Origin of the sequence: Cupriavidus sp. SK-3, from assembly GCF_000611145.1 — a bacterium.
Classification (GTDB): Bacteria; Pseudomonadota; Gammaproteobacteria; order Burkholderiales; family Burkholderiaceae; genus Cupriavidus.
The window spans coordinates 12,886-69,138 of sequence record NZ_JFJV02000049.1 but is presented as its reverse complement, the minus strand read 5'-3'; the positions used below and the strand labels follow the sequence as shown (position 1 = coordinate 69,138).

Here is a 56,253-nt window from a genome sequence, read left to right as displayed (position 1 = left end):
CGCAGGTCTTTGCCGGGCACGGTGGGCGAGGCGCCGATGACCAGCGGGAACCGTACCGCCAGGGTCACGCCGGCGAAGTCCTTGAAGGTGTCATAGGGCAGCTTGGACTTGGCGATCGGATTGATGGCGTGGGTGTCGAAGCTCACCAGCACGGTGTTGCCGTCCGGGGCGGAGCGGGCCACGTACTGGGTGGCGAGCTGGCTGGCGGCGCCAGGGCGGTTCTCGATCACCACCGGCCTGCCGGCCGCCTCGGCCAGCTTGGGCTGGATGATCCGCGCGGCGATGTCGGTGCTGCCGCCGGGCGGGAAGGTCACGACCAGTTTTAGCGGTGTTGCGCTGTCCGCCAGCGCGGGCCGCATGGCCAGCGGCAGCAGGCAGGCCAGGAGCGCGACGCCGGCAACCAGCGCGCGTCGGTTGACGGATGCTACACGTAGGCAAAGCATGAATACCTCTTCCTTGGTCTGTTGGCGTCTCATGGCGTCCGTGACTTCTTGTGCGCGGTCTTTCCTGGCCGGCGGCCGCGCTTGCCGGCCCTGTAGCTCAGCCCATCCACTGGCTCACCGGCGCGGCGGTGTCCTGCAACTCCTGTGAAATCACATCGATCAGCGCCGGACCATCATGCTCCAGCGCAGCCCGGATGGCGGCATCCAGCAGCGCGGGATCTTCCACCCGCCAGGCCTTCACGCCAAAGGCTTCGGCCACCCGGGCGTGGTCGGTGCGGTTGAAGTCCACCGAGAAATAGCGTTTGTCGTAGCCGGCTTTCTGGCTGGCCTTGATCCAGCCGTAGACCGAGTTCGAGAACACGATCATCTTCAGCGGGATCTTGCGCCGCACCAGGGTTTCCATCTCGCCGCAGGTGAAGCCGAAGCTGCCATCGCCCATCACCGAGACGACCGTGGCGCCGGGGCGGCCGACGATGGCGCCGATGCCCGCCGACATGGAGAAGCCCAGCGCGCCATGCGCCCGGTTTGTGATGAAGTGGCGGCCGGGCCGGCTGGCATTGTAGTAGGCCGAGAAGTACGGGCAAGGCGTGCCGGGGTCGGCGACCACGATGGCATCGTCGGGCAGGAGGCGGTTGAGTGCATCGACCACGCGCTCGGGCTTGATCGGCGTATCGTGCGATGCAGCCAGGGGGGCGAACGCGGTCAGCTTGGCGGCACGCGCCGCGCCAGCCAGCGCCACGCCGTCGGCGGCGTCCGCCGGGCGATGCGCAAGGCGGTCTCGCACGGCAGCGTTCAGCGCGCGCAAGGCCAGCAGCGCGTCGCCCACCATGCCGACCTCGGTCCGGTAATTGGCCGCGATCACCATCGGGTCGGCATCGATATGCAGGATCGGCACGCTGCGGGCGGGAAAGCGCCAGTGCTCGGTGGTAGTCGAACCGGCCCGGCACCCGATGAACAGCACCAGATCGGCCTGGGCGACAATCTCGCGGGTTGCCATGATGCCGCCGTTGGCGCCCACCACGCCGGCATTGAGCGGGTGGGTGTCGGCCAGGCTACCCTGGCCGCTGACCGTGGTGCAGACCGGCGCGGACAGCATGACGGCCAGCGCGTCGAGTTCGCCGCAGGCGCCGGAAATCACCACGCCGCCGCCGCAAATGATGACCGGCGCGCGCGCTGCCACCAGCTTTTGCGCCGCGCGCTCGATTTCCGCGGGATCCGGGGCGTAGCGCATGGCGGGGAAACGGTCGTGCCCCTGCTGGGCCCAGACGTCGGCGGCATCGACCTCGTGCTTCTGCACATCGTACGGCAGGCAGATATGGGCTGAACCCGGCTTGCCCGTGGTCATGGCGCGGAACGCGCCGCGTACCGCATCGGGAATCTGGTCGGCACGGTCGACCGTGGTATTCCACTTGGTCAATGGCCGGTAGAGTGCCTCCTGGTCCAGCTCGGTCAGCGGGTATTTGCCGCGCGAACCCACCGAAACGTCCGACGTGATGCCCAACACGGCCACGGAAGATTCATTGGCCTCGACCAGCCCTGGTAACAGGTAAGTAGCCCCGCCACCGCTCGGGCCTTCGCAGACGCCCACCTTGCCGGTGACGCGCGCATAGGCGTCGGCCATATAGGCGGCACTGCGCTCGTCCCGGGTCAGGATGTGGTCAATGCCGTGGTCCAGGCGCGCCAGGGCATCGTAAAAGGGCAGGCTGGTGTCGCCGCACAGGCCGAAGACGTGCTTCACGCCGTTGAGTTGAAGCATCCGCACCATGGCTTCGGCGCCATTCATCTTAGTCATCTGGGGAATCTCCAAATCCAGGGGCCGCGCGCCGCCCTGGTTGCGGGCCGGGCGCATGCCTGTCTTCGTTGCAGTCGAGCAGGCATGCGCAAAGGATACACATTAGGATACAGTTAAGTATACTTAAAATTGCAGCGCCGGGCCGGACGTGCCACGGGCACGCGGTATGATCCAGCGCCCATCCTTTTGAAGCGAAGCAGACAACAGCATGAAGACGCCTATTTCTACCGTCAGGCGAAGACGCGGTTCCGACGTGTTCACCACGCTTCGGGAGATGGCGATTTCGTATGAACTCAGGCCTGGCGAGCGCCTCAACGAGATTGAACTGGCCGAGCGGCTGGGCGTGAGCCGTACACCGGTGCGCGAAGCGCTTACCCGGCTGGCCACGGATGGTTTCCTGGTGGAATCGAGCCGCGGCTATATGCGCCGCCCGCTCGAAATCCAGGAAATGCTGGATCTGTACGAGGCCCGTGTCGCGGTGGAGCGGGAGTGCCTGCGCCTGGCGTTCGCGCGTGCCACGCCGGCCGCTATCGCGGAGATCGGCGCCTATCTCGATCGGAGCAAATCGGTCCCGCCGGATACGCCGGTGCGCGAACTGGTCGAGCTCGACGAGGGTTTTCACATGCGCATTGCCGCCATGGCCGGCAACGCCGAGCTCAGGCGCATGCTCGCCAGCCTCAACGAGCGCATCCGCTTCATCCGGTGGATCGACATGGAGAACATCGGCCGCGACTCCACCCAGCGCGAACATGCCGAGATCGTGCGCGCCCTGGCGGACCAGAACTGGGAGGAGGGCGAGCGCTATCTCAGCGCGCATATCGCGTTGCGGCGCGAACAGATCGTCGAAGCCATTACCAAAGGGCTGGCGAGGATCTACTTGCCAGATGCCGCCGAGGACGCACGCTCACCGGAGTCGCCCGACGCGGGGCGTTGAACGTTTGATTACCTTCGGGGTAATCGCCAGGTGGCCATCGCCATGCTGTAATACGGCCATGGACACCCTGACCCCCAGCTCCGAAACCGCACTCGACTTCCCCGGCCTGCTGCGCTACTGGCGCGGCAAACGCGGCTACAGCCAGCTCGCGTTGTCACTGGCGGCAGGGGTCTCCCAGCGGCATATCAGTTTCCTTGAATCCGGCCGCGCCCGGCCCAGCCGCGAGATGGTGCTGGCGCTGGCCGACCGGCTCGGCGTGCCGCTGCGGCAGCGCAACCGCCTGCTGCTGGCCGGCGGGTTTGCGCCGGCCTACAGCGAGCACGGGCTGGCCGCGCCCGCGCTGCAAATGGTGCAACAGGCAGTCGCGCTGATCCTGTCCAAGCAAGAGCCGTATCCGGCGGTGGTGCTCGATCGCTTCTGGAACATGCTCGATGCCAACCAGGCATACCGCCGCATGATCGGGGTACTGCTGGGCGACCGCGCGCCATCCGTGCTGGAGGAGAACAGCGGGCGCATCAACCTGATGCTCACCGTCTTCAATCCGGATGGCCTGTGGCCGGTCATCGAAAACGCGCGGCAGGTGGGGCGTTACCTGTTGCGGCGCGTCTGGCAGGAATTGCAAACGCAGGCGCAGGACCAGACCGCGCGCGAGATCTTCAACCGGATTGCCGGATGGCATCCCGACATGGTCGGCCCGGCCGGCGTCCCGCTGTTCGACGACGAAGCCGCGGAACGCACGCCACCGCCGATGTTGCCGGTGGCGCTGGCGGCCGAAGGTTTCCGCGCCTCGCTGTTCTCGACGCTGACCACGCTGGGCATCCCGCAGGATGTCACGCTGCAGGAAATGCGCATCGAGTGCTTTTTCCCGGCCGACGATGCCTCGCGCGCCGCGCTGGAGGCGCTGTCAAAGCGGACGTCCGAAAGCCCGCCCTCCAGTGCCCACCGGGGCGTGGCTGTTGGCAGCGCATGAGGTAGCGCATGGCATAGGGTCATGAACGGGATGGAAGTCTGTGACTAGTCTGTGACGAGTCTGTGACTATGGTCTATTTCCATTGGGCTAGCTGCCTGCCGGAAGGCGGCCGTGGCACGGTATGCGACAATGCGGGCTGTTTTTTTTGGTCTACACGAGGGTCCGTCCATGTCCTTGCGCGCCTTATTCCATGCTGCCGCCGTGCTGATCGGCAGTAGCATTTGTCTTGCCGCGTATGCCGAACCGGTTACCGCAACGGTTCGCCCCGCCGCCGCGGGTTTATATGAGTGCCAGGCTCCCAATGGGGGTACGGTGTTCCGTTCCACGCCGCGCGAGGGTTGCGCGATGGTGGCCGCGCCGGATCCTTCGGCGCCCGACCCGCAGCGCTGGCTGCCCCTGATGGGCGCAAACGGGGTGGTCTCCTACTTTGACAAGAGTTCGGTGCGCCGCCGGGGGCCCGAGGTCGGCGTGGCCGTCATGCGTAACGCGCCGGCCGGCGTGATTCGCACCGCCAGCGGCGAACCGATCCGCTCCTCGCTCAGGCGCATGGTCTTCAACTGCGCCACGTCCATGTACGCGGTGGTCGAGCAGACGCTCTACGCCAAACGCTACGCGCGCGGCGAATCGCTCTACACCATCAGCGCGCCGCAAGCCGGCATGCCGCAGCCGGCCAACGCCGGCACCATCGCCGGCGAACTGCTGGGCCGGTTGTGCCATTGAGGCCTTTGCCGGCGCACCTGGATGCAGCCAATGCTGCGCCGCAGTGTCGATAGGCGTGCTGATGCGTCAACCCATCCCGACCTTGTGCCGTTGTTGGTGGTGATGAAGCGTAGGTGCCTGTGGCCGCCAAGGGCCACGGCCAGGCTTCTTCCCACAACTGACCAGGAGGCTGATATGAAGAAGTGGATCGTGATGTTGTCGCTGGCCATGTTTGGCGCGGGTGCATATGCCCAGGCGTCGGCTCCCGCCGCCGGCGATAAGCCTGCCGCGGCAAGCTCGAGCAAGGCGACAAAGCCCGCCAAGACGAAAAAGAACCACGCGCCCTCCGATAACGACAAGATGATGAATAAAGGCGCCTGAGCGCCGATAGCGAAAGGCGACAGGCAGCCCTTGCGTCATTGCGCCACCGCGCGCATACGCTGGCCGGGTTAGTTCGCCACGCCGCCCGCGTCCGCCGTACCGCGCGTTGTATCACGCGGTGCGGCGTGCCCGGGTACCGATGTCCAGCGGCGCCATGCGCCATTCCGGGGGGACTGGCATCGAGGCGAAACCTGATCGAGAGGCTGCGGCCTCTCTTTTTTTGCCCGGTTGCATTCGCATCGGCTTGCCGTCGCAATGTCGATCCCGCGCCGCCTTGCGCAACGCCAGCTGACAGCTGGTCCGACTTTCCCGCGCGTCTGTCAGACGTGCGCAGGCTTGATCCGGGTGCAGTGCACGATTTCGCAGGTGCGCCATGCGCCGTTCCAGTGCCGTACGGGTCCACGCCGCCCGCATTGACGGCGTCCAATCCATGTCCTAGCGTTGCAGATTCGGACGTCGGCCTCAAGTAGCGAAGTGGGGTGCAACGGCATGCGAGACGGCGGCGAGATGCTCGCCCCGGCTATCAGACCTGGCGGCGGCGCCAGGGAAGGGGCTGTAGAAATGGCTGCGTACACAACGTGCCCTGTGCGGCACCGCGCGCTGATCCCGCGATGTTGTCCATGTGATGCCCCGGCACGGGATCCGCGCCGAAAGCGGCGTCCGGGCGACCGGGGTTTCAATTTGTTGCAAACGTTGCGTGATCGAAACGTGACTTCCCAGGCTCGAATTGTTAAGGTTCTTTTGCGCATTGCAACAAGCCCGATACACGCTTGATCAAGTGAAAACAATGCGCCGCAAGATCCTTATCAGTGCTTCCCGGTATCTTCGCGGCCAGCTTCCCGCCGTTGCTTTTGTCATCCCGGCCGCATGGTGGCCCGCCTTTTGCTGCGGTGACTGATCGACCCCGATTTTCCAACTCTGCCTGTCACTGGCATCCATGTCCGAAACCGTTACCCTGCCGACCATCCAACATGGCCCCCCCCATACAGCGGCACGCGCCAATGCGGCCGCCACGCGCCTGGGCAGGTGGTTGTGCGGCGGCATGCTGGCGGTGTGCGCGATGGCCGCGCACGCGTTCGACTTCGATACCGTGGCGGCGCGCGCGCGCCAGCTGGCCGGAACGCCTTACAAGGCGCCTGTGCAGAACCTGCCTCGCGAACTTCGCGAACTGTCCTACGAGCGATATCGCGAGATCGAGTACAAGCCCGAGCGATTCCAGTGGCGCAATGCCAAGCTTCCGTTCGAGCTTTCGTTTTTCCATGAGGGCATGGTGTTCGACCAGCCCGTGCGCATCAACGAAGTGGTGAGCGGCAGCGCGCGCGAGATTCGCTTCGATCCGGCCGCCTTCAACTATGGCCCGCACAAGGTCGATGCCGCCAAGCTCAAGCCGCTGGGCTTCGCCGGCTTCCGGGTGCTCTATCCCCTCAACAACGCCAAGAGCAAGGACGAAGTCGTGTCCTTCCTGGGCGCCAGTTACTTCCGTGCGCTCGGCAAGGACCAATGGTATGGCCTGTCGGCGCGTGGCCTGGCGGTGGATACCGCGCTCAATTCGGGCGAGGAGTTCCCGCGTTTCGTCGAATACTGGATCGAGCGGCCTTCACCGGCGGACAAGCAACTGACCATCTATGCCCTGATGGATTCGCGCCGCATGAGCGGGGCTTATCGCATCGTGATACGGCCGGGCGCGGAAACCGCCATGGAGGTGAAGTCGCGCCTGTTCATGCGCGAGAACGTCACCAAGCTTGGCCTGGCGCCGCTGACCAGCATGTACCTGTTTGGCGAGAACCAGCCTTCGGCGGTGCCGGACTACCGGCCCGAGGTGCATGACTCCGACGGTCTTTCAGTGCAGCTCGGCACAGGCGAATGGCTGTGGCGGCCGCTGAGCAACCCCAAGCGCCTGCTGGTGACCTCGTTCGCGGCGACCAATCCGCAGGGCTTCGGCCTGATGCAGCGCGACCGCAATTTCGGCAATTACCAGGAAATCGGCGCGTGGTACGAGCGCCGCCCGAGCGCCTGGGTGGAGCCCAAGGGCAACTGGGGTTCGGGCCGGGTCGAGCTGGTGCAGATCCCGACTCCGGACGAGACCAACGACAACATCGTGGCGTACTGGGTGCCCGACAACCCACCCAAGCCCAAACAAGCTTTCGATTTCGAATATCGCCTGCTGTGGCAGAAGGACGGCGAAAAACAGCCGCCACTGTCGTGGGTGACACAAACGCGGCGTGGCCAGGGGCTGAGCCGCAAGCAGGACGACACCAGTTTTTCGCTGGTGGTGGATTTTGAAGGCCCAGTCTTCAAGAAACTGGCTGCGGATACCCGGATCGATCCGGTGATCTCGGCCGACAGCAACGGGGAGCTGCTGAACACTTCGACGCAGCGCAATGAAGCAACCGGCGGCTGGCGCATGACGATGGTCGTGCGCCGCAAGGACGAAAACAAACCGGTCGAATTGCGCGGCTATCTTCGCAACGGCAATACAACCCTATCCGAGACGTGGAGCTACATCTTACCCCCAGGCTAAAGCAGCGCGCGGCCCCGGCGGCATGCGAGCGCTATCTCGATCGCGTGCCGGTCTCCCCAGACCTGCGTCGCGAGCTTCTCAACAATGTCGCCTGCGGCGATGATGCGGACCCCGAATCGGCCATTCATTTGCTGCAGCAAAAACTCGCGGCTAAAGACGCTGGCCAGTCGCCGGCGGGCGCTGCCTACGGTTCGGTAGGGCGTCGCCTCAATTTCGCGTACGGCGCCCCGCAAGCGGCGGGCGAGCCCCTGGTGCAACGCCGCGCCGATGGCACCGTGCATATCGACACCGGCCCGGCCCCCGAGCGCGCCTCGATGGTGCCGCGAGCCTGGCCCCCGCACATCGTCACCGGTTTCCTTCGCAACCTGGGCCGGCGCGTGCTTGGCCGCCCACCCGTGCCCGAAACCTGGGACACCTTGCACGATGGTCCCGACGCCGAGGGCAAGTGGCATCCCGCGGGCGCGCACCGCCGCTGGGTGCTGCTTGGCCTCGTGGCCGGGCAGACCGCACTGGCCACCTACTTCATGACAAAGGTGCTGCCTTATCACGGCACCGACCCGCTTGAGATCGCCATACTGGCGCTCTTCGCTATCCTGTTCTCGTGGGTGTCCGCGGGTTTCTGGACCGCGATGATGGGTTTCCTTGTGCTGGCCAAAGGCGGCGACCGCCACCTGATTTCGCGTTCGGCAGCGGTGGACGGACCCATCGCGGAGGAGGCGCGCACGGCAGTCATCATGCCGATCTGCAACGAGGACGTGAACCGGGTCTTCGCCGGGCTGCGCGCGACCTATGAGTCGATGGAACGCACCGGCGAACTGGCGCGCTTCGATTTCTTCGTGCTGTCCGACAGCGGCGACCCGGACCTGCGTACCGCCGAGACCGATGCGTGGATGGAAACCTGCCGCGCGGTCAATGGTTTTGGCCGAATCTTCTATCGCTGGCGCCGTCACCGCGTCAAGCGCAAGACCGGAAACGTGGCCGACTTCTGCCGCCGCTGGGGCAGTGCATACCGCTATATGGTGGTGCTTGACGCCGATAGCGTGATGAGCGGCGAATGCCTGACCACGCTGGTCAAGCTGATGGAAGGCAACCCCGGCGCCGGCATCATCCAGACCGCACCGCTGGCAGTGGGGCGCGAGACCATGTATGCGCGGGTGCAGCAGTTCTCCACGCGCGTGTACGGTCCGCTGTTCACCGCAGGACTGCACTATTGGCAGCTTGGCGAATCGCACTACTGGGGCCACAACGCCATCATTCGCATCCTGCCCTTCATGGAGCACTGCGCGCTGGCGCCCTTGCCCGGCAAGGGCCCGCTGGCGGGGGAAATCCTGTCGCACGATTTCGTCGAGGCCGCCCTGATGCGCAGGGCCGGGTGGGGCGTGTGGATTGCCTATGATCTCGAGGGCTCCTACGAGGAACTGCCGCCGAACCTGCTTGACGAGGTCAAGCGCGATCGCCGCTGGTGCCAGGGCAACCTGATGAACTTCCGCTTGTGGATGAAGCAGGGCTTCCACGCGGTGCACCGCGCCGTGTTCCTCACTGGCGTGATGGCTTATCTGTCGGCGCCGTTGTGGTTCCTGTTCCTGGTGCTGTCCACCATCATGCTGGCCAAGCACGCACTGGTGCCGCCGGAGTATTTCACGCAGCCTTACCAGTTGTTCCCGACCTGGCCCGAGTGGCACCCGGAGAAGGCGCTGGCCCTGTTCTCGGCTACCGCCACGCTGCTGTTCCTGCCCAAGGTCGCCAGCGTGCTGCTGCTGATGAAAGACTCGCGCAACTATGGCGGGCCGCTGCGTCTGGTCGCTTCGATGCTGGTCGAGGTGGTGATGTCTGCCTTGCTGGCGCCCGTCCGGATGCTGTTCCACACCAAGTTCGTGGCGGCGGCATACAGCGGTTGGGGGATTACCTGGAAATCGCCTCCGCGCGAGGATGCGGAGACGACCTGGGGCGAAGCATTTCGCCGTCATGGCATGCACACCTTGCTAGGGCTTGCATGGGGCGGACTGGTGCTGTGGCTGGATCCAAACTTTGTCTGGTGGCTGCTGCCGATCGTCGGCTCGCTGGCCTTCTCGATTCCGCTCTCGGTGTGGCTGTCGCGGGTTTCGTTTGGCCGTGCGCTGCGCCGCGCCAGGCTGTTCGTGACGCCGGAGGAGGCCACGCCGCCCCGCGAAATGGCCGCCATGCAGAAGCACGTCGAGGCCGCGGGCGAACCGCCGGCATTTATCGATGCCGTGGTCGATCCCGTGACCAATGCACTGATGTGCGCCACCGGCTCGCCCCGCGTGGTACAGCCGCAGGCCACGCAACAGGAACATGCCGCGCTGGTGCACCAGGCTCTCACCGCCGGGCCAGGCGGGCTCAGCGCCGCCGAAAAGCACTTGCTGCTGGGCGATCCCTTTGCGCTGGCCAGTCTGCATGAACTGGTCTGGGGTTCGCCGCTGGCGCATTCGGGATGGAAGGAAACCCGTGTGTTGCCCCGGCGCGCTGCCAATGTGGTGCCGCTGCGGCCGCGGCTTGCCTGAGTCTTGCGAGGGGAACGGGTGCCTGCAACGGGCGCCCGCCGGCCCCGGCACGCCAGGGTGTCGCGGCAAGGAAATCAGACGGTTTAACGCAGCGCCGAAGAGCAGATGGGCGCGTTGATGTAGACGTCGCCCACGCGGCGCTCGCCCCGCTCGTTGCGCGTCATATAGCGGAACATCATGCTGATGCCCAGCTTGGTCAGGATTTCCACATCCCGGTTGGCGCAGATATTGCGCTGCAGGGGCGCGGCATAGCTGAGCTCGAAGCTGGCGAGGTCCAGCATGGGGCCTCGATACTTGGTCAGCTCAAGCTGGAACAGGATGTGTTTGCCCGGTACCGACTGGCAGCGGCGCAGGCGCGTCTCGCCATCGATTTCGATGGGCAGCGCATCGTTGAGTTGTCGGCAGGCCCGCGACAGTATGTTGTCCGGCCGCGCGGTGTTGCGCAGCAATTCCGGTACGCCCGCTGCGCCGGTGTTCTGGCCAGTGGCCGCGCCCTTGAGCATTTGCGCCAGCGCATCGGCTTCGTCCACCACGACGGGTGCGGAGGCGGCGGCCCTGACTGGCGGCGTTGCCGCGCGCGCTTGCTGCGCCCACGGCAAACCGGCCGCGCCGGCGGCCAGGGTAAGTAAGACAGAAAGCAGCGTGTATCTTGTTCTCATGCAGGAAAACGTTGCCGGAAGCCGTTTCGGTGGCCGGGCTTCCGCGGTGCGTCGGGCTGCGCGATCGTCCGCCCGGGGCGTCCGACAGGCTGGCATTGTACCCTTGGCGTTACTGCGGTTGAAAGCCACGCACTCCTCCGATCCGCGGCGAAGCGAGGCCCGTTGCCGCCGGCATCTCCCGGCACCGTCGGGCCCATCATCACAGTTGCGCGCGTCCAGGCGGACGCGCGCCTGCATCATCGCCGCGCGGCGTGTCGCGTGCGCGGCTTGTTACGCTATGCAACAATTACGCTTCTTACCGCTCCCGCGCCGCTCGCGTCGCTGACGCATTGGCGCAGGTGGCCATTCCGGCCGCCCCGTTGTTCCTCAGGATGTTTCGATGACTCGCTCCGCCCGCGCGCCACAGTCCGCGCGTTTCCCGCTTTGGCTCCTGGTATGCGCTTCGCTCACTGCGTTGGCGCCCCTTTCGATTGATATGTACCTGCCGAGCTTCCCTGCGCTGGCCGGCGATCTTGGGGTCGATATCGGGCGTGTGCAACTCACGCTGGGAACCTTCCTGGTGGGACTGGCGGTGGGGCAGGCCTTCTATGGCCCGATCAGCGACCGCTTTGGCCGCAAGCCACCGCTGTACATTGGCCTGCTGTCCTATGCGCTCGCAGCGGCCGGATGCGCGCTCGCGCGCGACGTCGAGGCGCTGATGCTGTGGCGCTTCTTGCAGGCCCTGGGCGGCTGTGCGGGCATGGTAATGGCCCGTGCCGTGATCCGCGACCGGCTGGAGGCGCACGAATCCGCGCGCGCCTTCTCCTCGCTGATGCTGGTGATGGGCCTGGCACCGATCCTGGCACCCATCATTGGCGGGGCCGTGCTCGCGGCCTTCGGCTGGCGCGCCATCTTCTGGCTGCTTTGCGCCAGCAGCCTGTTGATCCTGTGGGTGGTCCACCGGTACATGGAAGAATCGCTCGACACCGTCAATGCCATGCCACTGCGCCTTGGCCGCGTACTCGCCAACTACGGCGAGCTGCTGCGAGACCGGGGCTTCGTCGGCTATTCGCTGTCTGCCGGCTGTGCGCAAGCGGGGATGTTCGCCTATATTGCGGGGTCGCCGTTCGTGCTGATCGAGTTGCATGGCATCGATCCCTCTTATTACGGCTTCATATTCGGCGCCAACGCGTTGGGCTTGATTGGCATGTCGCAACTTAACGCGCGCCTGGTGCGCAACCGCACGCTTGACCAGGTGCTGGGCGCCGCCCTGGTTGCGCCGTGCGCGGCAGGCCTGGCATTGGCCGCCGCGGTGCTGGCCGGACTGGCGCCGTTGCCAGTGTTGCTGGCCGGTTTCTTTGTGTTTATCGCCAGCCTTGGATGCATCCTGCCGAACGCGTCGGCCCTGGCCATGGCTGAGCAGGGCCAGCGGGCCGGCACGGCGTCCGCGTTGATGGGGACGCTGCAATTCGGGCTGGGCACCCTGGCCGGCGCCGGGGTCAGCTTCTGGCGCGACGGCAGTGCATTGCCGCTGGCGGTAGTCATGGGTATTTGCGGTACCGGTGCGGTGCTGATGCGCGTCTTCGGCCGTTCAGGCAAACCGGCGCACGGCGCCGGCTGACTGCTGCCGCCGTAGCGTAGCGGGGCGGCCTGGTTCCGCGCTTCCGGCTCCTCCTTTCGCGGCACGGTTACGTGGCCGTGCTGTTTTGCAGCACCACCAGCTGGGCTGGCATCGGCGCGGAGAATCCGGCCTCGCCGAAGCTCTCGCGGATCACGCGGTTGGTGTCGAAATACACCTGCCAGTAATGATCGGTATGGCAGTATGGACGCACGGCGAGGACGGGGCCGACCAGGTTGAATTCGAGAATCTCCACGTCCGGCGGCGGTTCGGTCAGCACGTTGGGCAGCGCGGCCATGCGTTCCTTGAGCAGCGCCGCGGCGGCGGCGTGGTCGGTACTGCCGGCCAGTTGCGCCTTGAGTTCAACGCGGCGGTAGGCGTTGGCGCTGAAGTTCTGGATGGTGTCCGCGAAAATCTTGTTGTTGCCTATCACGGTCAGGACATTGTCGGGCGTATCCAGCGTGGTGCAGAACAAGCCGATCTCCTTGACCGTGCCGGTGATTCCACCCACCGTGACGAAGTCCCCGACCTTGAATGGCCTCAGCACCACGAGGAAAGCCCCCGCGGCAAAGTTGGACATCAAGCCCGACCAGGCCATGCCGATGGCAACGCCGGCCGCGGCGATCAGCGCGGCGAAGGTGGTGGTCTGGATGCCGAAATAGCCCAGGATGCCGATCACCAGCACGACATTGAGCGTGACCGTGACGATGGACCCGACGTAACGCAGCAAGGTCGGATCGACCTTCTGCTTGGCCAGCGCCCCCTGCACCAGCCGCACCACGAAGTGAATCAGCGACCGGCCGATCACCCAGAAGGCGAGGGCAGCAAGTATCTTGATCCCGAATTCGGTCGCATAGGCAATCACTACGTCCTGAAGCTTCTGCAGCGTTGTGGCATCCATCGCGGTTCTCCCTTGCTGGCTCGGCAGGTACACGGGCAACGAACATCATGCAGCGGATTCCCGGGCGCATCGGGGGCAAGACGCGAGTGCCGGCAACGCATTATTGCTACGCCGCGTGCGGAAGTTCAAGCACAAAATGGCCGCCACGGGCGCGGCGGGCCACTGGCCGCCAACGGCCGGGGATCCGCAGCAGCGGATAGCGGGGGCGGGGCAAGCCCCCTGCGCGCTGCGGCTTACCAGTTGGTTTCGCGCTCCGGCGTGGCGGAGATGCGATGCAAGGACAGGTCAGCGCCGTTGTATTCCGATTCGGCATCGAGCCGGATGCCGACCAGCTTCTTCAATGTGCCGTAGACCACGGTGCCGCCCACCAGGGCGATGACGATGCCAAGCAGCGTGCCGATCGTCTGCGCGCCCAGGGAGACGCCGCCGATGCCGCCCAGCGTCTGGCTGCCAAAGATGCCGGCGGCAATGCCGCCCCAGGCGCCGCACAGCCCATGCAACGGCCAGACGCCCAGCACGTCGTCGATATGCCATTTGTTCTGGGCCAGCGTAAACAGGTAAACAAACAGCGCGCCGGCGATGGCCCCGGTCACCAGCGCACCCAGCGGATGCATCAGGTCCGAGCCCGCGCAGACCGCCACGAGACCGGCAAGCGGGCCGTTATAGGCAAAGCCGGGGTCGTTGCGGCCCGCCGCCCAGGCGGCCAGGGTGCCGCCCGCCATGGCCATCAGCGAATTGATGGCGACCAGCCCGCTGATCTTGTCGACGGTCTGCGCGCTCATGACATTGAAGCCGAACCACCCCACCGCCAGCACCCAGGCGCCCAAGGCCAGGAAGGGGATGTTGGAGGGCGGGTGGGCGCTGATGCGGCCGTCCTTCTGGTAGCGTCCGCGGCGCGCGCCCAGCAGCAGGATTGCCGGCAGCGCGATCCAGCCGCCCATGGCGTGAACCACGACGGAGCCGGCGAAGTCGTGGAAGGGCACGCCCGCGACGGAGGTGATCCAGTCTTGCACGCCGAACCGGTTGTTCCAGGCGATGCCTTCGAAGAAGGGATACACCAGGCCAACCAGGACGAAGGTTGCCACCAGTTGCGGATTGAAACGCGAGCGCTCGGCAATCCCGCCGGAAATGATGGCGGGAATGGCCGCCGCAAAGGTTGCCAGGAAAAAGAACTTCACCAGTTCATAGCCGCTTCGTTGCGCCAGTTCATGGGCGCTGGTAAAGAATTCGACCCCATACGCCACGGTGTAGCCGATGAAGAAATAGGCGATGGTGGAAATGGCGAAATCCACCAATATCTTGACCAGGGCGTTGACCTGGTTCTTCTTGCGCACCGTGCCTAACTCAAGAAAGGCAAAGCCCGCGTGCATAGCGAGCACCATGATCGCCCCCAGCAGGATGAACAGGGCGTCGGTGCCGCTTTTCCAATTGTCCATACATTCCTCATGCTCAAAATGGGAGCACTGGTATGCAAAAAGCATTCCAGTGTGGGGCATCTTGGCGGGGAATCTGCACCGTGTTGGGTGCTTTTGCACCGGATTGTCGCGCCTGCGGGGGCTGCCCCGGTGATAGCAGCGAGGGCGATCGCCTTGCAGTCCCCATGGGGACAGGCAAAATCCTGCGCCAAAATGAGGCACCGCATTGATTTGGGGCGTAGCCCTCTCACAGCCATGCACCATAATGGGAGATTGCACCGATCTTGCCCGGAATCAGGGCATGCCGCCGCCTGTGATCCGCGCATCGCACCGGCAGTGGTAGCGAGCGGACGAAGCAAAGCCGCATCGCGCCGCAAGGGATGCGCGTCGCCCCGTACGCGCGTTCGAATTCTGCCTAGCCTCAGGGGGCGCATTTGAAAGGGCGGAAAAGGGGGGTAAATTCCCCGCAAAGGCGCTTGACTCAAGGATTTGCGGCTTTTTTCGTTGCATTGGTGCCACTGGGGATTGCCCAATGCGTAAAGCGCGGATTAGACTGCGCCGATCGGTAATTTGCCGCGTGGCAGACACTCCGATCAAGACGACCAACAAGGGAAATCAGCCATGAATAAAGGTGAACTGGTATCTGCCATCGCCGCGGATGCCGAATTGAGCAATGCAGCGGCAGAGCGCGCACTGAATGCGGCTCTGGAGAATATCAAGAAGGCGGTTGCCAAGGGTGATTCGGTAACGCTGGTGGGTTTCGGCAGCTTCAGCTCCGGCAAGCGCGCCGCGCGTACCGGCCGCAATCCGCGTACCGGCGAGACCATCAAGATTCCGGCCGCAAAGACGGTCAAGTTCTCTGCCGGCCAAGGGTTCAAGGACGCTGTGAACAAGAAGAAGTAAGCAGTCCGCGCCTTGAGCGCTGATAAGAAGGCGGCCCGAAAGGCCGCTTTTTTGTTGGCGCCGGGGTGCGCCGGGACGTGCTCCGCGACAAGGCAAGGGGCCCGTTCCGGGTTAAACTGCCGATCGTCGGCACCAGCCTTTCGACCCGCTTCGCGGGTCCGCCCGGCCGCTCCCAGATTCCGGATTTCATCATGAACGACCTGTCCCACCAGCTTTCCATGACCGTGCTGATGACGCCGGACATGGCCAATTTCTCCGGCAATGTGCACGGCGGCACCATCCTCAAGTATCTCGACATGGTGGCTTATGCCTGTGCCAGCCGCTACGCGGGGCGCTATGTCGTGACCTTGTCGGTCGATCAGGTCGTATTTCGCCAGCCCATCCACGTGGGGGAACTGGTGACCTTCCTTGCAGCAGTCAATTTCACCGGGCGCAGCTCCATGGAGATCGGCATCAAGGTCATCACCGAGAACATTCGCAGCAAGCTGGTGCGCCATACCAATAGCTGCTATTTCACCATGGTGGCGGTGGACGACAATGGCGCCCCGGCCGAGGTGCCGGCACTGGTGCCGCGCGACGAAGTCGAGCGCCAGCGCTTTGCAGCGGCCCAGCTGCGCCGCCAGCTTCGCCAGGAAATGGAAAAACGGCACGACGAAATCACGGGCAAGGTGTCCTGAGGTGGAAGGGGCACGCATGCATACCAGCCTGATGCGCCTGCTAGCGGCGCTGGCGCTGCTGGCGCCGGCCGCGCATGCCGAGGAGATCGGCAGCGTGAGCACCAATTTCCGCATGACCGGCTCCGACAAGGTGGTGATCGAGGCTTATGACGATCCGATGGTGCAGGGCGTGACGTGCTATGTCTCGCGTGCCCGCACCGGCGGCATCAAGGGATCGCTGGGCATGGCCGAAGATCCGCCCGAAAGCTCGATCGCCTGCCGCCAGGTCGAGCCGATCACGTTCAAGGGCCCGCTGCGCCAGCAGGACAATGTATTTTCCGAACGCATGTCGATCCTGTTCAAGACCTTGCACGTGGTGCGCACGGTCGACCGCAAGCGCAATACCCTGGTCTACCTGACCTACTCGGACCGCATCGTTTCCGGCAGCCCCCAGAACAGCGTGACCGCGGTGCCGGTGGCGGCGGAAACGCCGATTCCGGTCAAATAGCCGGCAACCAAGAATCCCATCCGGAGAAGACAGCATGAGTCAGCAAGGCAAGGTAGCGCTGGTCACGGGCGCCGCCCGCGGCATCGGCAAGGCGGTGGCGCAGGCGCTGCTGGTGGCGGGCTACCGGGTGGTGTTCGCCGGACGTACCGCCGAGCCGCTTCAGGCGCTGGCCGCGCAAGCCCGGGCCGATGGCCATACGGCGCTGGCGGTGCAGTGCGATGTCAGCGATCCGGCTTCGGTGGATCAACTGTTCGCGCAGGTCCGCGAACAGTTCGGCCGGCTCGACGTGCTGTTCAACAATGCCGGCATCAATGCGCCGGCGGTCTCGATCGACGAGCTGTCGGTGGAGCAATGGAAGGCGGTGCTGGACACCAACCTGACCGGCGTATTCCTTTGCTCGCGCGCCGCCTTCGCGCTGATGAAGTCGCAGAGCCCGCGCGGCGGCCGCATTATCAACAACGGCTCCATCTCGGCGCACGCGCCGCGCCCCAATACGGTCCCGTACACGGCCACCAAGCACGCCATCACCGGGCTGACCAAGAGCCTTTCGCTGGATGGCCGCGCCTTCGATATCGCCTGCGGGCAGATCGACATCGGCAACGCCGCCACCGACATGGCTTCGCGCATGGCGCGCGGCGTGCCCCAGGCCAATGGCGAGATCGCGCCCGAGCCGCTGATGGACGTGGCGCACGTAGCCAGTTCGGTGGTCCATATGGCCAACCTGCCGCTCGATGCGAATGTGCAGTTCATGACCGTGATGGCCACCAAGATGCCCTTCGTCGGCCGCGGCTGAACATCGCCCAAGCGCCTTGCTAGTTGGCAAGCGGCGCCAGCGCCTCGCTTTCGGCCTGGCAGTCGCCGGCGGGCTTCAGGCCCTTGGCGCGGACGTCGGCAAGCTCCGAGCTGGCTGCGGCCAGATCCGCACGGAAAGCGGGGTCGGCATGCAGCCGCGCCACGGTGGCTGCGCCCATGATGCGGCCCTGCATCGCATCGCTTTGCCAATGCACATTGCAGACCAGCCGGCTCTGCCCATAGGCCAGCCCGCGCGCCAGGATCGCATTGGACTGTTGGGGCGCGATTTCCGCCAGGATCAGTGCCCATGCCCAGCCAACGGCGTTATGCCCCGACGGGTAGGAGCCATCCTTGGAAAGCATGGGCTCTTCGGCGGGCGTGCAAGTCGGCTGATGGTTCACCATGAATGGCCGCGCGCGCGCATATTTATCTTTTACGCCGTAGGTGGATAATCCCGCATCGGCCAGGGTCCGGCGCAACAGCAGGTAGAGCCTGGGCGTCTGCTCCTGCGATACTGGTGCGTCCAGGGCGCAGGAGAAGACATCGGCGGCCTGCGGGAATTTCAGGTTGGCGTCCTGGGCCGCCAGCCGCCAGCGCGCCGTGCCGCGCAGGGGCAGGTTGGCACGTGCGATCTCGTCGTCCAGCGCCTGGGCGGCTGAGCCGGGGGCGGGCGGTGGCGGTACGAGTGCCAGGCTGTCGGGCCGTGCCTGCGCCGGCAGGTAGCCGGCAAGAATCCCGGGCCGGATCTCCGGCACCGGGGCCGCGGCACTGCCTTGCCCCTGGTTGGCGCATCCGGCTGCGATCAACGCGCCGGCCAGGACGGACAAAGTCGCGATCCGGTTGATGAGTGGCGAAAAATGCCTGGATGAATGGCTTGTCTGCATCGGATAGGTGTTCCCTTGTTATTCCCGTCGGACCGGCGTGGCACCGGCAAGCCCGGCCGCCGTGCCCCTTTCACGGCGGCCGGGTTGCTATGCGTGCCTGGTTAAAGCCCGGCCTCAGGCCGCCGCGTCGAACATCTTGCGCAGGGTCGATTTCAGGATCTTGCCATTGGCATTGCGTGGCAGCATGTCGGGGCAGAAGACGATCCGCACCGGTACCTTGAAGGCCGCCAGCCGCTCGCCCACGAACGCCTGCAACTCGGCCTCCGTCGCTTGCGCACCCGGCTTGAGGCTGACCACCGCCGCCGGTTCTTCGCCCAGCGTGCGGTGGGCGATGCCCACCAGCGCCGCGTCCATCACCGCCGGGTGATCGTACAGCGCGCTCTCGACCTCGATGCAATAGATGTTCTCGCCGCCGCGGATCAGCATGTCCTTCATGCGGTCGACGATATAGACGAACCCTTCCTCGTCCAGCCGCGCAATGTCGCCGGTCTTGAGCCAGCCGTCGACGAACGTCTGCGCGGTGGCTTCCGGCTTGTTCCAGTAACCGCGCACCACATTGGCGCCTCGCACCATCAGTTCGCCGGTTTCGCCGGTGGGCAAGCTGCGGCCGCGTCCATCCACCACCTTCATCTCGCCAATGGGCAGTGCCGGCCCGCCGCTTTCCGGGCGCGCCACATATTCCTCGGCGCTGTGGCTGGTGAAGGTGGCCGAGGTCTCGGTCATGCCCCAGCCGATGCCGGGCGCCGAGTGCGGGAACACCTCGGTGATGCGGCGCACCAGTTCGGCCGACGCGGGTGCGCCGCCGTAATTGACGTTTTCCAGCGATGAAAGGTCGAAGCGCTCGCGCTCCGGATGCTCGATGATCTGCCACGCGATGGTGGGGACACCGCCAGCCGCCGTGCAGCGCTCGCGTTCGATCAGTCCCATGGCACGCACCACGTCCCAGCGGCGCATCAGGACGATCTTGGTGCCGCTGGCCAGCGCGCCGTTGAGCACCGCCATGCAGCCGGTGACGTGGAAGAAGGGCACCGACAGCAGCATGCCTTTCTGCGGCGCGGCAGGGTCAGGGGCCGGGATGGCTTCGCCGCGGCGCAGGCAATTGCGCATCGGGCTGAACGCGGCGGCTACCGCTACGTTGGTGGCATTGCGGTGGGTGCCAAGCGCGCCCTTGGGCTTGCCGGTGGTGCCCGAGGTGTAGAAGATGGTGGCGTCGTCGTCGGCGTCGAGCGGGATGTCCGGCACAGGCAACCCGGGCAGCGCCGCCCATTGCGCGGGCGTGCCGATCAGGCTTTCCAGCGCCGCGATGCGCGCGTCGGCCTGTGGGGCGGTGGCGCGGCTGACGTAGATTTTTTCCAGCGCGGGGCAGCCAGGCAGATGCTCCAGGATGCGGCCCAGGCGCTCATCGTCCACGATGGCGATCTTGCTGCCTGAGTCGGCCAGGCCGTATTCCAGTTCGGCGCCGGTCCACCAGGCATTGAGCGGCGTGACGATGGCGCCGGCCAGCAAGGCGCCGTAGAAGACCGCCGGCCATTCCGGCAGGTTGCGCATAGCCAGCGCAACGCGATCGCCCTTGCGCACGCCGTCGCGGATCAGCGCATGCGCGATGGTCAGCGCGGCACGGCCGAACGCGTCATAGGACACGCGTTCGTCTTCATAGACGACGAAGGTCTTGTCACCCAGCGCGCGGGCTTGCAGGAAAAGGTCGCGCAGCGTGGGCGGCGCGTTTTTCCAGACGGTGGTGGAGATGCCCCGGATCACGCGCGTTTCGGTTTCGAAAGGGGCGCCGGGAGCGGTAAGGCGGGCATGCGCTTCGGCCAGGCTGATGGCCGGCCAGGACGTAGCGGTTTGCGGGTTGTTCGACATCGGTGCCTCCCTGACTGCATGGCAGGATGGGCAGCGCTCTGGCGTGCCGGCGAGGCACGCGTGCCCGCGCGCATCGCCCACCCGGCGAGCCGGGCAGCAATGGGTGCGGGCACGGTGCGCCCCGGCTCAGGCCTCAAGCTTCAGGCCTGGAGCGAGCCCGTAAAGGGAACAACGGGTGCGGCGTGGCTCAGATCGTGACGCCGCCGTCCACCACCATGGCCTGGCCGGTCATGAAGGTGCTGGCAGCCGAGGCCAGGAACACCGCGGCGCCGGCGATTTCCACCGGTTCGCCGATGCGGCGCAGCGGCGCGCCCTGCGTCGACAGCTTGTAGCGCTCCGGATCTTCCCACAGCGCCTTGGCGAAATCGGTACGGATCAGGCCCGGTGCGATGCAGTTCACGCGCACGTTGTGCGGACCGAACTCCACCGCGAGGTTGCGCGCCAGCTGGAAGTCGGCCGCCTTCGAAACGTTGTACACGCCGATGGTGGGCGAGCCGCGCAGGCCGCCGATGGACGACACGATGATGATCGAGCCGTCCTTGCGCTCGATCATCTGCGGCGCGACCATCTGAATCAGCCAGTGGTTGGAGATGACGTTGTTGTCCAGCACCTTGCGGAACTGTTCGTCGGTCACGCCGCTCATCGGGCCGTAGTAGGGATTGGAGGCGGCGTTGCAGACCAGCACGTCGATCTTGCCAAACGTGCTGTTGGTTGTGTCGACCAGGTGCTGGAGATCTTCCTTGGAGGAGATATTGGCCGGTACGGCAATGGCGGTGCCGGCACCATGCCTGGCGTTGATGGCATCGACGACTTCCTGGCAGGCCTCGGCCTTGCGCGAGGAAATCACCACTTTGGCCCCTTGTACCGCCATCTGCTCCGCGATGGCACGGCCAATGCCGCGTGAAGAGCCGGTGACGACGGCAACCTTGCCGGTCAGGTCGAATAATGACATGCGTGTCTCCTGGTGTCCTGGTCCTCGCGGGGCGGGACCAGATGTTCTGTAAATGGCGCTATGAAAGCTTCCTGTTGGCAGCATCGCCGGATGCGTGTTCTGCACAGCGGAGCATGCCGCGGTGCCGTGCGGCCAGGCCGCTGATCGCGCGTCCGGCAATCCTACCGCCCGGTACATTATGGTTGGGCGCTATCGCGCAGTCCACACACAAATCCGCGGCTGGCCCGGCTTATCAGCGTTTTTTCTTTTGACAATGAGCGCGGTGCATAACGTGCGTGCGATGCGCGCGCAAGGGTATGCTTGCAGCGCGCCCGGCCTGCAACGCGTCACCCGGCCATACCAATCATTCAGGACAAGGCAAGCGCCACATGCTCTGGCAAATCAGGAATACCGAGGTCTACCTGCTCGGGGCGATCCACGTGCTGGATGCGCCGTTATCGACCCTGGAGCGGGCCGCTGAGCAAGCCTGGCACGCGTCGGCCCGCATCGTCTTCGAGGTAGCGCTGGACCGGCAACCGGATTTCGGCGCGGCGTATTTCCCGGACGGCGATGGACTCAGCCAGCATCTGCCGCCTGCCACGTTCGAACAGGTGCGGGCGCTATGGCTGGACTTCGGGCTGCCCGGTGCTGAGCTGGAACGCCTGCGGCCCGTGTTTGCTGCAATGCACCTGCAGTTCGCGCTGGCTGCGCGGCACGGCATCCTGGCGCAGTATGGCGTCGATCGTTTCCTGTGGGCGCGCGCCACGGTGGAAGGACGGGCGACGGATGCGCTGGAAGACGGTACCGAAGCGCTGCGCATGCTGCAGGGCGTGCCGCTGGATGAGCAGATGTCGATGCTGGCCTTCTTCGCCGAGCAACCCGAACTTGCCGCCGCGGAGCCGGCCGACATGGTGCGATGGTGGCGGCAGGGGCAAGCCGAACCGTTCGCCAGGCTGCTTGCGCAGCGCCGGGCACAGTGGCCGTGCTCGCTGGCGGTCCTGGTCGACGCGCGCAACCGGCAATGGATGCCGAAGATCCGGTCGCTGATCGCGGACCGCGTGCCGACCCTGATCGTGGCGGGCGCGCTGCATATGGTCGGGGACGCGGGCCTGCCGGCGCTGCTTGAGGCGGCAGGCTTCGAGGTACGCTCTGAATCTGAAGCCGGCTGAAGCGCGCCTAGCCTGGCCGCCGCGCTGCAATCAGCGCGGGCAGCATCTGCGTTAGTTGATCCCGGTCGGCAGGATCCAGCGCGAGGCCGAAGCTGTGCGCCAGCGTTTCGATGATTGCCGCCGGGGTCTCCAGGCGCTGGCGGTGCGCGCTGCCATCGCCAGCGCGTACGGTAAGGTCGTCGTTGACCAGCGTCAGCCGGCTGCCGCCCTGCGAGCGCGCCATGGTCAGTGCGTTGCGGAACAGGCTGCCGGGATGGGTTGACGTGTACCAGTTGCGCGGTTCGAAATCGATCGCCTGCTGCGGCGAAAGATCGAATCGGTAGAGCTTGAGCCAGCCGTTTGCGCCGCCGACTTCCAGGTCGTAGAGATGAAACGCGGCGCCCGGTGTATCCACCGCGGCCAGGCGGTACGGGAATGCAGGATCGGCACGCTCCGTCTGCGGCAGCGGCATCGCGCGATACGGGTTGGGGCCGCCGAAGCCCACGTCCACGATATAGCTGTGATGTGCCGCTTCCACGCGCAGCAGCATATGCGATTGCATGGTGGGCACATCGTCAGGGACATTCCACCGCACCCGCGCGGCAAGGGCTGTAACGCCATAACCAAGCGTTCGCAGCACGGCGGCAAGCAAGGTGTTCTGCTCGAAACAGTAGCCGCCGCGCGCCTGCGTGACCAGCTTGTCGAAGACGGCGTCCAGGCCAATGCGGATCGGGCGCCCGAGCAGCACGTCGACATTTTCAAACGGAATATGCTCCAGGTGCGCGGCAATCAGGCTGTCGAGCGCCGCAAGGTCCGGCTGGCCGGGCAGCGGATGGCCGATGCGCTCGAGATAAGCGTGCAGGCGGATGTCGTCTAGCATGGTCATGTGGTCATGTCATTGTTTGCCTTGCGCTGCCCGCGCAGGCTGAAGTGTCGGGAAGCCATGGCCGGCTCAGTCCAGCGCCAGCAGTGCCGGCAGGTCGAGCAACTCGATGTCGGCGTAATGCAGGCGCAGGAGCCCTCGCGTTTCGAGCTCGCGCAGAGCCTGGTTGACCGTCTGGCGAGACAACCCGAGCATCTGGCCAAGCTGTTCCTGCGGGATGTGTACGGAGCGGCGCTCCAGTCCGGGCAGGTTGCCGTAAGCCTGGGCCATGGCCACCAGGCGGCGCGCGGTGCGCGCGAGCGGGGGCAGCAATTGCGTTTCTTCCACGTAATGGAACGCCTCCCGGGTCTTGGCTGCAAGCAGCTTGCCAAATTCGCGCCACCATTCGGGATGCGCGGACAGCATCGCATAGAGCCTGTCGCGCTGCAGGTGCAGCACGGTGGCCGCGCTGGTGGCGTGGGCATCGTGCGTGCGGGCCAGTCCGTCGAACAGGCAGATCTCGCCAAACCAGTTTCCCGGTTCCAGCAGGCCGAGCAGGGCCGCCTTGCCCGATTCGCTGTGGGTGTCGATCTGCACCGTGCCGGCCACCACGGCGTAGATGCCATCAAAGGCGTCGCCACGGGCAAACAGCAACTGGCCAGCCGCGAGCTTGCGGCTGACGGCGTCCCGCAGCAGGGTGTCCTGCAGAGCCGCCGGCAAGGTGCCGAACCAGCTGCCGCCACGCAGGACGCGCAGCGGATCCGGGGACGGCTCCCGCCGTTCACGGGGCGCCAAGCGCATGATGATCTCCTTTTATCGGCGCCATGCCGGATTGTCAGAAACCGGACAGACGAGCTTTTCCCTGCCCATTACTATACGGCCACAACGTGCGGCCACAACATGCGGCCACCATCGAGCAGCCGCGCTAACGATGCCCCGGCAGGAGGAGCCCCGTGAAGACCCTGATCGACCACTTGGCCAACTACGCAGCCTATCACCGCGACGCGCGCAACGTGTTCACCCATTTCATCGGCATTCCCATGATTGTGCTGGCCGTGACCACGCTGCTGGCCCGCCCGGCCATGACGCTGGGCGAAGGCCCGGCGTACCTGACCCCCGCCATGGTGGTATATGGGTTGTCCTGCCTGTTCTACCTACGCCTGTCGGCGGGTTTCGGACTGGCGATGACACTGATCCTGGCCGGTTTCGTGTACCTCGGCGACGCGATCGCGGCGCTGTCCACCGGCGTGTGGCTGGCCTGGGGCGTCGGCCTGTTCGTGGCGGGCTGGCTGATCCAGTTTGTCGGCCACTATTACGAAGGCCGCAAGCCGGCGTTTGTGGACGATCTGGCCGGACTGCTGATCGGGCCGCTGTTCCTGGTGGCGGAAGCCGCCTTTGCCGCAGGCCTGGCGCGGGAGACACGCGAAGCCGTCATCGCCCACGCGCAATGACAGGATCCTCCTGCGCGCCGCACTCCAGCAACCAGCCGCGTAGCTGCAGGATCTTGTCGTCGGGTGCCAGGCCGCGCCGGTGGGCGAAGTAATAGGCCTTGCGATTGTCAATGCCGGCCGGCAGCGTGGTGAATGGCACCACCAGCCGGCCCTGCGCCAGTTCCTCGGTGATCAGGATGCGCGGGATCAGGGCTACGCCGACGCCGGCCGCCGCCGCCTGCGCCAGCATGGTGTAGAGGTCGTAGCGCGGGCCGCGCAAGGCTTGCGCCGGCTGCGCCGCGCCCGCGGCGGCAAGCCAGTCGCTCCAGGCGCGCAAGCGCGTGTTCAGGTGGAGCAGCGGAAGGTCAAGCAGTTGATCCAGGCCCAGTTGCTTGCGGCGTCCCAGCAGGGACGGACTGCACACCGGGACCGAAGGGCCTTCTTCCAGGATGCGCTCGCCTTCGGTCCCCGGCCATAATCCCTCGCCGTAATAGATCGCCGCGTCGAAAGCGGTATCGCTAAGCTCGAATGCCTCGGTGCGCGCCGACAGGTGCAGCGTCAGGTCAGGCAGGGCGCGGGCGAGCAGGGGCAGGCGCGGGATCAGCCACTGGCTGGCAAAGGTGGGCCCGATCGCCAGCTCGATGGCGCGCCCGCGCGGACGCTGGGCCATCACATCCAGCGTGACCTGCTCGATCTGGTCGAGCCGCTCCCGCACTTCCTCGGCATAGGTCCCGCCCGCCGGCGTCAGCACGATGCGCTTGCGGATGCGGTGGAAAAGCGGCACGCCCAGCCGCGCTTCCAGGCCGGCGATCTGCCGGCATACCGCGCTTTCCGTTACCGCCAGTTCGTCCGCGGCGCGGGTAAAACTGCCAAGCCGTGCCGCGGCCTCGAACATCTGCAGCGCCGTGAGACTGGGAATGCCTTTGCGCATAGTGCGTTTTTGGAAGGAAGTTGGTGCGAAGTTATCAATTGTACGAAGTCTGCCGCGGTCGCACAATAAGACCCGCCCGGGGGCCGTCGGCTCCCGCTATCCCCTGAAAACAAACGAATTCCAGCGCATTGACCATGACGAAGCCGAATCTGCAACGCCTCCTCGAGACCGTTTGTGGCGAGACACAAGCAGCACAGTTGCTGCAATTGATGAATGTTTCGCCGCAACTGCTGTCTTCCAGCAGTGAACAAGCCAGCCGTGCCGAAGTCGCGCAGGCGCTCAATATGGTGCTGTTCGCCGGCATCCTCGAACGCGTGCCGACGGGCATGGCCTATACGCGCGACGTCATCGAGGCGGGCGGCCAGGTAGTGTTCGACCACGGCGCGCTGCGCACGGTCAAGTGGGAATGCGGCAACCTGCCTTCGGGCGAGATCGCCTTCACCCGCATCCTTGCCCCGCTGGGCTACCGCCTCAACGGCACCTATCCGCTCGATCGCATCGGCATGACGGGCCGCTCCTACGCGCATGCCGACCTGCCGGACGATATCGCCCAGTACTTCCTCAGCGAACTGCACCCAGAGCGTTTCAGCGCGGCATTCCAGGCCGCGGTATCGCGCGTGGTGTCGGCGTCCGCCGACCCGCTCGATGACGACGCCGTGGCGCAACTGGCCGTACTGGAGCGCGATGCCAGCCTGCCGATGGCCGACGCGGCACGGCTGGTGCCCAAGCTGGCCGCCTGCTTCGACCGTCATCATGCCGAGCCGGCGCTGGCCGACTACGAATTGCTGCTGAAGGAATCCGCCGAGATGGCCTGGATTTCCACCGAGGGCAATGCATTCAACCATGCCACCGACCGCGTGGCGGACGTGCGCGCCGTGGCCGACGCGCAACGTGGCCTGGGTCGTCCGATCAAGGATACGGTGGAAGTGTCGCGCTCCGGGCGGGTCTTGCAGACGGCGTTCAAGGCGGACCCGGTAGAGCGCCGGTTTGTCGGTGCCGACGGCATCGTGGTAAAGCGCACCGTGCCGGGCTCGTTCTACGAGTTCATCACGCGCGATTTCGTGCCCGCCTCGGAAGCCGCGGGTGGCACGCTGGACCTGTCCTTCGATGCCGGCAATGCCCAGGGCATCTTCAAGATGACGGCTGCCTGCTAACAGGCAAGGGCGGGCCTGTCATGCCTGGCCCGCCGGCAGCCGCAGGCGGGCCAGCAGCCCGCCCAGGTCGCTGCCGCCTAGCGTCAGTCCTCCCTCGTAAAGGGCTGCCATCTCGCTGACGATGGCCAGCCCCAGTCCGCTGCCGGCAGTGGACTCATCCAGGCGCCCGAAGCGGGCCGTAGCCAGTTCGCGCGCTTCGGGCGGCATGCCCGGACCATCGTCTTCCACCACGATCTCGAGCATGCCTGCCTGCTCCGCGAGCCTGACGCGAACGCGCGAGCGGGCCCACTGGCAGGCATTGTCGAGCAGGTTGCCGAGGATCTCGATCAGGTCCTGGCGGTCGCCGGCAAAGTGCCCGCTGCCTTCCACTTCGATGACGATCTCGCGGCCGCTGTGCAGGCGGGTAAGCGCGCGCGCCAGCTCGGCCGCCGCCGGACCGGCCTCGATACGGGCACCGCGAGCACTGGCCGCACCGGCCGCGCGCGCGCGCGCCAGGTGGCGATCCACCTGCCGGCGCATGGCTTCGACCTGCGCGGCGGCGGCGCGGGCCGCGGCGCCGGGCAGGCGCCCGGCTTCGTTGGCAAGGATGGCAAGCGGTGTCTTGACCGCATGGGCGAGATCCGCGGCCTGGCGCCGGGAGCGCTCCAGCGCATCGGCATTGCGCGCCAGCAAGGTATTGATTTCATTGACCAGCGGCACTACTTCGGTCGGCCACGTCCCCCCAAGCCGGCTTTCGCGGCGCGCCTGTAGCGTGGCCAGCGCCTGGCGCAGCCGCGCCAGCGGCGCCAGGCCGAATTTCACCTGAGCCGCCACCGCCAGCAGCAGCCCCGCTCCGAGCGCCGTCAGCGACCAGCCCAGCAGCCGGTTGAAGGCCTGGCGCGCGGCGCGCAGCTCGGTGCGGTCCAGTGCGACCGAGAGCGTCACCGGCATGTCCGCCGACGCCAGCACGATCGGGCGCGATACCACCAGCAACGATTGCCCGTTGGGCCCGGGCCGGATTTCCGCGTGGCTGCCCGCCACCTGGTTGCCCACCGTGGCAGGCATCTCGGCATCCCAGAGCGAGCGCGAGCGCAACGTGGCGCCCTTCGCCCGCGCCTGCCAGTAGGCGCCGGAGTAGGGCAGTTCGTAGCGCGGATCGGCCGGCGCGCGCGTCAGCGCGAGCTTGCCGTCGGGGCTCCAGTCGAGCGCGGCGGCCAGGCTGGTGAGCTGGTTGTCGAGCTGGCGGACATAGGTCTCGTTGACATGGCGCGCGAACAGCGTGGAGAGCAGCCAGCCGGTGCCGCCAAGCGCGGCGGCCAGCCAGATGGCCGCGACCGCGAGCAGGCGGATGGCTAGTGAGTGGCGCATGAATCAGGCGGTGGGCGGGCGCAGCCGGTAGCCCTGGCCGCGCACCGTCTCGATCACGTCGACGCCGAGCTTGCGCCGCAGCCGGCCGACGAACACTTCGATCGTATTGCTGTCGCGATCGAAATCCTGCGCGTAGATATGCTCGGTCAGCACCGCTTTGCTGATGATCGTGCCCGGGTGATGCATCAGGTAATCGAGCACCTTGAACTCATGCGCGGTCAGCACCACGGCGGCGCCATCGACCGTCACCACGCCCGTGCGTGCGTTCAGGCGCACCGGTCCGCAGGCCTGCTCGGGCGCGGCCATGCCGTGGGCGCGCCGGATCAGGGCGCGGATGCGCGCCAGCAACTCTTCCATGCGGAAGGGCTTGGCGAGATAGTCGTCGGCCCCGGCATCGATGCCTTCCACCTTGTCGGTCCAGCTATCGCGCGCGGTCAGGATCAGCACCGGCAGGTTCACCTGCGCCGCACGCCAGCGGCGCAGCACGGACAGCCCGTCAAGGCTGGGCAGCCCAAGATCGAGCACCACGGCATCGTAGGGCTCTTCGGCGCCCAGGTGCCAGCCATCGATGCCGTCGGCCGCCGTATCGACCGCGTAGCCCGCGTCGACGAGGCTCGAGTGGATCTGCGCGGCCAGCGTGGGTTCGTCTTCTACCAGGAGGATGCGCATGGGGGATCAGGATTTCTTGCGGGCTTGCTCAAGGCCGTGTCCCTTGGCCTTGAGCAAGGTGGCGGTCTTGGCGTCGTATTCCAGCTTGGCCACCGACCCGCCGGGCAGCAGCAGCTTGACCTCGTATTGCCAGACCCCATCGTCGCGGTCGAGCTTTACGCCGATCACATCGCCCGCATATTGTGCCGATACGGCTTCCAGGATGCGCGTGAGCGGCAGGATTTCGCCGGACTGCACGGCCGCCCGGGCGCGGTCGGCATCCTTGTCGGCGTGGGCCGGCGGAGCGGCCGCCAGCAGCAAAGCCAGGGCCGCCGCCAGCGGCAGCAGCGCTCGCGCCGCGCGCGGCGGCCAGGTGGGCGAGGAGGCAGTGCGCGCAGGACGCGCGCCGCGGAATGGAAGCAATGGCGTAAGGAAGCGGGGCAATACGGGAGCGGGCAAGCCTTGGTCGATCGGAGCAGTGTGCCGGGGCCAGCCTGAACGGAAGCTGAACGGCGTGCTCAGCCTCGGTTCAGGCTGGGGTTACCACAATGGACGCCGTTCATCGTCACGCTCACCGCTAAACAGGAGTCAGGCCATGCAAGGCGTCCGCATCCCCAATGATAGTCCTTCCGGCATCGACCACCGCGCCACGCGCGACGGTCTCGCGCTGGCCACGGCCGTGCTGGTCGTCCTCGCGGGCGTTGTCGCGCTGTTCTGGGCGCAGGCCGATGCCCGGGCTGTGCTGCACGAATGGAAGCACATGGACAGCGGCCTGTCGATGATCGTGCTTGGCGCGCTGGTGCTCGGACCACTGCTGGCTTTCGGGCTGGACGACTGAGCGCGCACCCTTGGGATTCCCTGGATTTCCGGCGGGTTTTCCATGTCTGGACAACGTTCGTTCCCTGGTCCTACACTCGACCCAAAATAAGAAAACGCACGACCGTTCGCATTTATTGGCTCCGCGCATGATGAACCATGCACGCCGGGCATGACCGCGAAGTGCGATTCCACAGGGTCAATCCACCAAGGAGACATGGCATGGAATCAAAGAACGTCCCGCTGGTTGCCGAGCTGTTGCGCGATGCGCCGAAAAACTGGGGCAAATGGGGCCCGGACGACGAGGTCGGTTCGCTGAACTATCTCACCCAGGCGGAGGTGTTGCGCGGCGTGGCCTCCGTGCGCTCCGGCAAGACCTTCACCCTGCAGATCCAGATGGGCAATCCCGCCGGCGACCCCGTCTGGCCGGGACGTTCGCAGGCGCGCCGCCTGAACGTGATGGACAAGGGCCATTACCTTTGCGGCAAAGGTCCGAAGTTTCCGGGCGAGGGCGAGTACGCTGACGACATGATGATCATGTACCTGCAGGGCTCGACCCAGTACGATGCCCTGGGCCATGTCTGGTACGGCGACCAGCTGTGGAACGGCTACGATGCCAGGTCCACCATCGGCGGGCTGGACAAGGCCAGCGTCCTGCCGATCGCGGAGCGCGGCGTGGTAGGGCGGGGCGTGCTGATCGACATGGCGCGGCATCGCGGCAAGGATGTGCTCGACCCTGGCGAAACCTTCACCCACCACGACCTGCTGGCCGCCGCCGAAATGCAGGGCGCGCGCATCGAGAAGCGCGACATTTTGGTGATCCGCACCGGCTGGATCGGCTCTTTCTACAAGCGCGACCAGGCCGAGTTCTACCGCAATTTCGTCGAGCCGGGCCTGACCTATAGCCCGGAGCTGGTCGAGTGGTTCCATCGCATGGAAATCCCCAACCTCGTCACGGACACCATCGCCAACGAGGTAACCGTGGACCCGGTATCGGGCGTGGCCCTGCCGCTGCACAACGCCCTGATGCGCAACCTGGGCGTCACGCTGACCGAGATCGCCCAGCTCGATCTGCTCGCGGCGGATTGCGCCGAAGACAAGCAGTGGGCCTTCCTCTATACGGCTGCACCGCTCAAGGTCGTGAACGGGAGCGGCGCACCGGTCAACCCGGTGGTGATCAAGTAAGGCCCGGCGGCCTGCCAGGCGGCGGTGCCCAACGGGCATGCCACGCCGGGCGGCCGTCAGTTCCGTTCCGGCCAAGCGCTATCCTGACACTACCCGCCGCGCATATCGAGGTGCCGCATGACGCCCTATGAAGAAAAGCCCTGGCTTTCCAGCTACAACGCCGGCCAGCCGCACACCATTACCCCGCAATTTACCGATGCACTGACCATTTTCCGGGCTGCCGCAAGCCGCGCGCCGGCAAGCCCGGCGATTCACTATTTCGACGCCACGCTCACTTATGGCGAGCTCGATTCGCTTTCCGACGCGCTGGCAGTCGCGCTGTCATCGCGCGGCTGCACGCGTGGCGAGCGTATCGCGCTGTACTTGCAGAACGTACCGCAGTTCGTTATCGGCCTGGTCGCCGCGTGGAAGCTCGGCGCCATCGCGGTGCCGGTCAACCCCATGAACCGCGCGCGTGAACTGCGTTTGGTGCTGGCGGACTCCGGCGCCAAAGTGCTGATTTGCCACGAATCCCTCTATGCGGACGTGGTCAAGGGCCTGTTCGAAGCGGAGCGCGGCGGCCAGGCCGATGCCGGCATGCCCCTTGCGCTGCCGGCGGTGATCACCACCTCCGAGCTCGATTTCCAGACGCGCAACGATTCCCGCCTGTTTGCCGCAGCCAGGCGCCAGCCCGCCGAAGGCGTGCCCGACATGCTGGCGCTGGTGCAGGCGTATCACGGCCAGCGTCCGGCGCCGCTCACGCCGGCGGCCAGCGATATCGCGATGCTGGTGTACACATCCGGCACCACCGGGGTGCCCAAGGGCGCGATGAACACGCACGGCAATGTCGCTTTCAATGCGCAGGTGTACCGCGACTGGATCGGCTTGCGCGAAGGCGGTCCGATCCTGGGCGTGGCGCCGCTCTTTCATATCACCGGCCTGGTGGGCCACATCGCCGCGGCTTTCATCTGCGCCGCGCCGCTGGTGCTGGCCTGCCGCTTCGAGCCGGGCGTGATTCTGGAAACCATCCGCGACCGGCGGGTGGCATTCACGATCGGCTCGATCACGGTGTTCATCGCGCTGATGAACCATCCCGATGCCACCCGCGCCCATTTCGCCACGCTGGACAAGATCTATTCGGGCGGCGCGCCGATCCCGCCGAGCGTGGTGGCGCAGTTCCGCGGCAAGTTTGGGCACTATATCCACAACGGCTACGGCCTGACCGAGACCACTTCGCCCACCCATGTGGTGCCGCTCGGCCGGGAGGCACCGGTGGACCCCGCGTCCGGCGCGCTGGCGATCGGCGTGCCCGCCTTCAACGTCGATTCCTTTATCGGCGACGACGCGGGCGAACCGGTGCCGGTGGGAGAAGTCGGCGAGATCATCTCGCGCGGGCCGATGATCGTGCCGGGGTACTGGAACAAGCCGGAAGAGACGGCCAAGGCCATGTCCGGCGGCTATTTTCACACTGGCGACGTCGGTTTCATGGATGCGCAAGGCTGGTTCTACCTGGTCGACCGCAAGAAGGACATGATCGTTGCCGGCGGCTACAAGGTCTGGCCGCGCGAGGTGGAGGATGTCCTGTACACCCATCCCGCGGTGCGCGAGGCGGCCGTGGTGGGCATGCCAGACGCCTATCGCGGCGAGACGGTGAAGGCCGTCGTCAGCCTCAAGCCGCAGGCGAGCGTCACGCCGGAAGCACTGCAGGCCTGGTGCAAGGAGCGCATGGCGGCCTATAAATACCCGCGCGTGGTGGAAATCATCGACGAGTTGCCGAAGACGGTGACCGGCAAGATCCTGCGGCGCGAGCTGCGCGGTTGAGGCCGGAGCGCGCGCCAGGGACACTCCGGATACCCGGCGCGCGCCAGTACGTGAGCGTGGCAAAAAAGCTAAAAACACGCGTTTAGCCCTTGTATATAGGGTCCGGCGACATATCCACTGCTGCGTCCGCGCGACAGAACGGCAGGCCGCAAGAGACAAAACCTCAAAAAACACCGGGGAAAACCCCGGTTTTTGCGTTGGCATGTGCGAAAACCCCTTGACGTCCCGTAGTTTCCGCTATGATTCAGTCGATGCCGCACGCCGATAGTCGATCGACGAAGCGTCGAGCGACATCGGATGCCACATCCCGTGCGACATCATTCTGTTCAACTCATCTTTATAGATATGGCGACCAAAGCGAATCCGACCGCGAAGACTGCAACCAAGACCGCTGCCAAGAAGGCACCGGCAACCAAAGCTGCACCTGTAAAGGCTGCTGCCAAGAAGGCCGCGCCGGCCAAGAAGGCTGCTCCCGCAGCTGCCGCGGTAACCCCGCGTCCGCTGAAGGAAACCTTCAACAAGTCGAGCCTGGTCGCTCATCTGGTAGCACAGACCCAGCTGGAAGCCAAAGCCGTGAAGACGGTGCTGGCACATCTGGAAAACACCATCGTCAGCGCGCTGCACAAGAAGGGCGCAGGCGAGTTCACGCTGCCCGGCCTGATGAAGGTTACGGCCCAGCAAGTGCCCGCCAAGAAGAAGCGCTTCGGCAAGGACCCGTTCTCCGGTGAAGAGCGTTGGTTCCCGGCCAAGCCCGCCAGCGTCAAGGTCAAGGTGCGCCCGCTGAAGAAGCTGAAGGACGCAGCAGCTGCCTGATCGGGGCCTGTTTTCAGCTTGAAAAGGAGCCGCTAGCCGGCTCCTTTTTCGCATCTGGCGTTTGCACTGCGGGCGTGCCGTGTGCATTCGCAGGTGCGCCGTGGTGCCTCAGCCGGCCGTGAATGAAGCCGGTGCAATACTCCGGGAGATCGTCATCATGCCAAGCATCCAGTACCGCCTGTGGCGGCTAGCCCTGCGCCTGGTCCGGCGCAAACACCGTTTTTCCAGTGCGCAGGCGCTGCACGAAGAGATTCGCCGGCGCCGCAAGATCGGCCGGGCGGATCCCACGCCGCGCTTGCTGGCGCGCCATGAAATCAGCATGGAACTGGTTGCCGGCGTGGAGGTCTACACCGTGCGCCCGCGGGGCACCGGCAGCGGCCGCCAGATTCTCTACCTGCACGGCGGCGGCTACGTATTCGATATCGTCAGCCAGCACTGGGACTTCATCGGCAAGCTGGTGGATGCCCTTGGCGCGACGGTGATCGTGCCGATCTATCCGCTGGCGCCGGAGCATACCTACCGCGACGTGTTTGCCGGGATGCTGCCGCTCTACGACCAGATCGTGCAGCGCCAGCCGCCCGCCAGCCTGACCGTGATGGGCGATTCGGCCGGCGGCGGCATGGCGCTCGCGCTGGCGCAGATCGCGCGCGATTCCGGGCGCGCTCTGCCCGGCAAGCTGGTGCTGATGTCACCGTTCGTGGACGCGACAGGGAGCAATCCGGGCATCGATGCGCTCGAACCGCTGGACCCGATGCTGTCCAAGCCAGGCGGCATCGAGTGCGGCCGGGTCTATGCCGGCGGCGATCCCGTCACGCTGCCGCAGGTCAGCCCCATCTACGGCAGCCTGCGTGACCTGCCGCCCGTGACGCTGTTCATCGGCACCCATGACGTGTTGCTGCCCGACTGCCGCGCCTTCCGCCTGCTCGCGCAGGAACAGGGATTGCCGCTGCGCTACTACGAATACGAGGGCATGTTCCATGTGTGGATGCTGTTGCCGATGCCGGAAGCCGACGCAGCGTTCGCGCAGATCGTAGCCGCCGTGCAGGCCGACGACAGCGCACAGCGGCACCCGCCGGGCCTGGCCCCGCGCTGCGCGGAAGCGGAAACCGCGGACCACGCAGGGCAAGGGTAGCGCCCGGGGTGCAACCCGGCGGGAGCGGAGGCCGCGAGGAACGGCGATAATCGCGGGGTTGCCGGCCAACTGCCGGCCTTTAGGAGTCCCCATGTTTTCTCGTCGTTACGGCGCGGTCTGGCTGACCGTGTTCGCGTTGCTCGCGCTGGCGGCGCTCGCCGCCATGCAGCGGATTTCCCCGGCATGGCTGGCGGCGCCGGTCGCGCTGCTGTTGGTCGGTTTGTACGACATTGGCCAGCCGCGCCACTCCATCCTGCGGAACTATCCGGTCTGGGGCCACCTGCGCTTCTTCTTCGAGTTCATCCGCCCGGAGATCCGCCAGTATTTCATCGAGGACGACACCAACGAGATGCCGTTCTCGCGCCAGCAGCGCAGCCTCGTCTACCAGCGCGCCAAGAACGAAGTCGACAGCCGGCCCTTCGGCACCGAGATCGATGTGCGCCTGGCTGGCCACGAGTGGATCAGCCATTCGCTGGCGCCGACCCGCATCCCCTCCGCCGACTTCCGCATCACCGTGGGCGAGGGCCGGGCCCAGCCTTACTCGTTATCGATCTTCAACGTCTCGGCGATGAGCTTCGGCGCGCTGTCCGGCAACGCGATCCGTTCGCTCAACCGGGGCGCAAAGCTTGGCGGCTTTATCCACGACACCGGCGAAGGCTCGATCTCCCCGTACCACCGCGCCGAAGGCGGCGACCTGATCTGGGAGGTGGCCTCCGGTTACTTTGGTTGCCGCCGCGCGGACGGTGGCTTCGATCCCGACAAGTTCGCCGAGCAGGCGCGCTTGCCCCAGGTCAAGATGATCGAGGTCAAGCTCTCGCAAGGCGCCAAGCCGGGCCATGGCGGCGTACTGCCGGCGGCCAAGGTCACGCCGGAAATTGCCGCCACGCGCGGCATCGCCATGGGCGAGGACTGCATCTCGCCGGCCACGCACAGCGAATTCTCCACGCCGCTGGGCCTGCTGCAGTTCGTCGACCGGCTGCGCACGCTGTCCGGCGGCAAGCCGACCGGGTTCAAGCTCTGCATCGGGCACCCATGGGAGTTCTTCGGTATCGTCAAGGCCATGCTGGAGTCGGGCATCCTGCCGGACTTCATCGTGGTGGACGGCGCCGAAGGCGGCACCGGCGCGGCGCCGCTGGAGTTCGTCGACCATATCGGCGTGCCGCTGCAGGAGGGGTTGCTGCTGGTCCACAACACGCTGGTCGGTGTGAACCTGCGCGACAAGATCCGCATTGGCGCCAGCGGCAAGATCATCACCGCGTTCGACGTGGCACGCACGCTGGCCACCGGTGCCGACTGGTGCAACTCGGCGCGCGGCTTCATGTTTGCGCTCGGCTGCGTGCAGGCGCAAAAATGCCATACCGACCGCTGCCCCGTGGGCGTGGCCACGCAGGATCCGGTGCGCCAGCGCGCCATCGTGGTGCCGGACAAGGCGGATCGCGTAGCCAGCTTCCACCGTCAGACGCTGCATGCGTTGCTGGAAATCCTGCAGGCAGCCGGCCTGCATCATCCGGCCGATCTCAAGCCGCACCATATCGTGCGGCGTATCTCGCCCAACGAAGTGCGGCTGATGTCCGAACTGCTCAAGTTCCTGGCGCCGGGAGACCTGATCAACGGGAATTTCCGCTACCAGCTCTACGAGAAGTATTGGCCGCTGGCGCGCTCCGACAGTTTCTCGATGTAAAGCGCCGCGCTAGCGCGCGGCTTGCGGCGCCGGCAGGCGGGCGCGCCCGTTCTGGCGGAATGCGCTGGGCGCCTGCCCAACATGCTTGGCAAAGAAGCGCGCGAAATACGCGGCATCCGCAAAGCCCAGCGTCGAGGCGATCTGCTTGATATCGAGATCGCTATAGAGCAGATCGCGTTGCGCCTCCACGATCAGGCGCGAATGGATCAGCTGCAGCGCGCTCCTGCCGGCAAGCTGCTGGCAGATGCGGTTGAGCTGGGTGGGCGAGATACCGAGCGTGTCGGCGTAGCCCGCCAGATCCTGGTGGTTCCGAAAACGTGCCTCCACCAGTTGCTGGAACTGCTGAAAATGGCGTGCGGTCCTGCCTGCCGGCTGCGCCCCGGTTGCACCCGCGCCCGAAGCGCGCCGGGCAATACCGACCAGCAGCAAGGACAGCAGCGCCGACAAGGCCGCGCCGCGCCACAGCGAGACCGCGTTCATCTCCGCACGGAACAGTTCCAGCGCGCCGGCGAGCACGGTGGCGTCATCGCGCTCGCTGCGGGCCGGGTCGCCGAACTGGTCGTGGTAGGGCCGCTCGAACAGCGGCAGCGCATCCGGCACGCCAGCCAGCAGCGTGTGCAGGTAGTGATCGGTCATGGTGATCACGATGCCGTCCACGTCAGGCGTAAACCGGAAGCCATGCACGCAGCGCGGTGGCACCGTCACCACAGTGCGCGAGCCCAGCGGGTACTCGCGGTCGTCGAGCAGCGCGCGGCCGCTCCCCTGGTGCACGTAGAGAACCTGGAAGAAGCGCTCGTGGCGGTGTGGCTTGATTTCCCAGTCGTTGATGCCGCTGCGCTCCGGGATCGACTCGAAATGCAGTTGTTCCAGCAAGGGCTCGTTGGAGTTGACCCCGTAGAGCGAGTAGGTCGGGACGGTTTTCATGGGGCGGGGGCGGCACCGGGGTGCCAATTGTCTCGCCCGGGGGCGGATCTGTCCATCCGCGCTGCCGCTTGCCATGGCAGCGCAGCGATGGCTACTGATCCGCCTTGGCGCCCGACTTGCGTACGATCTCGGCCCACTTGTGGCCCTCCGCCACGGTGTAGCGCGCGAACTCGGCGGGGGAGGAACCTACCGGCTCGGCGCCCATGTCGGCGTACTGGCGCTGCACATCGGGCTGCCGCAGCGCCTGCGCGGCGTGGGCCGCCAGCTTCGCCACGATCGGGGCCGGCGTGCCGCGCGGTGCCCATAACCCGTACCAGGTGCTGATATTGAAGCCAGGCAAGCCCGACTCCGCCACCGTGGGCACGTCCGGCAGGGCACGCGCGCGCTTGAGCGTGGTGACGGCCACGGCGCGCAGCTTGCCGGCCTTGATAAACGGCATGGCCGATGGCATGGAATCGAACATCAACTGGATCTGGCCGCCCATCAGGTCGGTCAGCGCGGGCGAGCTGCCCTTGTACGGCACGTGCTGCATCGAGACATTGGCGGCGAACTTGAACGACTCGCCGGCCAGTTGCTGGGCCGACGCATTTCCCGCCGAACCAAAGTTGATGCTGCCGCCCTTGGCCTTCGCATAGGCAATCAGGTCCTGCACGGTCTTGACCGGCGAATCGTTGTTGACCACCAGCACCAGTGGCACGTCGGCCAACTGCGTGATGGGCACAAAGTCGCGAAACGCGTCGTAGCGCATCTTGGGGTAGATGCTAGGGTTGATCACATGCAGCGAGGCATTGGCCAGGATCGTGTAGCCGTCGGGCGCGGCCTTGGCGACCACTTCCGCGCCGATCATGCCGCTGGCGCCCGGCTTGTTGTCGATCACCACCGTCTGGCCGAGCGTGTCACCCATCTTGACGCCGACCACGCGCGCCAGCAAGTCGGTGGGCCCGCCCGGCGGGTAAGGCAGCACCATGCGGATGGGGCGTTGCGGGAAATCGTCGGCGGCACGGGCGGGAGATGCGCCCAAGGCGGCAATGGCAGCCGTGGCCAGGGCCGCCAGCAAGACCCAATGGCGTGCGCAACGGCGATGCCGGGTGCCGGGTGTACCGTGTTGCGTGTTCAGGACCCTGAATCGGAATGGCATGAATTTGTCTCCTTGATTTTTATCGCGACTTTGCCGACGACCTGCCTGGCTTCCAGGGCGCCCAGCGCCTCGGCCAGCCCGCTCATCGGGTACACCTTCGACACGGTCGGTCGAATCTTGCCCTCGCTGGCCCAGGCACACAGCGTGCGCATGACGGCCTGCAGCGCAGGCGCATGCTGTGCCCGCTCGTTGGCGGGGGTCCAGCCGATATAGCGGCCAACAAAAAATCCATGCAACGTCAGATTCTTCACCAGCAGCAGGTTCAGCGGCGCTTGCGGGATGCGGCCACTGGCAAAGCCGATGCTGAGAATCCGCGCATTGGCAGCGGCCGCGCGCAGCGCCTGGTCGAACAGGTCGCCGCCTACCGGATCCACCACCACGTCGGCACCATGCCCGCCGGTTACGCGCTTGACTGTGGCGGCCAGCTCTTCCGGGGCCAGCGCATGCTGAGCGCCGCGCAGCAGGGCCTCCGCGCGTTTCGATTCGGTGCTGGCGCAGGCGATCACCCGCGCGCCCAGCTGGTGGGCGATTTCCACCGCGGCCAGGCCCACGCCGGCGCCGGCGCCGAGCACCAGCACCGTTTCTCCCGGCTGCACGGCGCAGCGCCACACCAGGCCGCAGTAAGCGGTGCCGTAGGAGAGCGGGACCGGCAGGGCTTGCAGCGCGTCAAGCGTATCGGGTATGGGGTAGACGGTGTACTCCGGCAGCGTGACTTCGTCGGCAAAGCAGCCCCAGTCGGCAATGGCCACCACGCGGTCGCCGGGGCGCAGGCGCGTGACGGCCGCGCCGCAAGCCACTACGCGGCCGACCGCCTCGGTGCCTGGCACGAACGGCAACGGCGGCCTGGTCTGGTAGCGTCCCGCGACCATCAGGCCGGTGGCATGGCTCACGCTTGCATATTCCACGGCAAGCGTGACCGCGTGCGGATCCGCAAGCGCCGGCCGGGGGATGCTCGCCAGACGGACGTCTTGCGCATTGCCGAAGTGCTCGCAGAGCAGGGCGCGCATCATGCCGTGGCTCCCGCAGTGTTTTGGCCAGCCAAAGGGCTAGCCTGCCTGACAACGCCCCACTCCAGCAATCGGGCGAGCTTGTCAGGCGCTATGCCGCATTCGCGCAGCACGGCTTCGGTGTGTTCGCCGACACGCGGCGCTGCGGTGGGCACGCGCCGCATGCCCTTGGCCGGGATGCCGGCAAACGGCAGGGTACCCAGGCCAGGCTGCGCTACCGTCTGGAACGTCTCCTGCTGCGCGGCTTGCGGGTGGTCGAGCACTTGCCGGTAGTCGCGCACCGGCGCATGGAGGATATCGTGCGCCTGAAGGATGCGCAGCCAGTGCCCCGTGCTCTTGCCGGCAAGCACCGCAGCCACGGCGTCCTGCAGCCACGCCGCGTGCGCCATGCGGCTGGCATTGTCGGCAAAGCGCGCATCGTCCGCCCACGCCGGGCGATCCAGCGCCAGGCACAGCCTGCCGAACTGCGCGTTGTTCAGCGCCAGCAAGGTGAGGCGGCCGTCGCTGGTGGCAAACACGCCATTCGGCGCGCTCACCGGCCCGGCAGCCACGGCGCCCTGGATGGCGTACTCGAGGATATTGTTGGCCTGCAGCGCTACGCACGCGTCGAACAGGTTTAGCTCGACATGCGCGCCGAGGCCGCGGCGAAAGCGCCTGCACAAGGCAGCGGCGCAGGCCTGCGCCGCGTACAGCCCGGTGGCCGCGTCCGCCAGCAGCATGCCTATGCGGCGCGGCGTGCCGTCGGCCATGCGGTTGGTGTGCATGAGGCCGCTGTCGGCCTGCATCACCGAGTCCGAGGCCGGGTAGTCGGCATAGGGGCCGTCCGCGCCGTAGCCGCTGATCGACACATAGACCAGCGCCGGGTTGCGCGCGCACAGCGCGGCATAGCCCACGCCGAGCCGCTCGGCAACCTGCGGCCGGAAGTTCTGCACCACGATATCCGCTTGCAGCGCGAGGTCGAATAGCAGCGCCTTGCCGGCGTCGGTGGCCGCATCGATGCAGACGCCGCGCTTGCCGGCGTTGTACGCGATCGACAGCGCGCTGTGCTCCCCGCGCACCACGCCCACATGCCTGCCCCAGTCGCCCGCCGGCGGATCGACCTTGATGACTTCGGCGCCTTGTTGCCAGAGGATATGCGCACAATACGGGCCCGCAATACCCTGGCTGATATCCAGGATGCGCAGGCCAGAGAAGGGCAGTTCGTCAACCGCTTCGGATGAAGAGGCGGTAGGCGAAGCTAATGCGGATTGCAGGTCGGTCTGGGCCATCGGCAGGGATCTGGGAGTCGTAAGGTGGCGTCGGATGGCTTATGCTAGGGCGTACTCCTGGCCGTGACAATCCGTCGGCCTGTGCCACCCGTGTTGACTCATGATTGACAATAATCCCAGCTTCGACCTGAACCTGATCCGGCTGTTCGTCACGCTGGTGGAATCCAGAACGCTCACGGCCGCCGCCGCACGCGGCGGCATGACCCGCTCCAATGTCTCGCGCCGTCTCAAGGCCCTTGAGCAGCATATGGGCGCGCAACTGATGCGGCGCACCACCCGCCATGTGGAGCTGACCGAGGCGGGGCGGCTGCTGTATGCGCACGGCGTTCGCATGCTCGATGAGCTGCAGGCGGCGGGCACCTCGATCGACAGCCTTGGCCAGACCGTGCGCGGCGACGTGCGGATCCGCCTGCCCACCGGACTCGGGCATCTCTACCTGGCGCAGGTATTACTGGAATTTGCCCGGCAATACCCGGCCATCTCCTTGCGCGTGCTGATCAACGACTACATCGGCGACCTGATTTCCGCCGAGGTGGATGTGGCGCTGAAGATCACCTCCCTGCCGCCGGAGGATCACGTGGCGCGCAGGATTTGCGGGGTAGGGTGGTGCCTGTGCGCAGCGCCGGCCTTCCTGGCTGAGCATGGGCCAGTGAGCCGCGCCGAGGATCTTGGCCATTGCGACCTGATTGCGCCGGCATCGCTCGGGCGGCGCTTTGATCTCAAGCTGAGACTGGCCGGCACGCCGCTGATCCTGCGGGTCGCCCCGCGCATCCAGTCCGGCGATTATCCCTTCCTGTTCGAGTCGATGATGGCTGGGCTTGGCGTTGCTCTGTTGCCGCGCTATGCGGTGTGGCAGCAGATCGGCCGCGGCGAAGTGGTGGAGGTGTTGCCCGAATACGAACCCGAAGGCGTGGGCGACAGCATTTACATGCTGACGGCGCCGAACCGGTTTCCCACGCTGGCTACCCGCACCCTGATGGATTTCATCCGGGCGCGGCTGGAGAGCCAGGCGGGCAACTGGGTTGGGCGTGGGGCCGGTGGGGAGGTTGCGGCCGCGCGATAGCCTGGCGGCTCACACCAGTGAACGTACGCCGGATGGGTTGCCTTGCGGGCGCCTTGCGGCGCCCAGGAAGGCCGGCGCCAAGCCGGCGAGCTGGCCGGCGGCTTCGCGCAGCGCCGGCAGGCGGAACTGGGCCTGGCCGGGGATGCGATCTTGCACTGGCACGCCACAGGCGTGGTCAGGTCCGCTTCCCCGGCATCGCCCGGGTGACTGGCATGACTAACCCCGGCGCTGACGCGCCGGCGTAGCTCTGCGGTCCTCTTACTGCGGGCCCAGCTTCTTGATCAGCGCGTCCAGCATCGCCAGTTCCTGCTCGTCCAGATCGGTCAGCGGCGCGCGGACCGGGCCAGCGTCGTGCCCGACCAGCTTGGCGCCGGCCTTGACGATGCTCACCGCGTAGCCTGCGCGGCGGTTGCGGATGTCCAGGTAGGGCAGGAAGAACTCGTCGATCAGGCGGTTGGTGGTGGCGTGGTCGTCGGCCGCGATCGCGCGGTAGAAGTCCATCGCCGTCTTGGGGATGAAGTTGAACACGGCCGAGGAGTACACCGGCACGCCCAGCGCCTTGTAGGCAGCGGCATAGACTTCGGCGGTGGGCAGGCCACCCAGGTAGGACAGGCGGTCGCCCAGCTTGCGGCGGATGCGCACCATGTTCTCGATCTCGCCCACGCCGTCCTTGAAACCGATCAGGTTGGGGCAGCGGTCCGCCAGGCGTTCCAGCATTTCCGCGTTGATGCGGGAGTTGCCGCGGTTGTAGACGATCACGCCGATATGAACCGACTTGCAGACTTCCTCGATATGGTTGGCAATGCCTTCCTGGCAGGCTTCGGTGAGGTAGTGCGGCAGCAGCAGGATGCCCTTGGCGCCGAGACGCTGGGCTTCCCTGGCGTAGGCAATGGCCATGCGGGTAGGTCCGCCGGCACCGGCCAGGATCGGCACCTTGCCCGCACAGGTTTCCACGGCAGTGCGGATCACATTGGAATAGTCGTCCGGCGTCAGCGAGAAGAACTCGCCGGTGCCGCCGGCGGCGAACAGGGCTGTGGCGCCGTAGGGGGCCAGCCATTCGAGGCGCTCGACATAGGTCTCGGGACGGAAGTTGCCTTGCGCGTCGAAGTCGGTCACGGGGAAGGAGAGCAGGCCTTCCGAGACGATCTGCTTGAGTTCTTGAGGTGTGGTCATGATGGCTGGTCCTGAGCGCCGCAAGGGCAGGGTTTAGGGCAGTGACTCTGGTGCTTTCCGGAGGTCCGCACATTTTTGAGATACGTCATCGTACAAGTTGACTGACGATTGTGCAAGTGGATTTGTTTGGCACCAGCAGGGCTCCGCACGAAATCCCGATGGCCTGCCTATGAGCGCCGGGGTCATGGCAAAACGCTGAAAAATGCCTGGGCCCGCCTGAAAGCTGCTTGAAAGCCAGCTTCGAACGGCGCGCAACCGGCATACCGATGAACGCGCAACAAGAGCACGCATCGATCTTCCGCAAACACTTCACCTCGGGTAAACACTGAATGCTGCGTGGGAAACCCGTTGCCTATAATCCTAGTCATACGACGACATATCACGCGGCCATGAAAGCTTCGGGATGGACGGTAGCCAGATAAGGGTGCCGCCCATATCCGTCGCGGCCGGCGCCGGAGACCCCATGAATCCAAGCAATACCCTCAGCGTGGCCGGGCAGGCCACCCACCGCAGCAATGTCCGCTACTGGATCCTGCTGATGATCTTTGTGGTGACGACGGTGAACTACGCCGACCGCGCCACGCTTTCCATCACCGGTCCCGCGATGCGGGCGGAGTTCGGCTTCGACGCCGTGCAGATGGGCTTTATCTTCTCGGCTTTCAGCTGGGCTTATGTGATGGCGCAGATCCCCGGCGGCTGGCTGCTCGACCGCTTCGGCGCCCGCCGCATCTATGCCTGCAGCATCTTCCTCTGGTCGTTATTCACGCTGCTGCAGGGCTTTATCGGCGCGTTCGCCACGGTTGGCGCTGCCGTCACCACGCTGTTCGTACTGCGTTTCGCGGTGGGCCTGGCCGAGTCGCCGGCGTTTCCGGCCAATGCCAAGGTGGTGGCAAGCTGGTTTCCCACGGCCGAGCGCGGCACGGCTTCGGCCATCTTCAATTCCGCCCAGTACTTTGCCGCGGTGCTCTTCACGCCACTGATGGCCTGGCTGACCCACGCGCTGGGCTGGCACCATGTCTATCTGTGGATGGGCGCGCTGGGCATGGTGCTGGCCGGTCTCTGGCTCAAGCTCGTACGCAGCCCGGCTACCCATCCGGGGGTGAACCGCGCCGAGCTGGAGCATATCCGGCAGGGCGGCGGCCTGGTCGAGATGAGCGGCGACGCCGGCAAGAAGGAGCAGGAACCCGCGGGCGCCCGCTGGTTCTATGTGCGCCAGTTGCTGTCCAACCGCATGCTGCTGGGCGTGTACCTGGGCCAGTATTGCATCAACGTGCTGACGTACTTCTTCCTGACGTGGTTCCCGGTGTACCTGGTGCAGGCGCGCGGCATGTCGATCCTGAAGGCGGGCTTCGTCGCGTCGCTGCCGGCCATTTGCGGCTTCCTCGGCGGTGTGCTGGGCGGCGTGATATCCGACGGCTTCCTGCGCCGCGGCTATTCGCTGACGGTGGCCCGCAAGGTGCCGATCGTCGCCGGCATGCTGCTGTCGGTCAGCATGGTGGCCTGCAATTATGTGGATAGCGAATGGCTGGTGGTGGGCTTCATGGCACTGGCCTTCTTCGGCAAGGGCATCGGCGCGCTGGGCTGGGCCGTGGTGGCGGATACGGCACCGAAGGAAGTGATCGGCCTGGCCGGCAGCATCTTCAATATGTTCGGCAATATCGCGGGCATCGTAACGCCAATCGTGATCGGTTATATCCTTGCCACCACCGGTTCCTTCAATGGCGCGCTGGTGTTCGTCGGCGCCAACGCGCTGGTGACAGTGATCAGCTACCTGGTGATCGTCAAGGAGATCAAGCGCGTCGAACTCAAGCATCCCTGATGGCCATGCCGTGTTGCGTGGCCAGGCTACCGGAAGCGTTTCGCAAGGAAAAAAGAACATGTCGGTTATCGATATCAAAGTAGAGCAAGTAGCGCAGTCCGCCGGTTCGCAGCCTGGCACGCAGGCGCAAGGCACCCCGCTGTATATCCGCATCCATGAGCTGGATAACGTGGCCATCGTCGCCAACGATGGCGGCCTGCCGGCGGGAACCGTGTTTCCCTGCGGACTGACGCTGCGCGAGCGGGTACCCCAGGGCCACAAGGTGGCGCTGGCGGACCTGGCGGCCGGCGATGCGGTGGTGCGCTACAACGTGGTGATCGGTTATGCGCTGCATGACCTGCCAAGGGGAAGCTGGGTCAATGAGCGAGTGATCGAGATGCCGGTGGCGCCCGGACTGGACGACTTGCCCATCGGCACCCGCGTGACGGCGCCGCTGCCGCCGCTGGAGGGCTACACCTTCGAAGGTTTCCGCAATCCGGATGGCTCCGTCGGCACCCGCAATATCCTCGCCATCACTACGACCGTGCAATGCGTGTCGGGCGTGGTGGAGCATGCCGTGCGCCGCATCAAGGCCGAGTTGCTGCCGAAGTACCCCAATGTGGACGACGTGGTGGGCCTGGAGCATACCTATGGCTGCGGCGTGGCCATCGATGCGCCGGATGCCATCGTGCCGATCCGCACGCTGCGCAATATCGCCCTCAACCCCAACTTCGGCGGCACCGCGATGATGGTGAGCCTGGGTTGCGAGAAACTGCAGCCCGAACGCCTGATGCCGCCCGGCACCATGCCGGTACAGACCGGCGCCGGCAGCGTGGAGGTTGGCGTTGTGTGCCTGCAGGATGACCAGCATGTGGGCTTCGAGAGCATGATCGACGCCATCATGGCCATGGCGCACACCCATCTGGCCAGGCTCGACCAGCGCCGCCGCGAAACCTGCCCGGCCTCCGAACTGGTGGTTGGCGTGCAATGCGGTGGCAGCGATGCGTTCTCCGGCGTAACCGCCAATCCCGCTGTGGGGTTTGCCACGGACCTGCTGGTGCGCGCGGGCGCCACCGTGATGTTCTCGGAAGTCACCGAGGTGCGCGACGGCATCGACCAGCTCACCGCGCGTGCCGCCACGCCGGAAGTGGCGCAGGCGATGATCCGCGAGATGGACTGGTACGACCGCTACCTGGAAAAAGGCCGCGTCGACCGCAGCGCCAACACCACGCCGGGCAACAAGAAGGGCGGTTTGTCCAATATCGTCGAAAAGGCGATGGGCTCGATCGTCAAGTCGGGCAGCACCGCCATCACCGGCGTGCTCTCACCCGGTGAAAAGCTCAGGCAGAAGGGTCTGATCTACGCCGCCACGCCGGCCAGCGACTTTATCTGCGGCACCCTGCAACTGGCCGCAGGCATGAACCTGCATGTATTCACCACCGGCCGCGGCACGCCGTACGGCCTGGCCGAAGTGCCGGTGATCAAAGTCGCCACCCGCAGCGATCTCGCACGCCGCTGGCACGACCTGATGGACGTGAATGCGGGCCGCATCGCCACTGGCGAAGCCACCATCGAGGACGTGGGCTGGGAGCTGTTCCGGCTGATGCTGGATGTGGCGAGCGGCCGCAAGAAGACCTGGGCCGAGCACCATAAACTGCACAATTCGCTGGCGCTGTTCAACCCGGCGCCGGTGACCTGAGCGAAGGGTGCGCCGGGACATACGGGCGGCGAGCAATCGGGACCAGTGTCCCGGTTGCTTTACATTACCCGGAGACCCACCTTAAATGAGGAAGGATTCGACCCCTCCCTGCCTTCCTCAAGCCAGCCGGCAGCCGCTTTTCCCTCCTCAGTCCGCCATGCCGTCCTCCCTGCGGACATGACGCCGGAGACGGATCAAGCCGTGCTTCGTGGTGCCTTGCCGGTAGCGCGGCCGAACCCGAAACCGGGGATTCCGTCGCGAGGTGCATCATGGCTGATCTGTCCAGCGAGCTGGTCGAAGGCTTGAAGTCGAAATTGAGAGGCCAGGCGCTGCAGCCTGGCGATGCGGGCTATGACGAGGCACGCAGCATCTGGAACGCCATGATCGACCGGCGTCCCGCGCTCATCGTCAAAAGCGCGGGCGCAGCCGATGTCATCCAAACCGTGGCGTTCGCGCGAGACAACGGCCTGCTGCTCTCGGTACGCGCCGGTGGCCATAATATCGGCGGCCTGGCGATATGCGAGGGCGGGATCACGCTGGACCTGTCTGCCATGAAGTCGGTGCGAATCGACCCTACTGCGCTGCGCGCCTATGTCGAGCCTGGCGCAACGCTTGGCGATTTCGACCACGAGGCCCAGGCCTTTGGCCTCGCCACGCCGCTGGGCATCAACTCGACTACCGGTGTGGCCGGCCTGACGCTGGGCGGCGGCTTTGGCTGGATCAGCCGGAAGTACGGTTTGTCGGTCGACAACCTGGTCGGTGCGCAGGTCGTCACCGCCGACGGCAAGCAGGTGCGCGCCAGCGCCTCCGAACATGCCGACCTGTTCTGGGCCATCCGCGGCGGCGGCGGCAATTTCGGCGTGGTCACCCTGTTCGAGTTCGCGCTGCATCCGGTCGGCCCTGAAGTGTTCGGTGGCCTGATCGTCTATCCCTTGTCACAGGCATCTACGGTCTTGCAGGCACTGCGCGACCGTTTCGCCGGCATGCCGGACGAGCTGACCGTCTGGGCCGTGATGCGGCTGGCGCCGCCCTTGCCGTTCCTCCCGCCCGAAACACACGGCAAGCCCATCGTGGCGCTGGCTATCTGCTATATCGGGCCGGTGGCGGACGGGCCGCAACTGGCCGAGCCCCTGCGCAAACTGGGTACGCCCTATGGCGAGCACGTGGGGCCCATGCCATTCACCGCGTGGCAGCAGGCGTTCGATCCCTTGCTGACGCCCGGCGCCCGCAATTACTGGAAGTCGCACAATTTCGCCGGGCTCGACGACGGCCTGATCACGCTGCTGACGGACTACATCAACAAGCTGCCTTCCCCGCACACCGAGATCTTCATCGGCTCGCTGGGCGGCCAGACCAACCGGGTGGCGGTGGATGCCACGGCCTATCCCAGCCGCGATGCCAACTTCGTCATGAATGTGCACGGGCGCTGGACCGACCCGGCCGACGACGATGCCTGCATCGCCTGGTCGCGCGAGGTGTTCCAGGCGGCAGCGCCGTACGCGCAGGGCTCGGTGTACGTCAACTTCCTGACGCAGGAAGAGGGCGATCGCGTCGGGGCAGCTTATGGGCCGAACTACGCGCGGCTGGCCGACGTCAAGCGCAGGTACGATCCCGACAATCTGTTCCGCCACAACCAGAATATCAAGCCTGCGTAGGGCTGTAGCCTGGCCTTGCCGCCGGCTCGCCACCGGCGGCATGGCTGACCGCCAAAGGGGTTCCGCGGGCCTAGCGGAATGGCAGCGAGGCTGCTCCAAGTTGTCCAGAAGTACGGTTTGGAAGTGCTTGCATGAGATTCGGGTCCACCGCTTTCTCCACCGCTGGCAAACAAATCAACTGAACAATATCAAATCAACCGCGCCCCCGGCCACGCCCCCGACATCACGATATTTCGCACCGACTGCCTGACCGTCTGCATGATGTCCCACAGCTCAGGCACCGGCGTGCGGTTGCGCGCGGTGGCAAGCGCCACCTGCCGCGTCACCACCGGATCCACCAGCCGCGCCGAATGCAACCGGCCTTGCGCCACGCGGTCGGCCACCGCGGCAAAGGGCAGCAGGGTGGCGCCGCAGCCATCCTCCACCAGCCGCATCGATACGGTATTGGAGGCATCGCATTCCAGCGCCAGCTGCAGGCTCGTGCCGGCCCTGGCCGCCAGCGATTCGGCCAGCACGCGCAGGCCGTGTCCGGTGCTGGGCAGGATCAGCGGCACCTCGCCCAGCCGGCGCACCGGAAAGGTGGGGCCGAGATGGCTCCACGAGGTTGGCGTGACCAGGGTCAGGTCTTCTTCCAGCAGGATGTCGACCTTCAGCGCGCCTTGCTGCTCGGGCAGGTAAAGCAGGGCGACATCGATCTCGCCCGCCGCCAGCCAGGCCAGCAACGGGCTCGCCAACCCTTCGACAAAGCGAACCCTGGTGGCGGGAAAGCGCTGCTTGAGCGCGGTGCCGATGCTGGCGAACGCGGTGTTGGCAATGGTAGGCTGCGCCGCGATCACCAACTGCGCCGGACCCTGCGCCGACGACGCGCGAATGGCTTCGCGCGCTTCCGCCAGCGTGGCCGCCACCTGGCGCGCGTAGACGATCAGGGTCTGGCCGGCTTCGGTCAGCACCACGCCGCGCCCGCTACGGTGGAACAGGCGAGTGTCCAGCGCCGCTTCCAGCCGGGCGATCTGCCGGCTGACGGTGGACTGGTCCGCGCCCATTTCAAGCGCCGCGCGCGAGATGCTTTGCGTATTGGCGACGCAGACGAAACAGGCCAGGTCCTCGGAGTTGAGCGCGGTCATGCGGTGTGCGCGGGCAAGTTCAGGCCTTGGCCGCGGGCTGGTCGCCGATGGCGTGCCCGGCCATATGTTCCAGCGCCCGCACCAGGCCGGAATGGTCCCATCTGGCGCCGCCAAGCGCGCCGCACACATTGAACAGTTGCTGGCACGAGGCGGTATTGGGCAGGCTCACGCCCAGCTTGTGCGCCGTCGAAAGCGCCAGGTTGAGATCCTTCTGGTGCAGTTCGATGCGGAAGCCCGGATCGAAGGTGCGCTTGATCATCCGCTCGCCATGCACTTCCAGGATGCGCGAGCTGGCAAAGCCGCCCATCAGCGCTTCGCGTACGCGGGCCGGGTCGGCGCCTGCCTTGGCGGCCAGCACCAGGGCCTCGCCCACGGCCTCGATGGTCAGCGCGACGATCACCTGGTTCGCCACCTTGGCCACCTGGCCGTCGCCCACGCCGCCCACCAGCGTGATGTTCTTGCCCATCAACTGCAGCAGCGGCAGCACGCGGTCGAACACGGCCTGCTTGCCGCCGGCCATGATCGACAGCGTGGCGGCCCGCGCGCCGACTTCGCCGCCGGAGACGGGGCCATCCACGTAGTCGCAGCCGAGCGCTTCGATTTTTCCGGCGAAGACGCGCGTTTCGATCGGCGAGATGGAACTCATGTCGACCACGACCTTGCCTTTGGAGAGGCCTTGCGCCACGCCGTTTTCACCAAACAGCACGCGCTCCACGTCGGGCGTGTCGGGCAGCATCAGGAAAATCACATCGCTTTGCCGCGCGACTTCGGTGGCATTGGCGCAGGCCTGGGCGCCGGCATCGAGCAAGGCTTTGGGCGGGCCGCTGCGGGAGTGGACGTAGAGCGTATTGCCGCCGGCCAGCAGGTGTTGCGCCATGGGCGTGCCCATCACGCCCAGTCCGATAAATCCGATCTTGCTCATGTCAGTCCCCTCGTCTGTCGTCCGTTGCGGCCGCGCGCGGCGCGCGGCGCAGCTTCAGGTGAATGCCCCGCTTAGCTGGCGAAGCGATCGCGAAGCGCCTGCGTGGCGCTGCGGAAGATATTCTGGTCCAGGCCCACGGCCACGAAGCTCGCGCCCATATCCAGGTAGCGGCGCGCATCGGCTTCCACCGGCGTCAGCGTGCCGACCGCCTTGCCCGCGCGATTGGCGGCTTCGAAGATGCGCGCCACCTGCGCCTGCACCTCGGGATGGTTGGGGTTGCCGAGATGGCCGCAGGCGGCAGCCAGGTCCGACGGGCCGATAAAGATGCCGTCCACGCCTTCCACGGCGCAGATGGCATCGGCGGCATCGACGCCTTTCCGGCTTTCGATCTGTACCAGCACGCAGATATTGTCGTTGATCTGGCTGAAGTACTCCGGCACGGTGCCGTAGCGGTTGCTGCGCTGGACCATGGACACGCCGCGCACACCGGCCGGCGGGTAGCGCGTGGCGCTGACGGCGCGCCCGGCCTGCTCGGCGCTCTCGACAAAGGGAATCAGGAAGTTATAGAAACCGATGTCCAGCAGGCGCTTCATTACCACCGGATCGTTTTCCGGCGGGCGCACCACGGGTGCGCTCACACTGCCTTGCAGCGCCATCAGCTGCGGGATAAAGGTGAGCACGTCGTTGGGCGAGTGCTCGCCGTCGAGCAGCAGCCAGTCGAAGCCGGCCAGGCCGAGGATCTCGGTGGTGGTGGGATTGCCCAGCGAGCACCAGCAGCCGATCAGGCGCTTGCGCGCGAGAATGTCGGCTCGGAAACGGTTGGGCAGCGGGGAGGGCAGGTTTGAATTCGGCAGCGTTGACATGTCGTTTAGTGTTCCTGTTTATTGAGGCGCGGCGCGCGATAGCGGATGGCGGCTGCGTCAGCCGGTGATGCCGATCTGCCACGGCGCGAACTCGTGGTCGCCCAGGCCGAGCAACTCGCTCTTGGTGCGCTGGCCGGAGGCCGCCGCCAGGATCTGCGCGAAGATGTGTTCGCCCATGCTTTGGATGGTAGCGGTACCGTCGAGGATCTCGCCGCAATTGATGTCCATGTCTTCTTCCAGGCGCTGGTACATCGGCGAGTTGGTGGCGAGCTTGAGCGACGGCACCGGCTTGGCGCCGAACATGGAGCCGCGCCCGGTGGTGAAGCAGATCAGGTTGGCGCCGCTGGCGATCTGCCCGGTGGCGGATACAGGGTCGAAACCGGGCGAGTCCATGAAGACGAAGCCCTTTTGCGTGATCGGTTCGGCGTAGCGGTACACGCCCATCAGCGGGCCGGTGCCGCCCTTCATCGACGACCCAAGGGACTTCTCGAAGATATTGGCCAGCCCGCCGGCCTGGTTGCCGGGGCTGACGCGGCCATTGATCTGCACGTCGCGGCCGGCGGCGTAGATGTCCTTCCACCAGCGGATGCGCTCGACCAGCTTCTCGCCCACCTCGCGGCTGGCCGCGCGTCGCGTCAGCGTGTGCTCGACGCCATAGATCTCCGGCGTTTCCGACAGGATGGCCGTGCCGCCGTGGCGCACCAGGATGTCCATGGCCGCGCCCAGCGCCGGGTTGGCCGTGATCGACGAAAAGCTGTCCGAGCCACCGCATTGCAGGCCGATGCTGATGTGGCTGGCCGACACCGGCTGGCGTACGGCACGGTTGGCATCCGGCAGCAGTGCCTGCACCGCGGCCACGCCGGCGGCAATGGTCTTGCGGGTGCCGCCGGTGTCCTGCATGGTGAACGCATGCAGCCGGGGCCCGGGCTCCAGTCCTTCGGCCTTCAGCAGCGCATTGACCTGGTTGCGTTCGCAGCCCAGCCCGACCACCAGCACCGCTGCCAGGTTGGGGTGGCGCATATAGCCGGCCAAAGTCCGCTGCAGCATGGCCATCGGCTCACCGCTCATCTCCATGCCGCAGCCGGTGCTGTGGGCGAAGGCCACGACGCCATCCACGTTGGGATAGTCGGCCAGCCGCTCGGGCGTGAACCATTCGGCGATCTTGTGCACCACGGTGGCCGAGCAGTTGACGGTGGCGACCACACCGATAAAGTTGCGCGTGGCCACGCGGCCATCCTCGCGCACGAGGCCGTCGAAGGTGGCTCGTTCCGCTTCGGGCAACAGTGCTACGGGCACGAAGTCGCGCGCATGGGCGTAGTCGCGGTCGAACTCGCGGAACTCGATATTGTGTCCGGACACCAGCGCACCCGGCGCAATGTCGGCACCGGCAAAGCCGATCGTGGTGTTGTACTTGAGGATGGGCTCGCCCCTGGCGATGGCGCGCGCCGCGATCTTGTACCCGGCCGGCACCTGGCTGCGGATGCTGAACGCCTCGCCGGGCACGGGCGTGCCGATGCTGAGCTCGGTACGCGCGATCAGTACGTTGTCCTGCGCGTGCAGGCGGATCACCGGGGCGGCGGGTTGGGTGGCGGACACGTTATCTCCTGGGGGTTTCTTCGCAATTGGATATGGCGTGGCCTTTCCTTGCCGCCCACCGCATGTGCGGCAGGCGCCGAGGCCATCGTTGTTGCCGGTTCCCGGCAGGCCGCCGCAGCGGCCCTGGCGCAGCGTCAGCGTGAGCCGCTGACGATCTGCTTGGCAAAGCTGGCGCGTTCCATCTCCACGACTTCCACGCTGACCTGCACGCTGTCTTCCGGGCTGCCGGGCCGTACGGCTTCGGCGATGACGTCGCAGACCGCCTTGCTGAGCGCCTGCCGCACCGCCAGTTCGCGCCCATCCAGGATATGCAGGCGCGCATGCACGAAGGCGCGTTCACGTGCTTCGGTGCCCTGGCGGAAGGAAGTCAGCGTGATGCAGCGCGATTTGATGTCGGGCTCGCTGAACTGGCCGGAAGCCAGCAATGCGGCATTGGCTTCGTCCAGCAGTTCCTCCTGCGAGCAGGTCAGGCGGGTGTTTTCGGTGATCTCGATAATAAGGTGCGGCATGGTGGCTAGGCCTCGGTTTGTCGGTTTATCGCCCGGAACAAGGCGGATCAGTCCACTGCCAGCCGCGACAGCGGGCCCGGCGATTTCCCTCGCGCGGCCTGCACGCGTGCCGCGGCATCATCGAGCTGGGCGAGCGTGCCGCTGTCCACGGGCATGAACTCCGCGCGGGCGCGGCGCCATGCGCGCTCGGGCTCGCCGGGCAGGAGGATGGCCTCGGTGCCAGGCTGCAGGTGCGAAGACCGCAGCCAGTCAACGAAGGCCTGCACCTCATGGCCAAAGGTGGTGCTGCTGCCCAGGCGCGCCGGGTCGAACACGATGGCCAGCATATTGTTCCAGACCGCATGCTCGTGGGTCAGGGTCTCCGGGCGAATGGTGTGGCCGCCCGTCACGGCAGCGCCCAGCAGTTCGCACATGACCGCCAGCACATAGCCCTTGTGCTCGCCGAAGGCGCGCAGCGCGCCTTGCGGATCGCCTGCCGGCGGGAACATCACGGCGGGGTCGCCGGTGGGCTGGCCTTGCGCATCCAGCAGGCAGCCCGGTGGCACCGGCACGCCCTTGTTGTTGGCCACGCGCACCTTGCCCAGCGCGATCGCACTGGTGGCGAAATCCATCACCAGCGGCTCGGCGCCGGCCACCGGCACGCCGATGGTGAACGGGTTGGTGCCATAACGGGCCTCGTAGCCTCCGTGCGGAGCCACGATCGGCTTGGACAACACGTTGACGAAGTGGATGGAGATCATGCCGGCCGCGGTGGCCTGCTCGGCCCAGTGCCCGACCCGGCCCAGATGGTGCGAGCGGCGCAGGCCCAGCACGCACACGCCGTGCTCGCGCGCGCGTTCGATCGCCAGGCCCATGGCCTCCTCGGTCACCGCCTGGCCCATGCCGCGGTTGCCGTCCAGGCTCAGGATGCCGCCGGCCTCGTGCACCACGCTCACGTGCTGGTTCAGCTGGAGCTGCTCGCCCAGCCAGGACAGCACGTACTTGGGGATCATGCCGACGCCGTGGGAATCGTGGCCGGACAGGTTGGCGCCAACCAGGTGATCGGCGGTGAGGCGGGCCTCGCGCGCGTCGGAACCGGCGGCGAGCCAGAGATCGACCACCCACTGATGGAGGGCGGCGGTCGGAATGCGGTGTTCACTCATGGGCTTCAGGGGGAAAAAGGGAAGGGGTCACAGGCGAAATCAATTGGCCATCATAAGCCGCCGGGCCCCGCTTGGGTACCCGGCAAGGCACGCGAGCTATGCGCTGGCGTCATTCCGGCCGGATATTCGCGGTCTTGATCAGTTGCGCCCATTTGGCCACTTCGCTCTTCTGGAAAGCGCCCAGTTCGGCCGGGCCCGCGCCAGACGGCTCGATCCCCAGCGCGGCGAGGCGGGCGCGCATGTCGGGTTCCTGGATGATCTTGCCGATGTCCGTGGCAAGGCGGTTGACGATGGGCGCGGGCGTGCCGGCGGGGGCGAACACGGCTTGCCAGGAAACAATCTCGTAGCCCTGCAGTTTCGGCCCGCCGGCCTCGGCCACCGTTGGCACGTCCGGCAACTCACGCGCGCGCTTGGCGGCGGTGGTGGCCAGGGCGCGGAATTTGCCGGACTGGATCATCGGCATGGCGGCCACGCTGTTTTCGAACAGCACGTCCACCTGGTTGCCCAGTAGCGCCTGCACTGCCGGGCTGCTGCCTTTGAATGGCACATGGAGCAGCTTGATGCCTGCCATGTTGGCGAACAATTCGCCGGCGAGGTGCTGCGAGGTGCCATTGCCCGCCGAGCCGAAGGAGACCGTGCCGGGCTTGGCCCTGGCCGCCGCGATCACGTCCTGCGCGTTCTTCCACGGGCTTTTGGCATTGACCACCAGCAGGTTGGGCAGTGTGCCGATCAGGGCCACCGGCTGGAAGTTCCTGATCGGGTCATAGGGCATCTTCGGATACAGGCTCACATTGATCGCGTGCGAGCTGATGGTGCCGCCGACCACGGTGTAGCCGTCAGGCGCGGCCTTGGCCACGTAGTCCGAGCCGATATTGCCGCCCGCGCCAGCCCGGTTTTCCACCACCACCGGCTGGCCGATCATCTGCGACAGGCGCTGGCCGATCAGGCGCCCCAGCACGTCAGTGGTGCCGCCCGCGGCGAAGGGCACGACGTAGTTGACCGGCCTGGTCGGCCACGCGTCCTGCGCATGCGCCGGCAGGACGCTGGCCAGGGTGCCCAGCGCGGTAAGTGCGGCCAGTGCGCAGGTCCAAAGCCTGGCGAAGCGGCGGGAAGGCTGGAGTGACTGGCCGGGTTGCGGGCGCATGGGCATATCTGGGTCTCCTGATCGTTTTTGTCGAAGCCATCTTCCTTTCCGCTGCCTCGCCGCACCGCCATGCCTGGGCATGGGACGCGGGGGCAGGGCGGGATCGCCTGGCAACAATCTACACGGGCCCGGCAAGCGCAGCCTTGCGTTTTACGCATAGCAGAAATGCGGCGTATGCCAGGCGCACAAGGCGTTCCCGGCATAACAATCCATGCAGTCCCGGCCATTCCGGATTCGCCGGGCGCTTTCCGATGCGCTCGTGCCAAGGCACCGCCCGGCATCTGTCCAATTGCACTGCACCATTCCGTATCATCATGACCAGCCAATCCGTTGCAGCCACCGCGCTTTCCCCGTCATCGCCCGCCAGGCTGGCCCGTTCCGGCGGCCGCGTGCTGGTGGACGCCCTGCGCATCCATGGCGCCGAGCGCATCTTCTGCGTGCCGGGCGAGAGCTTCCTCGACGTGCTGGACGCCTTGCATGACCAGCCCGCCATCGACCTGATCGTGTGCAAGCACGAGGGCGCGGCGGCCAATATGGCCGAGGCCGACGGCAAGCTCACCGGGCGCCCCGGCATCTGCTTCGTCACCCGCGGGCCGGGCGCCACCCACGCCAGCATCGGGGTGCATATCGCCGCCCAGGATTCCACGCCGATGCTGCTCTTCGTCGGCCAGATCGCACGCGGCCACAAGGGGCGCGAGGCTTTCCAGGAGGTGGACTATGGCGCTATGTTCGGCTCCGTCGCCAAATGGGTGGTGGAGATCGAGGATCCGGCCCGCATCCCGGAACTGGTAGCCCGCGCCTTCCAGTGTGCTACCTCCGGCCGGCCCGGTCCCGTGGTGATCTCGCTGCCGGAGGACGTGCTGGACGGCCTGTGCGAAGTGGCCGATACGGGATGTTATCGCCCGGTGGA

Annotated in this window: 52 protein-coding genes (1 of these 52 only partly in view); 25 read left to right on the top strand and 27 right to left on the bottom strand. The window is 66.2% G+C overall.

All coding sequences use genetic code 11. From position 1 onward, the window contains the following. Window positions 1-443, bottom strand: partial view of a tripartite tricarboxylate transporter substrate binding protein gene (locus CF70_RS05295; RefSeq protein WP_035861504.1) — the beginning only. The gene continues 556 nt to the left of window position 1, outside the view; only the first 443 of its 999 coding nucleotides appear in the window; it begins with the start codon at window positions 441-443; its stop codon lies beyond the left edge, outside the window. 97 nt (window positions 444-540) lie between these two features. After that, complete coding sequence (locus CF70_RS05290; RefSeq protein WP_035861501.1) at window positions 541-2,235, bottom strand: thiamine pyrophosphate-binding protein; 1,695 nt, start codon at window positions 2,233-2,235, stop codon at window positions 541-543. 208 nt (window positions 2,236-2,443) lie between these two features. On the opposite strand from CF70_RS05290, the gene CF70_RS05285 reads away from it, so the two are divergent. The 6 genes from CF70_RS05285 (at window position 2,444) to mdoH (ending at window position 10,262) form a co-directional block, all read left to right on the top strand. Then, the gene (locus CF70_RS05285; RefSeq protein ID WP_035861381.1) at window positions 2,444-3,169 is read left to right on the top strand and encodes a GntR family transcriptional regulator; all 726 of its coding nucleotides are present in this window, start codon (window positions 2,444-2,446) and stop codon (window positions 3,167-3,169) included. A gap of 58 nt (window positions 3,170-3,227) precedes the next feature. Further along, on the top strand, window positions 3,228-4,139 hold the full coding sequence (locus tag CF70_RS05280) for a helix-turn-helix domain-containing protein (RefSeq protein WP_035861378.1): 912 nt from the start codon (window positions 3,228-3,230) through the stop codon (window positions 4,137-4,139). 168 nt (window positions 4,140-4,307) lie between these two features. Continuing rightward, the gene (locus CF70_RS05275; protein WP_035861375.1) at window positions 4,308-4,859 is read left to right on the top strand and encodes a surface-adhesin E family protein; all 552 of its coding nucleotides are present in this window, start codon (window positions 4,308-4,310) and stop codon (window positions 4,857-4,859) included. A 174-nt stretch (window positions 4,860-5,033) separates the two neighbouring features. After that, complete coding sequence (locus tag CF70_RS05270; protein WP_035861373.1) at window positions 5,034-5,219, top strand: hypothetical protein; 186 nt, start codon at window positions 5,034-5,036, stop codon at window positions 5,217-5,219. Between the two features lie 937 nt (window positions 5,220-6,156). Next, window positions 6,157-7,740 (top strand): glucan biosynthesis protein G, encoded by a 1,584-nt coding sequence (locus CF70_RS05265; protein WP_035861371.1) that lies wholly within the window; start codon window positions 6,157-6,159, stop codon window positions 7,738-7,740. Beyond that, the gene (mdoH, locus tag CF70_RS05260; RefSeq protein WP_035861369.1) at window positions 7,713-10,262 is read left to right on the top strand and encodes a glucans biosynthesis glucosyltransferase MdoH; all 2,550 of its coding nucleotides are present in this window, start codon (window positions 7,713-7,715) and stop codon (window positions 10,260-10,262) included. The genes CF70_RS05265 and mdoH overlap by 28 nt, the downstream gene beginning before the upstream one ends. A gap of 83 nt (window positions 10,263-10,345) precedes the next feature. Here the strand turns inward: mdoH and CF70_RS05255 are convergent, their stop codons facing one another. Then, a complete protein-coding gene (locus CF70_RS05255) occupies window positions 10,346-10,921 on the bottom strand; it encodes a hypothetical protein (RefSeq protein ID WP_035861368.1) in 576 nt (191 codons plus the stop codon). 379 nt (window positions 10,922-11,300) lie between these two features. Between CF70_RS05255 and CF70_RS05250 the strand changes: the two genes are divergently transcribed. Beyond that, a complete protein-coding gene (locus CF70_RS05250) occupies window positions 11,301-12,521 on the top strand; it encodes a Bcr/CflA family multidrug efflux MFS transporter (RefSeq protein ID WP_035861366.1) in 1,221 nt (406 codons plus the stop codon). Window positions 12,522-12,588: 67 nt separating this feature from the next. Here the strand turns inward: CF70_RS05250 and CF70_RS05245 are convergent, their stop codons facing one another. After that, window positions 12,589-13,419 (bottom strand): mechanosensitive ion channel family protein, encoded by an 831-nt coding sequence (locus tag CF70_RS05245; RefSeq protein WP_035861364.1) that lies wholly within the window; start codon window positions 13,417-13,419, stop codon window positions 12,589-12,591. 233 nt (window positions 13,420-13,652) lie between these two features. Continuing rightward, window positions 13,653-14,855, bottom strand: coding sequence for an ammonium transporter (locus CF70_RS05240; protein WP_035861362.1), 1,203 nt, complete (start codon window positions 14,853-14,855; stop codon window positions 13,653-13,655). A gap of 600 nt (window positions 14,856-15,455) precedes the next feature. Between CF70_RS05240 and CF70_RS05235 the strand changes: the two genes are divergently transcribed. From CF70_RS05235 to CF70_RS05220, 4 genes are all read left to right on the top strand, one after another. Then, window positions 15,456-15,737: an HU family DNA-binding protein gene (locus CF70_RS05235; protein WP_035861359.1), complete on the top strand. Its 282-nt coding sequence runs from the start codon at window positions 15,456-15,458 to the stop codon at window positions 15,735-15,737. Between the two features lie 191 nt (window positions 15,738-15,928). Next, window positions 15,929-16,414 (top strand): acyl-CoA thioesterase, encoded by a 486-nt coding sequence (locus CF70_RS05230; protein WP_035861498.1) that lies wholly within the window; start codon window positions 15,929-15,931, stop codon window positions 16,412-16,414. A 16-nt stretch (window positions 16,415-16,430) separates the two neighbouring features. Further along, window positions 16,431-16,901 carry a CreA family protein gene (locus CF70_RS05225; protein ID WP_035861357.1) on the top strand — a complete coding sequence of 157 codons (471 nt, stop codon included), beginning with the start codon at window positions 16,431-16,433 and terminating at the stop codon, window positions 16,899-16,901. 34 nt (window positions 16,902-16,935) lie between these two features. Then, window positions 16,936-17,694 carry an SDR family oxidoreductase gene (locus CF70_RS05220; RefSeq protein ID WP_035861354.1) on the top strand — a complete coding sequence of 253 codons (759 nt, stop codon included), beginning with the start codon at window positions 16,936-16,938 and terminating at the stop codon, window positions 17,692-17,694. Window positions 17,695-17,713: 19 nt separating this feature from the next. Here CF70_RS05220 and CF70_RS05215 read toward each other — a convergent pair whose 3' ends face one another. The 3 genes from CF70_RS05215 to CF70_RS05205 form a co-directional block, all read right to left on the bottom strand. Further along, window positions 17,714-18,520, bottom strand: coding sequence for an acid phosphatase (locus CF70_RS05215; RefSeq protein WP_035861494.1), 807 nt, complete (start codon window positions 18,518-18,520; stop codon window positions 17,714-17,716). 171 nt (window positions 18,521-18,691) lie between these two features. Continuing rightward, entirely contained in the window at window positions 18,692-20,440 is a 1,749-nt protein-coding gene (locus tag CF70_RS05210) for a class I adenylate-forming enzyme family protein (RefSeq protein ID WP_035861351.1), read from the bottom strand. Between the two features lie 187 nt (window positions 20,441-20,627). Then, the gene (locus CF70_RS05205) at window positions 20,628-21,392 is read right to left on the bottom strand and encodes an SDR family oxidoreductase (RefSeq protein WP_035861350.1); all 765 of its coding nucleotides are present in this window, start codon (window positions 21,390-21,392) and stop codon (window positions 20,628-20,630) included. A 368-nt stretch (window positions 21,393-21,760) separates the two neighbouring features. Here CF70_RS05205 and CF70_RS05200 point away from each other — a divergent pair, with 368 nt between their 5' ends. After that, window positions 21,761-22,540 (top strand): TraB/GumN family protein, encoded by a 780-nt coding sequence (locus CF70_RS05200; protein WP_035861347.1) that lies wholly within the window; start codon window positions 21,761-21,763, stop codon window positions 22,538-22,540. Between the two features lie 7 nt (window positions 22,541-22,547). On the opposite strand, the gene CF70_RS05195 is transcribed toward CF70_RS05200, so the two are convergent. Both CF70_RS05195 and CF70_RS05190 read right to left on the bottom strand, forming a co-directional pair. Then, complete coding sequence (locus CF70_RS05195) at window positions 22,548-23,405, bottom strand: arylamine N-acetyltransferase family protein (protein ID WP_035861343.1); 858 nt, start codon at window positions 23,403-23,405, stop codon at window positions 22,548-22,550. Between the two features lie 66 nt (window positions 23,406-23,471). Next, window positions 23,472-24,182, bottom strand: a complete 711-nt coding sequence (locus tag CF70_RS05190; protein ID WP_035861340.1) for a Crp/Fnr family transcriptional regulator — start codon at window positions 24,180-24,182, stop codon at window positions 23,472-23,474. Window positions 24,183-24,334: 152 nt separating this feature from the next. On the opposite strand from CF70_RS05190, the gene CF70_RS05185 reads away from it, so the two are divergent. Further along, a complete protein-coding gene (locus tag CF70_RS05185) occupies window positions 24,335-24,832 on the top strand; it encodes a DUF962 domain-containing protein (protein WP_035861337.1) in 498 nt (165 codons plus the stop codon). On the opposite strand, the gene CF70_RS05180 is transcribed toward CF70_RS05185, so the two are convergent. After that, window positions 24,813-25,742, bottom strand: coding sequence for a LysR substrate-binding domain-containing protein (locus tag CF70_RS05180; protein WP_035861332.1), 930 nt, complete (start codon window positions 25,740-25,742; stop codon window positions 24,813-24,815). The genes CF70_RS05185 and CF70_RS05180 overlap by 20 nt on opposite strands. A 134-nt stretch (window positions 25,743-25,876) precedes the next feature. On the opposite strand from CF70_RS05180, the gene CF70_RS05175 reads away from it, so the two are divergent. Next, window positions 25,877-26,896: a DUF1338 domain-containing protein gene (locus tag CF70_RS05175; RefSeq protein WP_035861329.1), complete on the top strand. Its 1,020-nt coding sequence runs from the start codon at window positions 25,877-25,879 to the stop codon at window positions 26,894-26,896. Between the two features lie 18 nt (window positions 26,897-26,914). On the opposite strand, the gene CF70_RS05170 is transcribed toward CF70_RS05175, so the two are convergent. The 3 genes from CF70_RS05170 to CF70_RS05160 are packed head-to-tail and all read right to left on the bottom strand — an operon-like array spanning window position 26,915 to window position 29,350. Beyond that, window positions 26,915-28,243 (bottom strand): sensor histidine kinase, encoded by a 1,329-nt coding sequence (locus tag CF70_RS05170; protein WP_035861326.1) that lies wholly within the window; start codon window positions 28,241-28,243, stop codon window positions 26,915-26,917. A gap of 3 nt (window positions 28,244-28,246) precedes the next feature. Further along, complete coding sequence (locus tag CF70_RS05165; protein ID WP_035861324.1) at window positions 28,247-28,912, bottom strand: response regulator transcription factor; 666 nt, start codon at window positions 28,910-28,912, stop codon at window positions 28,247-28,249. Window positions 28,913-28,918: 6 nt separating this feature from the next. Then, on the bottom strand, window positions 28,919-29,350 hold the full coding sequence (locus tag CF70_RS05160; RefSeq protein ID WP_235184889.1) for a PepSY domain-containing protein: 432 nt from the start codon (window positions 29,348-29,350) through the stop codon (window positions 28,919-28,921). A 136-nt stretch (window positions 29,351-29,486) separates the two neighbouring features. On the opposite strand from CF70_RS05160, the gene CF70_RS05155 reads away from it, so the two are divergent. The 6 genes from CF70_RS05155 to CF70_RS05130 all read left to right on the top strand — a co-directional run bounded on the left by CF70_RS05155 (window position 29,487) and on the right by CF70_RS05130 (window position 36,318). Continuing rightward, window positions 29,487-29,729: a hypothetical protein gene (locus CF70_RS05155; protein WP_035861322.1), complete on the top strand. Its 243-nt coding sequence runs from the start codon at window positions 29,487-29,489 to the stop codon at window positions 29,727-29,729. Between the two features lie 200 nt (window positions 29,730-29,929). Then, window positions 29,930-30,892: a cyclase family protein gene (locus CF70_RS05150; protein WP_035861320.1), complete on the top strand. Its 963-nt coding sequence runs from the start codon at window positions 29,930-29,932 to the stop codon at window positions 30,890-30,892. A 117-nt stretch (window positions 30,893-31,009) separates the two neighbouring features. Continuing rightward, the gene (locus CF70_RS05145) at window positions 31,010-32,692 is read left to right on the top strand and encodes a class I adenylate-forming enzyme family protein (RefSeq protein ID WP_035861318.1); all 1,683 of its coding nucleotides are present in this window, start codon (window positions 31,010-31,012) and stop codon (window positions 32,690-32,692) included. Between the two features lie 345 nt (window positions 32,693-33,037). Then, entirely contained in the window at window positions 33,038-33,505 is a 468-nt protein-coding gene (locus CF70_RS05140; protein ID WP_035861317.1) for an HU family DNA-binding protein, read from the top strand. A gap of 157 nt (window positions 33,506-33,662) precedes the next feature. Then, the gene (locus CF70_RS05135) at window positions 33,663-34,637 is read left to right on the top strand and encodes an alpha/beta hydrolase (protein WP_051648051.1); all 975 of its coding nucleotides are present in this window, start codon (window positions 33,663-33,665) and stop codon (window positions 34,635-34,637) included. Window positions 34,638-34,728: 91 nt separating this feature from the next. Beyond that, entirely contained in the window at window positions 34,729-36,318 is a 1,590-nt protein-coding gene (locus tag CF70_RS05130) for an FMN-binding glutamate synthase family protein (protein ID WP_035861316.1), read from the top strand. Window positions 36,319-36,327: 9 nt separating this feature from the next. On the opposite strand, the gene CF70_RS05125 is transcribed toward CF70_RS05130, so the two are convergent. From CF70_RS05125 to CF70_RS05110, 4 genes are all read right to left on the bottom strand, one after another. Then, the gene (locus CF70_RS05125) at window positions 36,328-37,242 is read right to left on the bottom strand and encodes a helix-turn-helix domain-containing protein (protein WP_035861314.1); all 915 of its coding nucleotides are present in this window, start codon (window positions 37,240-37,242) and stop codon (window positions 36,328-36,330) included. Window positions 37,243-37,333: 91 nt separating this feature from the next. Further along, window positions 37,334-38,380, bottom strand: coding sequence for a tripartite tricarboxylate transporter substrate binding protein (locus tag CF70_RS05120; RefSeq protein ID WP_235184888.1), 1,047 nt, complete (start codon window positions 38,378-38,380; stop codon window positions 37,334-37,336). Continuing rightward, window positions 38,356-39,387 carry an NADPH:quinone oxidoreductase family protein gene (locus CF70_RS05115; RefSeq protein WP_035861487.1) on the bottom strand — a complete coding sequence of 344 codons (1,032 nt, stop codon included), beginning with the start codon at window positions 39,385-39,387 and terminating at the stop codon, window positions 38,356-38,358. The genes CF70_RS05120 and CF70_RS05115 overlap by 25 nt, the downstream gene beginning before the upstream one ends. Continuing rightward, entirely contained in the window at window positions 39,387-40,655 is a 1,269-nt protein-coding gene (locus CF70_RS05110; protein WP_035861308.1) for a CaiB/BaiF CoA transferase family protein, read from the bottom strand. The genes CF70_RS05115 and CF70_RS05110 overlap by 1 nt, the downstream gene beginning before the upstream one ends. A 100-nt stretch (window positions 40,656-40,755) precedes the next feature. Here CF70_RS05110 and CF70_RS05105 point away from each other — a divergent pair, with 100 nt between their 5' ends. Further along, on the top strand, window positions 40,756-41,718 hold the full coding sequence (locus CF70_RS05105) for a LysR family transcriptional regulator (protein WP_035861297.1): 963 nt from the start codon (window positions 40,756-40,758) through the stop codon (window positions 41,716-41,718). A gap of 9 nt (window positions 41,719-41,727) precedes the next feature. On the opposite strand, the gene CF70_RS35670 is transcribed toward CF70_RS05105, so the two are convergent. Continuing rightward, entirely contained in the window at window positions 41,728-41,874 is a 147-nt protein-coding gene (locus CF70_RS35670; RefSeq protein WP_200876695.1) for a hypothetical protein, read from the bottom strand. 102 nt (window positions 41,875-41,976) lie between these two features. Then, window positions 41,977-42,891 carry a 5-dehydro-4-deoxyglucarate dehydratase gene (gene kdgD / locus CF70_RS05100; RefSeq protein ID WP_035861294.1) on the bottom strand — a complete coding sequence of 305 codons (915 nt, stop codon included), beginning with the start codon at window positions 42,889-42,891 and terminating at the stop codon, window positions 41,977-41,979. Between the two features lie 463 nt (window positions 42,892-43,354). Here kdgD and CF70_RS05095 point away from each other — a divergent pair, with 463 nt between their 5' ends. The 3 genes from CF70_RS05095 (at window position 43,355) to CF70_RS05085 (ending at window position 48,043) form a co-directional block, all read left to right on the top strand. Further along, on the top strand, window positions 43,355-44,710 hold the full coding sequence (locus tag CF70_RS05095; RefSeq protein WP_035861292.1) for an MFS transporter: 1,356 nt from the start codon (window positions 43,355-43,357) through the stop codon (window positions 44,708-44,710). A gap of 58 nt (window positions 44,711-44,768) precedes the next feature. Further along, entirely contained in the window at window positions 44,769-46,388 is a 1,620-nt protein-coding gene (gene garD, locus CF70_RS05090) for a galactarate dehydratase (protein ID WP_035861290.1), read from the top strand. A gap of 269 nt (window positions 46,389-46,657) precedes the next feature. Next, the gene (locus CF70_RS05085) at window positions 46,658-48,043 is read left to right on the top strand and encodes an FAD-binding oxidoreductase (protein ID WP_035861288.1); all 1,386 of its coding nucleotides are present in this window, start codon (window positions 46,658-46,660) and stop codon (window positions 48,041-48,043) included. A gap of 188 nt (window positions 48,044-48,231) precedes the next feature. Here the strand turns inward: CF70_RS05085 and CF70_RS05080 are convergent, their stop codons facing one another. The 7 genes from CF70_RS05080 to CF70_RS05050 all read right to left on the bottom strand — a co-directional run bounded on the left by CF70_RS05080 (window position 48,232) and on the right by CF70_RS05050 (window position 55,343). Next, window positions 48,232-49,167, bottom strand: a complete 936-nt coding sequence (locus CF70_RS05080) for a LysR family transcriptional regulator (RefSeq protein WP_035861286.1) — start codon at window positions 49,165-49,167, stop codon at window positions 48,232-48,234. A gap of 19 nt (window positions 49,168-49,186) precedes the next feature. After that, window positions 49,187-50,089 (bottom strand): 2-hydroxy-3-oxopropionate reductase, encoded by a 903-nt coding sequence (locus tag CF70_RS05075; RefSeq protein WP_035861285.1) that lies wholly within the window; start codon window positions 50,087-50,089, stop codon window positions 49,187-49,189. Window positions 50,090-50,160: 71 nt separating this feature from the next. Then, complete coding sequence (garL, locus tag CF70_RS05070) at window positions 50,161-50,952, bottom strand: 2-dehydro-3-deoxyglucarate aldolase (protein ID WP_051648050.1); 792 nt, start codon at window positions 50,950-50,952, stop codon at window positions 50,161-50,163. Window positions 50,953-51,009: 57 nt separating this feature from the next. After that, the gene (locus tag CF70_RS05065) at window positions 51,010-52,548 is read right to left on the bottom strand and encodes a UxaA family hydrolase (RefSeq protein ID WP_035861284.1); all 1,539 of its coding nucleotides are present in this window, start codon (window positions 52,546-52,548) and stop codon (window positions 51,010-51,012) included. Window positions 52,549-52,682: 134 nt separating this feature from the next. Beyond that, on the bottom strand, window positions 52,683-53,057 hold the full coding sequence (locus CF70_RS05060; protein WP_035861282.1) for a 5-carboxymethyl-2-hydroxymuconate Delta-isomerase: 375 nt from the start codon (window positions 53,055-53,057) through the stop codon (window positions 52,683-52,685). A gap of 47 nt (window positions 53,058-53,104) precedes the next feature. Beyond that, window positions 53,105-54,199, bottom strand: coding sequence for a malate/lactate/ureidoglycolate dehydrogenase (locus CF70_RS05055; protein WP_035861279.1), 1,095 nt, complete (start codon window positions 54,197-54,199; stop codon window positions 53,105-53,107). Window positions 54,200-54,308: 109 nt separating this feature from the next. Continuing rightward, the gene (locus CF70_RS05050) at window positions 54,309-55,343 is read right to left on the bottom strand and encodes a Bug family tripartite tricarboxylate transporter substrate binding protein (RefSeq protein WP_414629424.1); all 1,035 of its coding nucleotides are present in this window, start codon (window positions 55,341-55,343) and stop codon (window positions 54,309-54,311) included. Between the two features lie 314 nt (window positions 55,344-55,657). Between CF70_RS05050 and CF70_RS37365 the strand changes: the two genes are divergently transcribed. Then, window positions 55,658-56,253, top strand: a 596-nt coding sequence (locus CF70_RS37365; RefSeq protein ID WP_255350633.1) for a thiamine pyrophosphate-binding protein, incomplete at its 3' end; no start/stop codon positions are given.

Bases quoted from the DNA above. Each gene is read 5' to 3' on its own strand.
- garD (WP_035861290.1), top strand. From the start codon at position 44,769: ATGTCGGTTATCGATATCAAAGTAGAGCAAGTAGCGCAGTCCGCCGGT.
- CF70_RS05120 (WP_235184888.1), bottom strand. From the start codon at position 38,380: ATGCCATTCCGATTCAGGGTCCTGAACACGCAACACGGTACACCCGGC.
- CF70_RS05205 (WP_035861350.1), bottom strand. From the start codon at position 21,392: ATGTCATTATTCGACCTGACCGGCAAGGTTGCCGTCGTCACCGGCTCT.
- CF70_RS05270 (WP_035861373.1), top strand. From the start codon at position 5,034: ATGAAGAAGTGGATCGTGATGTTGTCGCTGGCCATGTTTGGCGCGGGT.
- CF70_RS05220 (WP_035861354.1), top strand. From the start codon at position 16,936: ATGAGTCAGCAAGGCAAGGTAGCGCTGGTCACGGGCGCCGCCCGCGGC.
- CF70_RS05050 (WP_414629424.1), bottom strand. From the start codon at position 55,343: ATGCGCCCGCAACCCGGCCAGTCACTCCAGCCTTCCCGCCGCTTCGCC.
- CF70_RS05275 (WP_035861375.1), top strand. From the start codon at position 4,308: ATGTCCTTGCGCGCCTTATTCCATGCTGCCGCCGTGCTGATCGGCAGT.
- CF70_RS05055 (WP_035861279.1), bottom strand. From the start codon at position 54,199: ATGAGTGAACACCGCATTCCGACCGCCGCCCTCCATCAGTGGGTGGTC.
- CF70_RS05175 (WP_035861329.1), top strand. From the start codon at position 25,877: ATGACGAAGCCGAATCTGCAACGCCTCCTCGAGACCGTTTGTGGCGAG.
- CF70_RS05225 (WP_035861357.1), top strand. From the start codon at position 16,431: ATGCATACCAGCCTGATGCGCCTGCTAGCGGCGCTGGCGCTGCTGGCG.
- CF70_RS05255 (WP_035861368.1), bottom strand. From the start codon at position 10,921: ATGAGAACAAGATACACGCTGCTTTCTGTCTTACTTACCCTGGCCGCC.
- CF70_RS05240 (WP_035861362.1), bottom strand. From the start codon at position 14,855: ATGGACAATTGGAAAAGCGGCACCGACGCCCTGTTCATCCTGCTGGGG.
- CF70_RS05155 (WP_035861322.1), top strand. From the start codon at position 29,487: ATGCAAGGCGTCCGCATCCCCAATGATAGTCCTTCCGGCATCGACCAC.
- CF70_RS05150 (WP_035861320.1), top strand. From the start codon at position 29,930: ATGGAATCAAAGAACGTCCCGCTGGTTGCCGAGCTGTTGCGCGATGCG.
- CF70_RS05180 (WP_035861332.1), bottom strand. From the start codon at position 25,742: ATGCGCAAAGGCATTCCCAGTCTCACGGCGCTGCAGATGTTCGAGGCC.
- CF70_RS05115 (WP_035861487.1), bottom strand. From the start codon at position 39,387: ATGCGCGCCCTGCTCTGCGAGCACTTCGGCAATGCGCAAGACGTCCGT.
- CF70_RS05130 (WP_035861316.1), top strand. From the start codon at position 34,729: ATGTTTTCTCGTCGTTACGGCGCGGTCTGGCTGACCGTGTTCGCGTTG.
- CF70_RS05200 (WP_035861347.1), top strand. From the start codon at position 21,761: ATGCTCTGGCAAATCAGGAATACCGAGGTCTACCTGCTCGGGGCGATC.
- garL (WP_051648050.1), bottom strand. From the start codon at position 50,952: ATGTCAACGCTGCCGAATTCAAACCTGCCCTCCCCGCTGCCCAACCGT.
- CF70_RS05135 (WP_051648051.1), top strand. From the start codon at position 33,663: ATGCCAAGCATCCAGTACCGCCTGTGGCGGCTAGCCCTGCGCCTGGTC.
- CF70_RS05105 (WP_035861297.1), top strand. From the start codon at position 40,756: ATGATTGACAATAATCCCAGCTTCGACCTGAACCTGATCCGGCTGTTC.
- CF70_RS05060 (WP_035861282.1), bottom strand. From the start codon at position 53,057: ATGCCGCACCTTATTATCGAGATCACCGAAAACACCCGCCTGACCTGC.
- CF70_RS05230 (WP_035861498.1), top strand. From the start codon at position 15,929: ATGAACGACCTGTCCCACCAGCTTTCCATGACCGTGCTGATGACGCCG.
- CF70_RS05125 (WP_035861314.1), bottom strand. From the start codon at position 37,242: ATGAAAACCGTCCCGACCTACTCGCTCTACGGGGTCAACTCCAACGAG.
- CF70_RS05285 (WP_035861381.1), top strand. From the start codon at position 2,444: ATGAAGACGCCTATTTCTACCGTCAGGCGAAGACGCGGTTCCGACGTG.
- CF70_RS05250 (WP_035861366.1), top strand. From the start codon at position 11,301: ATGACTCGCTCCGCCCGCGCGCCACAGTCCGCGCGTTTCCCGCTTTGG.
- CF70_RS05265 (WP_035861371.1), top strand. From the start codon at position 6,157: ATGTCCGAAACCGTTACCCTGCCGACCATCCAACATGGCCCCCCCCAT.
- CF70_RS05085 (WP_035861288.1), top strand. From the start codon at position 46,658: ATGGCTGATCTGTCCAGCGAGCTGGTCGAAGGCTTGAAGTCGAAATTG.
- CF70_RS05210 (WP_035861351.1), bottom strand. From the start codon at position 20,440: ATGTCGAACAACCCGCAAACCGCTACGTCCTGGCCGGCCATCAGCCTG.
- CF70_RS05145 (WP_035861318.1), top strand. From the start codon at position 31,010: ATGACGCCCTATGAAGAAAAGCCCTGGCTTTCCAGCTACAACGCCGGC.
- CF70_RS05280 (WP_035861378.1), top strand. From the start codon at position 3,228: ATGGACACCCTGACCCCCAGCTCCGAAACCGCACTCGACTTCCCCGGC.
- kdgD (WP_035861294.1), bottom strand. From the start codon at position 42,891: ATGACCACACCTCAAGAACTCAAGCAGATCGTCTCGGAAGGCCTGCTC.
- CF70_RS05080 (WP_035861286.1), bottom strand. From the start codon at position 49,167: ATGACCGCGCTCAACTCCGAGGACCTGGCCTGTTTCGTCTGCGTCGCC.
- CF70_RS05140 (WP_035861317.1), top strand. From the start codon at position 33,038: ATGGCGACCAAAGCGAATCCGACCGCGAAGACTGCAACCAAGACCGCT.
- CF70_RS05165 (WP_035861324.1), bottom strand. From the start codon at position 28,912: ATGCGCATCCTCCTGGTAGAAGACGAACCCACGCTGGCCGCGCAGATC.
- CF70_RS05170 (WP_035861326.1), bottom strand. From the start codon at position 28,243: ATGCGCCACTCACTAGCCATCCGCCTGCTCGCGGTCGCGGCCATCTGG.
- CF70_RS05235 (WP_035861359.1), top strand. From the start codon at position 15,456: ATGAATAAAGGTGAACTGGTATCTGCCATCGCCGCGGATGCCGAATTG.
- CF70_RS05075 (WP_035861285.1), bottom strand. From the start codon at position 50,089: ATGAGCAAGATCGGATTTATCGGACTGGGCGTGATGGGCACGCCCATG.
- CF70_RS05290 (WP_035861501.1), bottom strand. From the start codon at position 2,235: ATGACTAAGATGAATGGCGCCGAAGCCATGGTGCGGATGCTTCAACTC.
- CF70_RS05190 (WP_035861340.1), bottom strand. From the start codon at position 24,182: ATGCGCTTGGCGCCCCGTGAACGGCGGGAGCCGTCCCCGGATCCGCTG.
- CF70_RS05245 (WP_035861364.1), bottom strand. From the start codon at position 13,419: ATGGATGCCACAACGCTGCAGAAGCTTCAGGACGTAGTGATTGCCTAT.
- CF70_RS05095 (WP_035861292.1), top strand. From the start codon at position 43,355: ATGAATCCAAGCAATACCCTCAGCGTGGCCGGGCAGGCCACCCACCGC.
- CF70_RS05195 (WP_035861343.1), bottom strand. From the start codon at position 23,405: ATGACCATGCTAGACGACATCCGCCTGCACGCTTATCTCGAGCGCATC.
- CF70_RS05110 (WP_035861308.1), bottom strand. From the start codon at position 40,655: ATGGCCCAGACCGACCTGCAATCCGCATTAGCTTCGCCTACCGCCTCT.